Here is a 57,671-nt window from a genome sequence, read left to right on the forward strand (position 1 = left end):
CAGTGATTCTGAGAAGAATATGTCAGCTTTCGCTGACCAGAATCACGCACCAAGTCTCACGTGCGTTCGACTTGAATTTTGACATTCATACCATATCAATAGAAGATAAAAATTCTGTGAAAATCTACAGAAGGTCTGGCTTGTGAACATCGCAGCACTTTTATTTTCATACTGCGGCGATGCACATTTCTGTATAGATTTGAATAAGCGGAATTTAATATGGAGGATTTATAGATGAGTTTCAGAGTAGTGATCGACAGCTGCGGGGAGCTGACAGATGAGATGAAAAAGAGCGGCAATTTTGTGTCTGCACCGCTGACACTGCAGGTGGATGAGTATATTGTACAGGATGATGAGGAACATTTCAACCAGGCAGAGTTTTTAAAAAAAGTAGCGGAGTGCCCAAACTGTCCGAAATCTTCCTGCCCATCACCGGAAATATATCGTGATGCCTACGACTGTGATGCAGATCATGTTTATGCAGTGACGCTCTCAGAAAAACTGAGTGGATCTTACAACAGTGCAGTTCTTGGCAAAAATCTCTATCTGGAGGATCATCCGGATGCAAAAGTTTATGTATTCAATTCCTGCTCGGCATCTGTTGGTGAGACGCTGATCGGACTGAAAATCCAGGAGCTGGAAGAGAGGGGACTTTCTTTTGAAGAAGTTGTAGAACAGACAGAGGCTTATATTCTCTCACAGGATACCTGGTTTGTCTTGGAAAATCTGGACACTCTTCGTAAAAACGGCCGTCTCGGTACCGTAAAGGCTCTGGTAGCGACCGCACTGAAGATCAAACCGGTCATGGGATCAACAGACGAAGGCACGATTATTCAGCTGGATCAGGCAAGAGGCATGAAGAAAGCTCTTGTAAAAATGGTCGATTCAATTGAGGAGAAAAAATCATCCGATCCACAGGAGCGTATGGTTGGGATCGCTCACTGTAATTGTCCGCAGAGGGCAGAGATGGTAAAAGAGGAGATCCTAAAGAGGCTGCCGTTTAAAGATGTGATCCTGGTCAATACCGCAGGTGTCAGCACCATGTATGCAAACGATGGCGGAATTATCGTAGTTGCATAAGTTTTTAAAATAGTGTATACTATTAAGAAACTATATATAAGGAGTGAAAGACATGAGTCAGGCAAAAGTGGACCGCTACAAAGAAGAAAAGCAGAAACGCGAAAAGCTTCAGAAAAAAGAAAAAAGAGAGTTACTGCTCTGGAAAATAGTGGGCATTATCGTGCTGGTTGCTCTTGTTGGCTGGATTGGTTTCTCGGTATACCAGAATGTTCAGAAAGATGCGTCTCATACATATGAAATGAAAACAGATGCACTGGATCATTACATGAACGGTTTAAATGCTGAGACAGAAACTTCAAGTGAAGCGTCCACAGAGACAACAGAAAAAACGACAGAAGAAACTGCAGCAGAGACTTCTGCTGAAAGTACAGTAACCGAAGCAGCCGGTGAGACGGCAGCAGAATAAAAGAAAAAAGAAACTGCGTTATCGTGAAAACGAGAGGCAGTTTTTTATGTCTGAAAGAAAATGCTTCTGTTATATTTTTCAGAATGGTTTCTCAAAGGAAAATTGTACAGAAAAAAGAACGGCAACGTTTGTTATGTATTTAACAAAATACTTGCACTACATCTTGTGCTATGTTAAGATGAAAGCGACAAAACATAGAAACACAAAATCACAGAGAAAGGAAGATAGAAAACATGAAGGACTTTAAACAGTGGGATGGTTTCGCTGGAAGACTCTGGAAAGAAGGCGTAGACGTCCGCGATTTTATTCAGAACAACTACACACCATATGACGGAGATGATTCTTTCCTGGAGGGACCTACAGAGGCAACAGATCGTCTGTGGGGAAAAGTATCTGAACTTCAGAAAGAAGAGAGAGCAAAGGGCGGTGTCCTTGATATGGAGACTGATGTTGTAACAGGCATCACTGCATATGGAGCTGCTTATATTGATGACAGCATGAAAGATATGGAGCAGGTTGTTGGTCTGCAGACAGACAAGCCGCTGAAACGTGCATTTATGCCATACGGCGGAATCAAGATGGCTGAGAAATCCTGTGAAATGTATGGATATAAACCAAATCCACAGCTTCATGAGATCTTTACCAAATACCATAAAACACATAACCAGGGTGTATTTGATATCTATACACCGGAAATGTTAAAAGCACGTCATAACAAGATCCTGACCGGTCTTCCGGATACTTACGGACGCGGACGTATCGTAGGTGACTACCGTCGTGTGGCTCTGTACGGTATCGATTACCTGATCGAGAAAAAGAAAGCAGATTTTACTGCTACAAACCGTCAGGGTATGCGTCGTGGTGACTTCCAGCTGCGTGAAGAGATCGCAGACCAGGTTCGTGCACTGCAGGAAATGAAAGAAATGGCACAGTCCTATGGATATGATATTTCCGAGCCGGCTAAGAATGCAAAAGAAGCAGTTCAGTGGCTGTACTTCGGATATCTGGCTGCCATCAAGACACAGAACGGTGCAGCTATGAGTGTCGGACGTATTTCTACTTTCCTTGATATTTATATTGAGAAAGATATTGCAGCAGGCATCCTGACTGAAAAAGAAGCTCAGGAACTGATCGATCATATGGTTATGAAATTCCGTATGGTAAAATTCGCAAGAATCGCTTCTTACAACCAGCTGTTCTCCGGTGACCCGGTATGGGCAACTCTGGAAGTAGCAGGTATGGGTATGGACGGACGTTCTATGGTAACAAAGAATGATTACCGTTTCCTGCATACACTGGAAAACATGGGACCTTCACCGGAACCGAACCTGACCGTTCTGTATTCCGAACGTCTGCCTGAGACATTCAAAAAATATGCAGCACATATCTCTGTTACAACAAGCTCTATCCAGTATGAGAACGATGATGTTATGCGTCCGGTATGGGGCGATGACTATTCTATCTGCTGCTGTGTATCTGCTACTGAGACAGGTAAAGAGATCCAGTTCTTCGGAGCAAGAGCAAACCTGGCAAAATGTCTGCTGTATGCGATCAACGGCGGTGTAGATGAGAAGACAAGAGATCAGGTAGCACCGAAATATCAGGCGATCACATCCGAATATCTGGATTACGATGAAGTTATGGATAAATATGACACCATGCTTGACTGGCTGGCACATCTGTATGTAGGAACTCTGAACATGATCCATTACATGCATGATAAATACTACTATGAAGCAGCAGAGATGGCTCTGATCGATACAAACGTAAGACGTACATTTGCTACTGGTATCGCAGGATTCTCACATGTAGTAGACTCTCTGTCCGCAATCAAGTATGCAAAAGTAAAAACGGTTCGTGATGAAAGCGGAATCGTTACCGATTATGAGATTGAAGGAGACTTCCCAAGATACGGTAATGACGATGACAGAGCTGACGAGATCGCTGTATGGCTGCTGCGTACATTCATGGATAAACTGAAATACTGCCATACCTACCGTGATTCTGAGCCGACAACTTCTATCCTGACAATCACATCAAACGTAGTATACGGTAAAGCAACCGGTTCTCTGCCGGATGGAAGAAAAGCAGGCGAGCCTCTGGCACCTGGAGCAAACCCATCTTACGGAGCAGAACAGAACGGTCTGCTGGCATCTTTGAACTCCGTTGCAAAACTTCCGTACGAAGATGCACTGGATGGTATCTCCAATACACAGACCATCAACCCGGGTGCTCTGGGACACGATGATGCAGAGCGTACCGAAAATCTGGTTCATGTACTGGATGGTTACTTCAAACAGGGTGCACATCACCTGAACGTAAACGTATTCGGAAAAGAAAAACTGATCGATGCTATGGAGCATCCGGAAAAAGAAGAATACGCAAACTTCACAATCCGTGTATCAGGATATGCTGTTAAATTTATCGACCTGACAAGAGAACAGCAGCTTGACGTTATCGCAAGAACCTGCCACGACAGAATGTAATATGGAAAACGGGGCAAAAACAGGATATGTCCATTCGCTGGAAAGCTTTGGATCGGTTGACGGTCCAGGTGTGCGTTATGTGATCTTCTTAAGCGGCTGTGCGATGCGATGCCAGTTCTGCCATAATCCGGATACCTGGAATATGACAGCCGGCAAAAGCTACACAGCTGATGCCCTTCTGAAACAGGCAGTAAAATACCGCACTTATTGGGGAAATAAGGGCGGTATTACTGTCAGTGGAGGAGAACCACTGCTTCAGATTGATTTTCTGATCGAACTGTTTCGCAAGGCAAAAGAGATGGGGATCCACACAACGCTGGATACGAGCGGCAATCCTTACACGGAAAAAGAGCCATTCTATTCAAAATGGCTGGAACTGATGAAATATACCGATCTGATTCTTCTGGATATCAAGCATATTGATGAGCAGGAGCATATCAAACTGACCGGTCAGACCAACAAAAATATTCTGGCTATGGCAGAAAAGTTATCGGATATGGGAAAACCGGTATGGATCCGTCATGTACTGGTTCCGGAGCGGAGTGACCGTGATGATTACTTGCATCGGCTGGCAGATTTTATTCACACGCTGAAAAATGTGGAGCGTGTGGAAGTACTGCCATACCATACGCTGGGTGTATTTAAATGGGAAAATTTAGGGATTCCATATCAGCTTGAAGGGATCAATCCGCCAAGTGCAGAACGGATCAAGAATGCAGAAGAGATTCTGGCGTTCAGGAAATAGAAATAACAGGAAAATTTTAAATGTGCAAAGGAACAATGCCCTGAAGGACACATAAAAGTGTCTTCCTGGGCATTGTTCCTTTTGCACATTTGGAAAGCGGACATTCACAATCCGCTTCTCTGCGTTCAAATTTCAATATTTCACGAGTTTTTTAAAGCAGAGAAAATTTACTCCACAACCGGTGGCACAAAATGTTCGATTGCATTTCGCAGTTTCGGATGATTAGCGGATGGTAACGCTGCGTTTTCGGCTGTTATACGTATAGACTTTTTCACCCAGATCTTTTAAAACTTTTATATTTCTTTTTACAGTATCTCGTTTTCTAAGAAAAGAGGGAGCATCGATAAAAGTGACCTTTGCATGGATATATTTGAAAAAGGATTCTCTCTTGTCGTTGTTTCCATGATGCGGAGCCTGAAGATACGTTGCCTTCAGACGTTTGTGATAAGTTTTGATAAGTCTTTTGCCAATGCTGCTCACAATATCTCCGGTGAAAAGCATACTTGTTTTTTTACCGGAAATTTTAAAAACCAGAGAAGAACCATTGCAGATATCTTTGGTCGTATCTTTCAGATTACGGCTGTAACCATTAAAAAATTCAAAATCCAGACCGGCGAAGGAAAAAGTATCATCTGCTTTTGCCCACAGGATTTTTGGATTTTTTCTTACAAGACGTGAAAACTTCTGAAATACCTGATATTCATCCCATGGATATTGATAGTGTCTGTAACGGGAAGCGTTGATCTTTGGTGCAATGACCTGATCAATCTGTATGCCGTCCGGATTGGCAAAAATCTGATTAAAAGCTCCGACATGATCCGGATGCGGATGTGTGATAATCCAGAGATTTACCCTTCCGCCCAGTTTCTTTATGGTATCGCGTACTCTTTTCGCATCATAATCCCATCCACCGTCAATTACGATCAGTTTGCCGTTGCTTCCTTTGATCGTATAAAACATGGACTGCTGAAAATCAGAATCAGATCCATATTGTGTGACTTTCCAGGAAGATGCATAAACTTTTTGTCCGCAGCCAAGGTGCAGGCTGAAGAATAAAAAGAGTCCGGCGAAAAAGAAAAACAAAAAAGTATGTGAGTGGAAAACCGGTGTTTTATTTCTCATTGGGATACCTCCTTTTCTGATACCTTCATCATACTGTTTTTCTTTCTGTTTTGCAAGAAATGATCAAGGAAATTTTATTTTTAGGGTTCCACAACCGGAGGTACAAAATGTTCGATTGCATTTCGCAGTTTTGGGTGGTGGATCACAAAATGGATTGCCGGAGCGTTTCCCTTGGAGATCATTGCCCATTTTCCTTCATGAAGGATGATCTGAAGGTTCTGGAATGGGTTTGAGGCGGAAGAATGTAAAACATAGTTTTTATGTAATTTTGCAAAGTCTTCCGACTGTTTTTTATGTTCCAGATATTCTTCATAATTATAGTGAAGATCATCTGTGTGAAACATGCCGGATAAGGGAAGAGAAGGTGAATGAAGAGCAAAATCTTTTTCGGAGAGAAATGGGATTTCATCTTCGATTACATCGTGTTCCAGAATTTGTTCTGCCATATCACGCTGACTTTGTGCAAAGGTAAGGATTTCAGTCTGATCTTTTGCAGAGAGTCGGCGTTTTTGTAAAATACATTTCAGATAATCAGGATCCAGCGTATAAAGAGGAGGGGAAGAGAGAATGCTTCGCCGTTTTCCGGGCGTGGAAGCATCAAAGAGCAGAAAAGCATTCAGTTTTCCGAGGCTGTCTTCCCGGTAAATATCCATAAGAGGAAGTGCGTTCTGTAAAAGGACTTCCGCACGTCTTGTATAATAAGCAATATCTTCTTTTGTCTTGGAAAGATAATAACGCCCTTCGCTGTGATGACCCGAAATTGCTTCACCGGAAAGTACGGCAGCTCCGGATACTTTCAGGAAATGATGAAAAACATTGCCGGGATCGGATTTCAGATAATAAGGAGAAATCTGTCCGGTCATGTACATGGGAATCCAGCTTTCCAGTCCGAGCATCATTTCTTCAAAAGAACGGTCAAGATGATGAATCTGATCCAGATGCAGACCTTTTTTCAGGAGCAGAGCCATACCAAACATCCATTTCTTTGGAAAATCGGGGTCTTTTGCCATTTCTGTTATGGGCATATCACTGTACATGATAACTGGTCTTTTTGATCTGGAAAGGACGGTTGCCTTTAAAAAATGAAGTTCACTTGCCATCATTTCTTCCAGTCCATAGTAATATTTTGCCGTCGGAAACTGAAACGGAACACCCGGAACTTTCATTTCATCGAAATGGATGACTTTTATATATTCATTCAGATCAAATTCATCCAGTTTGGATAAAAATTTGGAAAGACTGTCTTCGCCCTTTTTCCTGTTCTGACTGTTTAAAAGCCACAGGCGGATTTTTTCGCAGACGACAGAAGTATCGTTTAGTTCTTCTTCCGAACATTCCAGAAGCTGTGCCAGCACATAAAGATCATCGCCCTGGCAGTATTTACGTGCCACATAAGCGGAAACAGCCAGGACAAAGCCTTCCGGATCTGCAGGAGAGCGGCTGCCGTTTCGAAAGCGGAAAATCGTTGAGGTATCATAACTGATGTGCTGGCACAGTTTTGTGATATTTAGATTCAGTACGGAAATCAGCGTGTTAAAATTCTGACGCAGTTGCTCTTTGTCCGTGGACTTCATGTCTGAACAGGCGAGAAATTGCTGACGGATCTCTGTTTTTGTGAGATTTGTGCCTTCTCTTTTTAATGCGAGCGTTTCTAGGGCAGAGCAGAGTTGTTCAAAAGTTTCAGAATGAATGTCCAAAGTACGTTCGCCGGAACGGTAGCGGCTGAGGGCAGCGGCAGAAATTCCGGAAACAGTGCAGAGTTCTTTGGCAGTACAGTTCACAGCTTTCATATATTGATTCAACTGTTCATAAAAACGCATAGAAGCACCTCTTTTCATCAAATTTGCAAAAACATCAATGAAGCGTATTTTGCGTTCGGTTGCTATGTGTTTATTGTATCGGAGATTTGCAAAAAAGGAAAGATGAAAATATCAAAATTCCCGATTTGGCAATTGACGTTTCGGGAATCTTACTTGTCAAATAAGCAGAATCTTTTATACTGAGAGTAAGAGAGAACAGGTTGATTTTATACAAAATGTTTATATCTGGACAGAGCGAAAAGAAGGGGGGAGAAAGAGGTTCTGACAGATCAGGAAAGGAGAAATTTTATGAGGAAAATAAAGGAGAAACACATGGATATAACTTGGAAACGAAAATGGATATTCTGGCTGCTGCTGGCAGTGATGCTGCTGTTTTTACCGGGAAAGACATTTGCAGCAGAAAAAGAAAGCAGAGAAGCAGAGGATTCATACATTTATCATACGGCTTTTGATGCAAAGGCGAGCCTTAAGATCCGTCATATGAAAGATTACGGAGTACTGGATTATGAAGAAACGGTGACAGTGGAAGATTCCTGTGATTATCTGGACGGAGATGAAAATCTGGATGAAATCCAGGCGAAAATTACAGCCTATGATGAGAAAGTTCAAAAAGTGTGTGAAGGAATGCAGGTTGTTTCCGGTACGGACACACGAGGTATTGACGGCGATACGATTAACATTGAATATGAAGATACGGAAGAAAACGGACAGACCGTTACCACCAGACATTTTTATCAGACTTACAAGATCCGGACAGACTGGGTACTGGAAAAGATGGAGATTTCGGATGTGAATATTGTGAACAGCACACTTTCCTGTTATGCCGGTGATGATCCAAAAGCAACCGCCCAAAAAGGTGACAGTGATGCTTCAAAATATGAAATAGCCTATGAACGCTGGGAAAAGCTGGAAACAAATGCACAGGGATACCTAGAACCAGTAGCGTTCTGGTATTCTGATGAGAGCCAGTATATTGCTGCAACTCCAAAATTTACCACTTTCGAATCCGGTGCAATGTATATGTATTCTGTCTTTTTAAAAACGGTAGATGGGAATGAATTTTCAAAAGACCTGTCGCTGACATTAAATGGAAAACAGATTGACAGTCGGACCATTATTGTGGGAAATAACGGGACAACCTGTTTTGCAGATGCCCTGTACAGTGCCCGGTCCGAAGAAAAAGTAACGCCGAAGCCAATTGAAGTGATTGAAGTAAATGGAGTGGATTTTTCTTTCAAAGCGGGTGATGCTCCGAGATTCACCGGAAGTGTGTCGGAAGATGCTCTGTACTGTATCGATCACGAACGATGGAACAATTTAAAAGAAGGATGGACTTCCTCGGACTACTGGAATGGCAAGTATGGTGATTTTGACGGAAGCTGGGGTATGCCGCTCACGAAATTCAAAGCACTGGAAACCTATTATTATGGAATTTGCCTGAGCCTGTCAGCCAGAGGATATCGGGAAGGATATTATTTTGATAAAAACATAACGAAGTTGAAGATCAATGGTCGGCTGATCCCGATACCGGATCCGGAAAACAGTTTCGATGAAACAGGGGAAATGGTATGGTTTAGCGGCATCAAAAGTATTGTGATCCCGCCGCAGGGCAGCACAGCAAATGGAAGTACAACAAATCCTTCGGATACATCACAGACATTTCCGAAAATCGGAACATGGGTCAAAACAAAGAATGCACTTTATAAAGTGACAAAAGCCGATGCAACCGGATGTACCGTAACACTGGTAAAACCGCACAGGAAAACAAACAGTACCTTTACTGTACCGGCAACCATCAAAAGTGAGGATGGGAAAATCACATTCCGTGTAACGGAGATCAGTAAAAATGCATTTAAAAATCATGTGAAACTGAAAAAAGTCACCATCGGAAAAAATGTCAGCAAGATCGGTGCGAATGCTTTTTCCGGTTGTAAAAAACTGAAGAATATTAAGATCACATCAACACAGCTCACAAAAAAATCTATAGGAAAGAATGTGTTTAAGGGCATCGATAAAAAGGCAGTTATCAAAGTACCGAAAAAGAAACTGAAAGCCTATAAGAATATCCTCAAAGGAAAAGGACAGGCAAAAAGCGTGAAGATTAAGAAGTAAGCAAAAAGAACAAAATAAAATAAAATACATGCAGCGGGTGGAGAAATCCATCCGCTGTTACATCTTGTGAAAGAACAAAATTGATGCTAAGATGAAGTAAGGATGTTGGGGTCAAAAGACCCAAACTATGATGCCTACGGATTGTTCCGTGCTTCGCACTCCTACAATCCTCTCCAATATTCGCATATCGTGGGATTATCATCCCACTTTTATGCTCATATCGGGGCGGGTCCCAAGGTCTTTCATCCACTTATGAGCAAGCTCATGTGGATTTAGACCTTTTGACCCTGGCATCAAGTAAGATATATATCAAAGAATCCTTAAAGATTGTAAGCGTGAATGGAAAGAAACGGAGGTGTGATTTTATGTGTACAAAAAATGATCTGAATTATATTTTAAAAAAAATAGTGCAAATATATCGTTCGGTATATGGAGAAAAACTTGTTCAGGTTATTTTGTATGGATCTTATGCCAGAGGTGACTATGATAGTGATTCAGATATTGATATTGTTGCGATTGTTCATGGAGACAGAAAAATATTGCAGGAGCAATTAAAGAAAGTATGGGATTCTTCCTGCGAACTGGAACTTGAATATGAAACAATACTTTCACCAACGGTAATTCCATATGAGGAATTCCAACGATATCAGAAGGAGCTTCCGTACTATCGCAATATTGCACAGGAAGGAGTGATCGTGGTTGCCTGATAGTCGAAAAGAATTGAACAGTATTTGCAAAACAAAATATAGTAGAGTTACATTCAGAAAGGATAGATTACCATGAAAACACTGATCGTAGTAGATATGCAGAATGATTTTATTGACGGTTCATTAGGAACGAAAGAAGCACAGGCAATCGTGCCGAATGTAAAGAAAAAAATCCAGGAATACAAAAATCGAGGGGATGAGATCATCTTTACGAGAGATACGCACCAGAGTGATTATCTGGACACACCGGAGGGCAAAAAGCTTCTGGTTGTGCACTGCATCGAGGGAACAAAGGGATGGCAGATCGCAGATGGTCTGGAAGTAGAAGGCTGTACTTACATTGATAAGCCGACTTTCGGATGGACGCACTGGAATGAAAGAACGTTTCAGGAGATTGAGATGGTCGGACTTTGCACGGATATCTGCGTGGTATCGAATGCTCTGATCCTCAAAGCAACGTTTCCATCTGTGGAGATTACGGTGGATGCGAGTTGCTGTGCGGGAGTGACACCTCAGACACATCTGGCAGCTCTTGAGACTATGAAGATGTGTCAGATCCTTGTGACAGGAGAATAAAGTATGGCAGAAGTTGATCTGCAGCGATGACAGTGAATGATAACCTATGAAATTGATAAAACTTTCTCAATCTAAGGAAGAAGTTCGTCTTGATTTCACACAATAGTTATGCTATTCTAATGATAGTTAGAAATACCTAACTAACGTGAATAAATCATGGCAGGACTTCTTCTGTCTTTATGCGATCAGAGGCAGAAGACGAAGTGCCGATTATTTTAGGACGAGAAAGGGACTGGCAATCATGAAGAATTTAACAATTGAAAAAGTAATTGGAAGGGAAATCATCGACTCCAGAGGCAATCCAACCGTAGAAGCAGAAGTTTATCTGGCTGACGGTACGATCGGAAGAGGGACTGCACCAAGCGGAGCTTCCACAGGAGAGTTCGAGGCTCTGGAACTTCGTGATAATGATAAAGAACGTTTTGGCGGCAAAGGTGTGACAAAAGCAGTTGCAAACATCAACACCGTGATCAACGAAGCACTGAAAGGCAAAGATGCATCTGATATTTATGCAGTGGATGCAGCGATGAAAGCAGCAGACGGAACAAAAGATAAATCCAACTTAGGAGCAAATGCAATTCTGGCAGTATCGATTGCAAGCTGCCGTGCGGCTGCGACTGCACTTGAGATCCCCCTGTACCGTTTCCTTGGCGGCGTGAATGCAAACCGTCTTCCGGTACCGATGATGAACATCGTAAACGGCGGATGTCATGCATTATCTTCCGGACTGGATGTACAGGAATTTATGATCATGCCGGTTGGAGCACCTTCCTTTAAAGAGTGCTTAAGATGGTGTGCAGAAGTATTCCATGCACTGGCTTCTATCTTAAAAGAAAGAGGACTGGCTACTTCTGTTGGTGATGAAGGCGGTTTTGCACCGGCACTGAAATCCGACGAAGAAGCGATCGAGACGATACTGGAAGCAGTGAAAAAAGCAGGTTATGAGCCGGGAAGCGACTTTATGATCGCTATGGATGCAGCTTCTTCTGAGTGGAAGACAGGAACAGTCGGAGAGTACAAACTGCCAAAGGCAGGAACGGTTTATACATCCGGGCAGCTGATTAATCACTGGAAAGCTCTGGTTGAAAAATACCCGATCATCTCCATCGAAGATGCACTGGATGAGGAAGACTGGGAAGGCTGGAAGAAACTGACCGCAGAGCTTGGCGACAAGGTTCAGCTCGTAGGCGATGACCTGTTTGTTACCAATACCGAGCGTCTTTCAAAAGGTATCGAGCTTGGATGCGGAAACTCGATCCTGATCAAATTAAACCAGATCGGTTCGGTATCTGAGACACTGGAAGCGATCAAGATGGCTCACAATGCAGGATACACAGCGGTTACTTCTCATCGTTCCGGCGAGACAGAAGATACCACTATTGCGGATCTGGCGGTTGCACTGAATACCTGCCAGATCAAGACAGGAGCACCGAGCCGAAGCGAGCGTGTTGCAAAATACAACCAGCTGCTTCGCATCGAAGAAGAACTCGGAGCATCTGCAGTTTATCCACAGAAAAAAGCATTTCATGTTTCAAGATAATAAGAGATCAACAAATCACACTTCAAGAATGCCTCTGGCATTCTTGCTGCGAGGTGCACGTCATGCATTGCATGACATATTCTTCTGTGCACCTCTGCAATCCGCCGGAGGCTATATCAGATGGGAGATTGAATCCCGCCACTGATACAAGTTTGTTGCTCGCCGCCTACAGAGGTGGGAGTCATCTCACATCTGATATACATACTTCCTGTAATCTACATGTTTGCCGTCTGCAAAGCATCCATAAGCTTGCGGACGGCAATGCTTTTTGGCCGGTTTTTGTCCCAGATCAGGCAAATTTCGCGTTCCGGCATTCTTGAGGTGAGGTGGAGCTGTACCACTTCGCCTTTTTTAATGGCTTCTTTTGCCAGTGCCTCCGGATAAAATCCGATTCCGAGGTTGTGCCTGATCATCGGCAGGATCTGATCTGCGGTAGCGGCTTCGATATCCGGATAGAACGGCAGATCATGCTGCAGAAAGTAATTGATATGCATTTCTCTTGTTCCAGTATTTTGTCCGAGAGAAATAAACGGAATGTCCGTAAGCTCTGAGAGATGATGGATTTTAGAGGAAAAATCAGCGTATTTTGGCCCGGCGAGCAGAATCTCACGGAAGGAAGCAAGCGTATAATGACGCATGGATTTTTTCAGCTTGAGCGGTGTTGTGACAACAGAAATATCGGCCAGTCCGTTTTCCAGTGCCTGAATGGACTGAGGGGTGGAGAAATTGGAAATTTTCAGGCGGACTCCCGGATACTGTGCGTGAAAGGTCTCCAGTCGGTCAAGCAGCAGCAGTCGCAGAGCTGTCTCGCTTGCACCGATCGTGATCAGACCGCTCTCCAGACTTTTGTCTTTTTTCAGCTCGGATTCTGCAGTAGAGAGCTGCTCGTAAGCGATCGCGACATGCTGGAATAGTTTTTCTCCCTCAGGTGTCAGTGTTACTCCACGGTTGGAGCGTACAAACAGTTTACATTCCAGTTCATTCTCCAGAATGTTCATGCAGCGGGTGATATTTGGCTGATTGTTATTTAAAATCTCGGCAGCTTTTGTAAAACTTTTATATTGGGCTACAAAATAAAAAAAACGATAATATTCAAAACTGACCATGCAAACCTCCTGTTTATTTTGACGTTCAAAAATGCCTCTGCAATCCGCCGGATCTGTTCTGTTTTGGGATAATCTGAAATCTGAAAAAGGAAGCACTTTTGCAGTGCTCCCTTATATTCAGGTTACTTGTGAAGTCACAGAACATCGCCGGACTTCGGATGAAAAATATTTACAGAATTATTCACCAAGGTTTTTCTTTTCTACTTCAGCGAGCATCATAGCACGTACTTTCAGAGGCAGACCAAACAGGGTGATAAATCCACTTGCATCATTGTGATCGTACATATCACCGGTTGTGAAGGATGCTAAAGATTCATTGTACAGGCTGTATGGAGAAGTTGTGCCGGCTTTGATGATGTTTCCTTTGTAAAGTTTGAATTTAACTTCACCGGTTACATATTTCTGTGTTACTTCAACGAAAGCCTGGATTGCCTCACGCAGCGGTGTGAACCATTTTCCTTCGTATACAACCTGAGCAAACTGGCTGCCGAGTTTTTTCTTTGTTTCCATGGTTTCACGGTCCAGAGTCAGTTCTTCGAGCTGTTCATGGGCTGCCATCAGGATGGTTCCGCCCGGTGTCTCATATACACCACGGGATTTCATACCAACAACACGGTTTTCTACGATATCTACGATACCGATACCATGTTTACCTCCAAGAGCGTTCAGCTCTGTGATGATCTCAGAAACTTTCATGGCTTTTCCGTTCAGTGTTTTCGGAACCCCCTGTTCAAAAGTCATGGTAACATATTCACCTTTTTCCGGAGCCTGTTCCGGTGTCACGCCAAGCACCAGCATGTTTTCGAAGTTTGGCTCGTTTGCCGGATCTTCCAGCTCCAGACCTTCGTGGCTGATGTGCCATAAGTTACGGTCACGGCTGTAGCTGTGGCTGTGGTCGAACGGCAGGTCGATACCGTGTTTTTTACAGTATTCGATCTCGTCTTCACGGGACTGGATGGTCCATACATCGGTCATACGCCATGGAGCGATGATCTTCAGATCCGGAGCCAGTGCCTTGATTGCCAGTTCGAAACGAATCTGGTCATTACCTTTACCGGTAGCACCGTGGCAGATGGTAGTAGCACCTTCTTTACGTGCGATCTCAACCAGTTTCTTTGCGATAACCGGACGTGCCATGGAAGTACCAAGCAGGTATTTGTGCTCATAAACTGCACCGGCTTTTACGCAAGGCATGATGAAATCGTCACAGAATTCATCAATGATATTTTCAATATATAATTTAGAAGCACCGGACAGTTTTGCTCTCTCTTCCAGACCATCCAGCTCGTTACCCTGTCCGCAGTCGATGCAGCAGCAGATAACTTCATAGTCAAAGGTTTCCTTTAACCAAGGGATCAGTGTGGTGGTATCGAGACCGCCTGAATATGCCAGAACTACTTTTTCTTTCATGATATGTATTCCTCCTGAAATTTATGATCATTTTGTAAGTCAAAGACAAAAGAGCCATAAAACCACTCTTGTGCAAGTACATCGTGGTTTTTGGCTTTCGACCCTGGTATCATACACTATACAACAGTTATCATAATTATGCAAGTGAAAAAACGAAAAAGTTGTAAAAACAGCTGTAAAATGAATAATATACATTGCGTATGAATAAAAATACAATAAAAATACAAAGAAAACTCTTTACTTATAAAGAAAACTGGTATATGATAAGAAAGATTTCATTCGCACAGCGAATTTTTATGAATCTGCCGGAGACTGCATCAGATGGGCGGCACCTCACATTTGACAGAAAAGGAAAAGAAGAATGATCCGGACAGAAAAGATATATTAGGTTGAAAGGAGAATGTTGATATGATAAAAGCCGGAATAATAGGAGCAACCGGATATGCAGGAGGCGAGCTTGTCCGTCTTCTCCTTAACCATAAAGAAGCAGAGATTGCGTGGTATGGTTCCAGAAGTTATGTGGATCAGAGATACAGCAGTGTTTACCAGAATATGTTCCAGATCGTGGATGCAAAATGTCTGGATGACAATATGGAGCAGCTGGCAAAAGAGGTAGATGTGATTTTCACAGCAACACCGCAGGGGTTGTGTGCATCTCTTATAAATGAAGGGATTTTAAGTCAGGCAAAAGTGATCGATCTAAGTGCGGACTTCCGTATCAAAGACCGGAAGACTTATGAGCAGTGGTATAATCTGGAACACAAAGCACCGCAGTTTATTGAGGAAGCTGTTTACGGACTGTGTGAGATCAACCGGGAGGATATCAAAAAGGCAAGACTGATCGCAAATCCGGGATGCTATCCGACATGCAGCACCCTGTCCATTTATCCATTATTAAAGGAAGGCATTATTGATGGAAATACCGTTATCATTGATGCTAAATCCGGTACTTCCGGAGCAGGACGCAGTGCCAAGGTTGCAAACCTTTACTGTGAAGTCAATGAGAACATCAAAGCATACGGTGTTGCAACACACAGACACACACCGGAGATCGAAGAGCAGTTAGGTTATGCCGCCGGTTATCCGATCCATATTAATTTTACACCGCATCTGGTTCCGATGAACCGCGGTATTCTGGTTACTGCTTATGCATCTCTGAAAAAAGAGGTGACTTACGAAGAAGTTAAGGCGATCTATGATGCTTATTACGGAAAAGAACAGTTTGTACGTGTTCTGGATAAGGATGTCTGCCCGGAGACGAAGTGGGTAGAAGGAAGCAATTATGTGGATGTAAACTTCAAACTGGATCCGAGAACAAACCGTGTGATCATGATGGGGGCAATGGACAATCTGGTGAAAGGTGCAGCCGGTCAGGCCGTGCAGAATATGAACCTGATGTTTGGATTTGCCGAGAACGAAGGCCTTCAGGGCGTACCAATGTTCCCATAAAACAGAGAAAGGTCGTGAGCATAGATGAAGATAATAGATGGAGGTGTAACCGCTGCAAAAGGATTTAAAGCAGCCGGTATGCATGCAGGTATCAAAAAAGGTACAAAAAAAGATATGGCAATGATCGTAAGCAGTGCACCATGTATGGCAGCCGGAACGTTTACGACAAACCTTGTAAAAGCCGCACCGGTAAAATGGGATCAGCATGTAGTATACGAACATGGAGAGGCGAGAGCTGTTGTGGTAAACAGCGGTATCGCAAACGCCTGCACCGGAGCAGAAGGATATGGCTACTGTGAAGAGACTGCAAAAGCGGCAGCAGAAGCACTCGGTATCGACAAGGATGAGGTTCTGGTAGCATCTACCGGTGTGATCGGAAAACAGCTGCCAATCGATACGATCAAAAAAGGCGTGAAGGATCTTTCCGGACTGCTTCTGGATACCAGAGAAGCAGCAACACTGGCAGCAGAATCGATCATGACAACGGATACGGTAAAAAAAGAGGTTGCCGTTGAAGTTGAGATTGGCGGTAAGACGGTAACGATCGGCGGTATGTGCAAAGGTTCCGGTATGATCCATCCGAATATGTGCACGATGCTGAGCTTCCTCATGACAGATGCAGCTATTTCAAAAGAAATGCTTCAGAAGGCATTGAGTGCAGATGTCGATGATACCTACAATATGATTTCTGTTGACGGAGATACTTCCACAAATGATACCGTTCTGCTGCTGGCAAACGGACTGGCAGAGAATCCGGAAATTACAGAGGAAGGCGAAGATTATCAGACATTTGCCAGGGCACTGCACTATATCAACGAGACGCTCGCAAAGAAAATGGCAGGGGACGGCGAAGGTGCCACTGCATTGTTTGAGACAAAAGTGATCGGAGCACAGTCAAAAGAACAGGCAAAGATTCTGGCAAAATCCGTTATTTGTTCAAACCTTACCAAAGCGGCTATTTTCGGACATGATGCAAACTGGGGACGTATCCTCTGTGCCATGGGTTATTCCGGAGCTAAGTTTGATCCGGAAAAAGTAGATCTGTATTTTGAAAGTGCAGCAGGTAAGCTGAAGATCATCGAAAACGGTGTGGCACTTGATTACAGCGAAGAAGAAGCGACAAAGGTACTCTCAGAAAAAGCAGTGACGGCTGTTGCTGACATCAAAATGGGAGAGGCATCCGCATCTGCCTGGGGTTGTGATCTGACTTACGATTATGTAAAGATCAATGCCGATTACCGCTCTTAAGCGGTAAGAGCTGCTTTGTGGCAGAGCAATTTACAGGCATCTGTCCGGATGCCGGAAGTATGGATAGAAACTGGAGGAAAAAACAATGGATACAATGCAGGATCTGCTTCAGAAAGCCAGTGTGCTCAATGAAGCGTTACCTTATATACGGAAATTCAGCGGCAAGACCATCGTTGTAAAATACGGCGGAAGTGCCATGGTAGAACATGAACTGAAGAAAAACGTCATTCGTGACGTAGCACTTCTGAAACTGGTCGGATTTCGCCCGATCATCGTGCACGGTGGCGGAAAAGAAATCACAAAATGGACAGGCAAAGTCGGCATTGAGACCAAATTTATCAACGGACTGCGTGTGACGGATAAAGACACCATGGAAGTGGCTGAGATGGTCTTAAATAAGATCAACAAAGGATTGGTGTCCATGATGGAGAAAGTCGGAGTCAAAGCGGTTGGTATCAGCGGAAAAGACGGCTCCGTTCTGCGTGTTAAGAAGAAACTCTCCAAAGGCGAAGATATCGGTTTTGTAGGCGAAGTGACAAAAGTCAATACCGAGCTTTTAAATACACTGCTGGACAATGATTTTGTCCCGGTGATCTGCCCGATCGGTTCCGATGATGAGTATCATTCTTATAATATCAATGCAGACGATGCAGCATGTGCGATTGCAACGGCAGTCGGAGCATCCAAGCTGGTATTTTTAACGGATATCGAGGGTGTATACCGTGATCCGCAGGACAAATCCACACTGATCTCCGAACTGAGTATTCCGGAAGCAGAAGAACTGCTCGGCAGCGGAAATATCGGTGGCGGCATGCTCCCGAAGATCCAGAACTGTGTCGATGCGATCAAGTCCGGTGTTTCCAGAGTACATATCCTGGACGGAAGGATCCCGCACTGCCTGCTGTTGGAGTTCTATACCAACAAAGGTATCGGTACTGCGATTATCGGGGATGAGGAGGAACGTTTTTACAATGAAAATGAATGAATATATGGAGAGAACGGAACAGGTGGTTCTGCACACCTATAACCGTTTCCCGGTTGTTTTTGAAAAAGGAGAAGGCGTACATCTTTATGATACCGAAGGAAAGGAATATCTGGATTTCGGTGCCGGAATTGCGGTGTTTGCACTTGGCTATCACTATGCGGACTACGATCAGGCTTTAAAAGATCAGATCGACAAAGTGATCCATACCTCCAATCTTTTCTACAATGTGCCGATGATGGAAGCAGCAGAAAAACTGGTAAAGGCAAGTGGCATGAGCAAAGTATTCTTTACCAACAGCGGTACGGAGGCGATTGAAGGTGCGATCAAAGCCGCACGTAAATATGCATGGAACAAAGACCATGCAACGGATCACGAGATCATTGCCATGAACCATTCCTTCCACGGAAGAAGCGTCGGAGCACTTTCCGTTACCGGAAACCCGCATTATCAGGAAGCGTTCAAACCGCTGATGGGCGGCGTGAAATTTGCAGATTACAATGATCTGGACAGTGTAAAAGCTCAGATCACAGACAAAACCTGTGCGATTATCATGGAAACCCTTCAGGGCGAAGGCGGCATTTATCCGATGGAAGAGAGCTTCTTAAAAGGTGTTAAAGAAATCTGTGAAGAAAAAGATATTCTTCTGATCCTCGATGAAATCCAGTGTGGTATGGGACGTACCGGAAGCATGTTTGCATGGCAGCAGTACGGCGTGATGCCGGATATCATGACCTGTGCAAAGGCACTGGGATGCGGCGTGCCGGTCGGAGCGTTTGTCTTAAACGAAAAGACTGCAAAAGCCTCTTTAGTTCCGGGAGATCACGGTACAACTTACGGCGGAAATCCCTTCGCCTGTGCAGCGGTTTCCAAAGTGTTTGATCTGTTTGAAGAACATGACATCGTCGGTCATGTAAGAAAGACAGCTCCGTATCTGGAAAAGAAACTGGATGAACTGGTAGAAAAACATGACTGCTTTACCGCACGCCGCGGAAAAGGATTCATGCAGGGACTGGTTGTGAGCGGCAGACCGGTCGGCGAACTTGTCAAAGCAGCTCTGGCAAATGGTCTGATTGTGCTTTCCGCAGGAAGTGATGTACTGCGTCTGGTGCCTCCGCTTGTGATCACCGAGAAAGACATCGACGAGATGGTTGAAAAACTGGAAGCGGTTTTATAAAACAGTAAAAAATGTATAGAAAACTCCTTTGTGCATATACTGTCAGAAAGTACAGGCAAAGGAGTTTTTTTATGATTGGAATTTTAACAGCACTTTTATCGGGAGCCCTGATGAGTGTGCAGGGCGTCTTCAACACGCAGGTGACAAAGGCGACCAGCCTCTGGGTTTCGACCAGTTTTGTGCAGTTTACGGCACTTCTGGTCTGTCTTGTGATCTGGTATTTTGCGGACGGGAAAAGTTTTATGACGCTTACACAGGTCCCGGATAAATGGACGCTGCTTGGAGGTGTGATCGGTGCATTTATCACTGTTACCGTAATAAAGAGCATGAACAGCCTGGGACCTGCGAAAGCGGCGATGCTGATCGTGATCTCCCAGCTGATCATTGCCTACGTGATCGAGCTTCTGGGATGGTTTGGCGTAGAAAAACAACCGCTTACCATGCGAAAAGTGGCAGGGATGGCGATCGCGATCATCGGTGTTGTCATATTTGAAAAATAACGGTTGTATTTTTGAACAATGTTCGATAAAATAGGAATATCTGTACAGGGGAATTTTGTCAGAAGGCAGGAAGGAGTCCTTTTGAGAAAATCAGGCAGAAAGTTAAAGAGTCTGTTTTATCTGACCATAATCGTTGTACTGTGTATTTTTTTGGTCGGCTGTAATAAAAAAGGTGAGATCACGTTTGAACAGGCGGCGGATGAGGTGTTTTCGGAAGAAATTTCCAATCAGTCTGAAGTGGGAGAATCGAAAGAAACGGAGCGGATGAAAGCAGGGGGGACGGATGTGGAAACAGACGCCTGGATCTATGTAGATGTGGCAGGTGCCGTCAGAACTCCCGGTGTTGTAAAACTTGCAAGGGGAGCACGTGTGTATGAAGCGATCGAGCTTGCCGGCGGGTTTGCAAAAGATGCTGCCATCTCAGCGGTCAATCAGGCATCCGTACTTCAGGACGGGCAGCAACTGTATATCGTTACAGTCGAAGAACAGAAGACAAAGCAGCTGTCATCTTCCGAGGGTTCTCTGGAAACGTCCGGTGAGGGCAGAGTGGCAGATGCAGGCAAAGTCAATATCAATCAGGCATCAGAAGAAGAACTGATGACGCTTCCCGGCATCGGGGCATCCAAAGCTGCCGATATCGTACGTTACCGGGAAGAACAGGGCAGATTTGAGCAGATCGAAGATATTATGAATATCAGCGGGATCAAAGAAGCGGTGTTTGGAAAAATAAAAGATAAAATAACAGTACAGCAGTAAAATAAAACAAAAGGAATGAACAAAAATGGCAAAGAAAGTATTAGTTGTAGATGATGAGAAACTGATCGTAAAAGGAATCCGCTTCAGTCTGGAACAGGACGGCATGGAAGTTGACTGTGCATATGACGGCGAAGAAGCTCTGCGTATGGCAAGAGAAAAAGAGTATGATATTATACTTCTTGATGTGATGCTTCCGAAGCTTGACGGCTTTGAAGTCTGCCAGCAGCTGCGTGAAACTTCCAGTGTTCCGGTTGTCATGCTGACTGCAAAAGGTGATGATATGGATAAGATCCTTGGTCTGGAGTATGGAGCAGATGACTATATCACCAAGCCATTTAACATTCTGGAAGTCAAAGCACGTATCAAAGCAATCATGCGCCGTACCGAGAAAAAGGGAGCAGAGCAGACAAAGAGCAAAGTGATCCAGGCAGGAGATCTTACGATGGACTGCGAGGCGAGACGCGTCAACATTGCAGGCAGAGAAGTAAACCTGACTGCCAAAGAATTTGATGTGTTGGAGCTTCTGATCTTTCATCCGAACAAGGTGTACAGCAGAGAGAATCTGCTCAACATTGTCTGGGGTTATGAATATCCGGGAGATGTGCGTACCGTAGATGTACATATCCGGAGACTGAGAGAAAAGATTGAGATAAATCCGAGCGACCCGCAGTATGTACACACCAAATGGGGCGTCGGATATTATTTCCAGCATTCATAACTGTCAGGTAAATGTCAGCAAAACTGACCAGAATCGCATGCCAAGTCTCACGTGCATTCGACTTGGAAAGGTACACTGAAGGAAGGGAGCAGGCACAGGGGAGCAAGTGTTCAGAAAAAAGAAAAAAAACGAAAAATTACGAAAGTACATAAACAGTCTTCAGTTTCGTATGTGCCTGATCTTTATCATCGTTGGAATTGTGCCGATCATGTTGATCAAACACGGGATTTTAACGAATTATCAGGATCAGGCGGTGAAACAGCGTATCAGTATTATACAGAGCCAGAGCGATCTGATCACAGCCCAGATTTCCAAGACCGATTACCTGAGCGGTGAGAAGTCCAAGATCACAGATGTGGAGCTGCAGCAGATGGCGAATCTTTACAACGGCAGGATTCTTGTCGTCAATAAAGAGTTTCGCATTATTAAGGATACCGATCAGACAGATGAGGGCAAATATATTGTGGCGGAAGAGGTGATCCGCTGTTTTCGCGGTGAGGATGGACAGAGCTACAGCAGGAAAAACGGCTTTATTGAAATTACCATACCGATTTATGATGCTCAGAGCAAAGAAGTGGAAGGCGTGATGATCGTCAGTACACCGACTAGAGATATCCGTAAAAACCGTGATGATCTGAACCGGAAAGTACTGATCCTTCAGATTGGAATGGGGATTGCCATTTTTCTGATTGCATACTATCTTTCCAAGATGCTGGCAAAGCCGTTTGAAAAGGTTACCAAATCTTTGAGCCAGGTGCAGGAGGGCTTTCTGGATGCTGATATCTCCATACCGGACTACACTGAGACACAGCAGCTTGCAGAGGCCTACAATCAGATGCTTGCCCGCATGAAAGCTCTCGATGATTCCAGGCAGGAGTTTGTCTCCAACGTGTCACACGAGCTGAAAACACCGATCACATCGATGAAAGTACTTGCAGATTCTCTTCTGGCACAGCCGGATGCACCGGTGGAGCTTTATCAGGAGTTTATGGCGGATATCGCAGAAGAGATCGATCGTGAGAATAAGATCATCACGGATCTTCTGTCGCTTGTGAAGATGGATAAAAAGGCAGCAGATCTGCATATTGAAAATAAAAATATCAATGAACTGCTGGAGCTGATCATCAAGAGACTGACACCGATCGCGGACAAGCAGGATATCAACCTTGTGTTGGAGAGTTTCCGCCCGGTCAATGCCGAAGTGGATGAGACGAAGCTGACGCTTGCCCTGTCTAATTTGGTCGAAAATGCGATCAAATACAACAAAGAGGGCGGATGGGTGCATGTTTCGCTTAATGTAGACAACAAATATTTTTATGTAAAAGTAGAAGATTCCGGCATTGGTATTCCAAAAGAGTCACAGGATGCTATTTTTGAACGTTTTTACCGTGTGGATAAATCACACTCAAGAGAGATCGGCGGAACCGGTCTGGGGCTTGCAATCACGAGAAGTGCGATCCTGATGCACCGCGGAGCGATCAAGGTTTACAGTAAAGAGGGCGAAGGTACGACCTTTACTGTTCGGATCCCGCTGATTTATGTGAACTGATACAACGGTTCACCTGGCAGGGGCTTTTGCCGGAATGGAGAACAGAAATATGAAAAAAATGGCAGGATTTGCAGCAGCTGTGTTTCTTGGCCTGATGCTCACGAGTTGCCAGGGCACACAGAAGGCAGAACAGAGCGGTTATAAGGTTTTTTGCCGTAATGCAGAGGCTACTGCACTTCGGGAAGTGCAATATGAGCCGGAAGCAGAAGGTGGGGAAAAACTGGTGGAAGAATTGCTTTCTGCAATGGAAGGGACGTTTAATCGAAACGACTATCAGAGTGTTTTTCCGGAGGGGCTGACTGCTGCGGTATCGACTTTAAAGGACGGACGACTGACGATTGATTTTAATGATGCATATAAGCAGATGGATGATACAAGAGAAGTTTTGCTGCGTGCCGCAGTGGTGCAGACGATGACGCAGATCACGGATGTCCGGGAAGTGGTATTTACCGTTGCAGGTGAGGCACTTCTGAATTCGGAAAATCAGGCAGTAGGGCCGATGCATGCCTCTTCGTTTATTAATTCGGAGGGTGACAGTATCAATGCATATCAATATGAGGCATTGCCGCTTTATTTCGGTAGCAGAAACGGCACTTCACTGACAAAACAGATGCGAAACGTGCATTATGCATCGGATGATTCTCTTGAAAAACTGGTGGTTGAGCAGCTGATCGCAGGACCGGCGGGCAGCAAACTTACTGCAGTTGTGCCGTCTGATACGGTTGTGCGTGAAATCCGTACGGAGGGGGATTTATGTACGGTGAATTTAAGCAGTGAATTTAATCAGGCAGTGGCAGGATCTTCAGTTACACCAGAAGTGACGGTTTATGCGATCGTAAATTCCATCTGCGAAAGCTGTGAGGATATCACGAAAGTCCAGATCCAGGTGGAAGGCAGCTCGGATGTACTTTTGCGTGATACACTGGATCTGTCACAGGTGTTTTCCTGTAACAACAGTTTCATACGGGAGAAAGACGGAGAAAACGATACCGGGAGCAGCGATAACGGTGCGGTTCCATCGGTTGGCGTTGATCCGAATCTGACAAAGGAAGCACAGACAGAGAGCGGCACTTGATATATTTCAAAAAGAGACCGTTGTTGTTTTTGACAGGTATTCTGATCTTATGGATCTTGCTCTGTCATTTTGCAGGGATTCGGGAGCAGTTTCCTTATCCGCAGTCGTTTGACGGAAAACAGGTTTCCTGCACGGGAAGAGTCTGTCAGATCGAGGCAGGAGCAGATTTCTGGTATGTATATGCAGATCATATACAGGCTGATTTTATGGAGGAGGTTTCCGAACGTCTTAAGGTTCGGGCAATTCTGGAAGAGCCAGCGGACTGTGCGTACGGAAACTGGGTGCAGATTTGCGGCAAACTGACGCTTGCAGAGGCTCCCTCAAACGATGGAGCGTTTGACCGCCTTTTTTACCAGCAGACGGAGCGTCTTTTGTTTAGTATGAAAAATGCCCGTTTAACCGTTCGGGATGGCAGGCAGAATCCGCTGTTACAGTGGATGTATGAAGTCCGCAGGATCTGTATGCGGCATCTGGAGCAGATATTTGATGAGCAGGATGCCGGAATTCTCGCAGCGATGCTACTTGGCGATAAGAGCAGGCTGGCTGAGGAGATCAGAGACTGGTATCAGGTGGGCGGCATTGCTCATGTGCTTGCGATTTCCGGACTTCATATTTCTCTGTTTGGCATGGCACTCTATCATATCTTGCGAAAACTGGGGATCTCATTTGTGGTTTCTTCCGGGATCGCAGGCAATTTTATGTTATTTTATGCAGTTTTTACCGGTGCAGGTGTATCTACACGCCGTGTCATGATCATGTTTCTTCTTTTTCTCGGAGCACAGTGCCTTGGAAGGACGTATGATTTATTGAGTGCTCTGTCAGCAGCTGTTTTTTTACTTCTTTTTGATTATCCCATTTTATTATTCTCATCTGGATTTCAGATGTCAGTTTCTGCTGTGGCAGCGATCGGTGGATTTTATCCGATTCTGAAAAAGCATTACGGATCATATATCTCTTCCGGGGCGGCTATTCAGCTTTTTATGCTGCCGTGTGTTCTGTGGCATTCTTTTTCTTTTCCTCTTTACAGTGTGATGTTGAATAGTATGGTCATACCGCTGCTTCCGTTTGTTCTCGCCGGAGGCGGCAGTGCCTTGCTTTTTTCTTTTTTTTCGCTGAAAGCAGCTTCATATCCGGCAGCGGCAGTGCATGGTGTGTTAAATTTATATTCCTGTCTGTGCCGCGTATCTCTGGAACTGCCTTTTTCTCAGATGATTTTTGGAAGACCGAAACTGTGGTCGATTCTTCTGTATTATGTGATCCTGTCTGCGGGGGCTGTGTGGCTGCTTCAGAAAAAACAAAAGAAAGTCTGTTATCTGGTCTTTGTTTTCATGGCGATTTTCTTTTTGAAGCGGACGGAGCCGAAGGCGTTTTCTGTGACCTTTCTGGATGTCGGACAGGGGGATGGGATTGTGCTAAGGGATGATACCGGTGTGACCATGTTGTGTGACGGCGGGAGCAGCAGTGTCTCGAACGTTGGAAAATACAGAATTCTTCCGTATTTGCGGTATCATGGGATTGACCGGTTGGATTATGTGTTTTTAAGTCACATGGATATGGATCATATCAATGGAGTAAGGGAACTGCTGGAGCGTCAAACATGCAGTATTAAAATAAAAAATCTGGTATTGCCAGCCATCAAAAATCCGGATGAGACGTACCTTGAGATTGAAAGACTGGCAGCAGGGCAGAAGATCGCCGTGCACAAAATGCGAGAGGGTGACTGTATCTGTACCCGGTCGATGATGCTTACCTGTCTTGCCCCGAAAGCTGGGGATACTTCCAAAAATAAAAACGAGACATCCATGGTGCTGCATGTAAAATACAAATCTTTTGATGTGATGCTGATGGGGGATCTGGAAAAAGAAGGGGAAAAGGATCTAATCAGAAGAAAAAAACTGCCGCAGCTTCTGGAAGGAGGAAATAAAATCGAAGTTTTAAAGGCAGGACATCATGGTTCCAAAGGAGCCACCTCAGAAGAACTGCTGGATATCCTGAAACCACAGATGGCGGTTTTGTCTTATGGAAAAGGAAATCGCTACGGGCATCCGGCACCGGAAACCATAGAACGGTTAGAAAAGGCGAACTGCCCGGCCGTTTCTACGGAAAAGTGTGGTGAAATAACATTTTTTTGCCTTAAAAATGAAAAAATTCTTGTTAGATATGGAAAAAACGTGATAAAATAATTAGAAAGGGGGCGATTGCCATGACGATTCGAGAGATGGCAGAGCAAAGAGAAGTGGCTTATTTCAGCCCGTATGCATCCCTCAGCAGCAAGTCCAGGGGACGCGACCGGGAAGAGCCGCCATGCGATATCCGTCCGGTCTATCAAAGAGACCGGGATCGTATTTTACATTCTAAAGCATTTCGCAGACTGAAGCATAAGACACAGGTTTTTCTGCTGCCGCAGGGAGATCACTACCGCACCAGGCTGACCCACACGCTTGAGGTAGCACAAACGGCGAGGACGATCGCAAGAGCCCTGCGGATGAATGAAGATCTGGCGGAGGCGATTGCACTTGGGCATGACCTTGGGCATACACCGTTCGGCCATGCAGGCGAGCAGGCGTTAAATGAGATCTGCCCGTTTGGTTTTGCTCATTTTGAACAGAGTGTCCGCGTTGTAGAACTTCTTGAGAAGAACGGAAAAGGTCTGAATCTGACCTGGGAAGTCCGTGACGGGATCCGAAATCACAGAACGTCCGGTCATCCTTCCACGCTGGAAGGAAAGATCGTACGGCTTTCAGATAAAATCGCATACATCAATCACGACATTGATGATGCATTGCGTGCCGGGATTTTAAAAGAAGCAGATGTTCCGGCAGAATACCGGGAAGTTTTGGGTGATACGATCCGGGAACGTTTAAATGCTCTGATCCACGATATTGTGATCCACAGTCAGGGCAAAGATGACATTGTCATGTCACCGGAGATGGAAAAGGCGATGCGGGGAATGCGGAACTTCCTGTTTGAGAATGTGTATCACAATCCGCTGGCAAAAAGAGAAGAAAAAAAGGTCCGGCATCTTTTACAGGAACTTTATCAGTACTATATCGAGCATCCTCTGGAACTGTCAGAGGAATATTTAAACCTGATGGATGAGGGACAGGAGAAAGAGCGGGTTGTCTGTGATTACATAGCAGGGATGACCGATCAGTATGCCATGCAGGCGTTTGCAGACCTTTATATTCCGAAGGCATGGCCGGTAAAATGAATAAGCAGGAAATAAGGAGATAGGTATGTATTATCCGGAAGAACTGGTCGAAGAGATCAGAGAGAGAAACGATATTGTCGAAGTGATCGGCACTTATGTCAAGCTTCAGAAAAAAGGAAGCTCTTATTTTGGACTTTGTCCATTTCATAATGAAAAATCCCCATCTTTTTCGGTAAGTCCGGACAAACAGATGTACTATTGTTTCGGATGTGGAGCAGGCGGCAATGTATTTACGTTCATTATGGAATATGAGAATTACAGTTTTCCGGAGGCACTGAAATACCTGGCAGACCGGGTCGGGATCAAGCTTCCGGAGCGGGAATATTCAGAGGAAGAAAAAAGACAGCAGGATCTCCGCATGCAGGTGCTGGAAATAAACAAGATGGCAGCCAACTATTTTTATTATCAGCTTCGTACGGAGAGCGGGGCTCAGGCTATGCAGTACCTGAAAAGCAGACAGCTGGATGATGAGACAATCAAACGGTTTGCACTTGGATATTCCAGCAAATACAGCAGCAATCTATATCAGTATTTTAAAAGCAAAAAAATATCCGATGAATTATTAAAAGAATCCGGGCTGTTTAATGTGGATGAAAAAAATGGCATGTACGATAAATTCTGGAATCGTGTCATCTTTCCGATTCTGGATGTCAACAACCGTGTGATCGGTTTCGGAGGCCGTGTGATGGGAGACGGCAAGCCTAAATATTTAAATTCGCCGGAGACGATCGTTTTCGATAAAAGCCGCAATCTGTACGGACTGAACATTGCAAGAACAGCAAGGAAAAAGTATCTGCTGGTTTGTGAAGGATATATGGATGTGATCTCCATGCATCAGGCGGGATTTTCAAATGCAGTGGCATCGCTTGGAACGGCTCTGACGGAGAAGCATGCCACACTTCTGAAACGTTATACGGACGAAGTAATCCTGACGTACGACAGTGACGATGCCGGTGTGCGTGCCGCACTGAGGGCGATACCGATCGTAAAACGTGCAGGACTCAGGGCAAGAGTGCTGCATATGAATCCTTATAAAGACCCGGATGAATTTATCAAAACCCTTGGGGCAGAGAAGTTTCAGGAACGCATTGATCAGGCGGAAAACAGTTTTATGTTTGAAATTTCCGTGTTGGAGAGAAATTATGACATGAAAGACCCGGAAGGAAAAACTTCTTTTTTCCAGGCGGTATCGGAAAAACTGATGGAGTTTGAGCAGGAGCTGGAACGTGAAAATTATATTCAGGCAGTCGCAGAGAAATATCATATCGGATTTGACAATTTAAGAAAAATGGTGAATCGCAGTGCGATGCGTGCAATCGGCAGGGAAGTACCGAAAAGTGCTGTGGACCGAGAACGAAAAGAAATCCGGAAAAAAAGTCAGGATGACGGCATGAAACAGTCACAGAGACTGATGCTGACCTGGCTGATTGATAAAAAAGGATTGTATGCAAAAGTAAAACCATACCTGGATGCGGATGATTTCACAGAAGATCTTTATCATCAGGCGGCACAGCTTTTGTTTGAACAGCTTGAAAAGAGCGAGCTGAATCCGGCAAGGATCATCAATCATTTTGAAGATCCGGAAACACAGAAAGAAGTCGCATCGTTATTCCATGCCAAGTTAAACCTGCAGTCGCAGGCGGAATTTGACAAAGCATTGAATGAAACACTGCGAAAGATTATCAACAACAGTATTGAATTTCGAACGAAAAACATGAATCCGGCAGATATTGCGGGATTGCAGAAAATCTTACTGGACAGAAAGAAAGTTCAGGATATGCCGAAGATCACATATCAGATGTGAGATGAATCCTGCATCCACAGGCGGCAGCAGCAAGACAGCACAGGCATCAGATGGGAGCATAGTCAGCTGTATATTTTCCGGTATTGGGGAAAAAATATAGGAAAGATACGGCACTTGAAAGAAGGTGGATCAGATGGAGGAACACAGCAAAGAATTTTTGGAGAAATTAAAAGGACTGCTTGCATTTGCAAAGGAACATAAAAATGCACTGGAACATCAGGAAATCGTAGATTATTTTAAAGGAATTTCGCTTACCGAGACACAGAGCGAAAAAATCCTGGACTATCTGGATGAGCATGGCGTGGATGTTCTCAGGCAGAAAGATGCAGATGCCCTGGAAGATCTGGAAGAGGAAGAAGAAGTCGATGTTTCGGAAGCGGCACTGGAAGTTCCGGAAGGGATCAGTACCGATGATCCGGTACGGATGTATTTAAAAGAGATCGGCAAGATCCCGCTGCTTACCGCAGATGAAGAGATTGAGCTGGCAAAGCGGATGGAAAAGGGAGATCCGGAAGCCAAAAAAAGACTTGCCGAGTCCAATCTTCGTCTGGTAGTAAGCATTGCAAAACGTTATACCGGACGCGGAATGCAGTTTCTGGATCTGATCCAGGAGGGAAACTTAGGTCTGATCAAGGCTGTTGAGAAATTTGACTATAAAAAAGGTTATAAATTCAGTACCTATGCGACCTGGTGGATCCGTCAGGCGATTACCAGGGCGATCGCAGATCAGGCGAGAACGATCCGGATTCCGGTGCACATGGTAGAGACGATCAACCGCACGATCCGCACGTCCAGACAGCTCACACAGTCGCTTGGCCGTGAACCAAGTGCGGCAGAGATTGCGGAAGTGATGAAGATGCCGGTGCAGCGTGTGGAAGAGATTCTCAAGATCGCCATGGACCCGATCTCGCTGGAAACGCCGGTCGGGGAAGAGGATGACACACATCTTGGCGATTTTATCAAAGACAACAAAAGCGAAGTGCCGGCCGATGCTGCAGCGTATACGCTTTTGCAGGAGCAGCTGGATGAAGTCATGCAGACGCTGACAGACCGGGAAAAGAAAGTACTGGCTCTGAGATTTGGGCTGGAAGATGGAAGAAGCCGGACACTTGAGGAAGTCGGAAAAGAGTTCCATGTCACAAGGGAACGCATCCGGCAGATCGAGGCGAAGGCTTTGCGGAAACTGCGGCATCCGAGCCGCAGCCGGAAATTAAAAGATTATCTTGATTAAGGAGAACAGATATGCAGTTATCAGACAGACTGCAGGCGGTTGCTTCCATGGTAACAGAAAACAGCCGTCTGGCAGACGTGGGAACAGACCACGGATACATACCGATTTATTTATGTGAGATGGGAAAGATCCCGTCAGCGATTGCCATGGATGTAAAAAAGGGACCGCTTCTGCGGGCTAAGATGAATATTGAGCGTTACCATATGCAGGAGAAGATCAGGACACGTTTATCTGACGGCGTTTTGAAATTAAATCCGGACGAGGCGGACAGCGTGGTGATTGCGGGCATGGGTGGAACACTCGTCATGAAAATTTTAGAAGAAGGCAAAAAAGTACTGGTGGACGTAAAAGAGCTGGTTTTGCAGCCGCAGTCTGACATTGATAAGGTGCGAAAATATCTGTATGAAAATGACTACGTGATCACAGCAGAAAAGATGGTATGCGAGGAAGAAAAATACTATCCGATGATGCATGTGCAGCACGGACATATGGAAGAACTTGCAGACATAGAATGGAAATATGGAGCTTTTTTATTAAAAGAAAAGAATCCGGTTCTTGGCTCTTTTCTGAAAAAAGAAGAGACCACGCTGACTGGTGTGTTTCAGAATTTAAGGCAGCAGCCCAAAGAGAGGGTGAAAGAGCGTATTTTGGAAATAGAGGCGTTGCTTGCCCTGAACCGGAAAGCACAGAAATGGATGAAAACAGAAGAGGAGTGTGAGAAGGCATGATCTGCCGGGAGCTGATTGAATTACTGGAGAAAAAATATCCGCCATCCATCGCAGAATCCTGGGATAATCCGGGACTGCAGGTGGGAAGCTATGAGAAAGAGATCAAGAGCATTTATATCGCACTGGATGCGACCGGAGAAGTGATCCGCCATGCCATCGATGCAAAAGCAGATCTGCTGCTGACGCATCATCCGATGCTGATGTATGGACTGAAAAAAATAAATGACGGTGATTTTTACGGACGGCGTGTGCTGGAACTGATAAAGCATGACATCGCTTATTATGCAATGCATACCAATTATGACATCGTGGAGATGGCACCGTTAGCAGCCAGGATGCTTGCGTTGAAGGATGCACAGATCATGGAGAAAACCTGTGTGCTTCCGGATGGACGTGAAGGCGGTTTTGGTATGGCAGGCGAACTGCCAAAAGAGATGACACTGCTTCAGTGTGCAGAGTATGTAAAAGATGTTTTTCAGATACCGGATGTGAAGATTTTCGGAAATCCGGAAACAGTTCTGAACCGTGCGGCGGTTCTTCCGGGCTCCGGGAAGAGTATGACGGCAGATGCCCTCCGAAATGGGGCAGAAGTTTATATCACCGGAGATTTTGGCCATCACGATGGGATTGATGCTGTAGACCAGGGACTGAATGTGATCGATGCCGGTCATTATGGCATTGAACATATTTTTATCGGACAAATGGCAGAAGAATTAAAGGAGCGTTTTCCTGAAATGGAAATCTGTACAGAGCCGATCCGACATCCGTTTTTGATGGTGTAGATAAGTTTTCGGAGAATTTCAAGTCACAGAACGGAATCTTCCGGTATCGATGACAATGTGATCTGTAAAAATGATCAGGAGGTGGTTTGATGATGGAGAAAGAATATATTCAGGTTTCTTTTGAAAATGGAAACATAGAAAGGAAAAGCTATCCGGCGGGTATACGGCTGCTTGATCTTGCAAAGGAATATCAGAAGGAGGATGATATTGTTCTTGCAAAGGTCAACGGGCGGCTGCGGGAACTGTACCTGCAATTAACGGAGGACTGCCGCATTTCTTTTATCACAACAAGGCAGCAGGAAGGGATGGCGGCCTACAGGAGGAGTATGACGCTGCTTTTGCTGAAGGCACTCTACCATCAGGCAGGGCATGAACACATCCACAGAGTTGGGATCCATTTTTCCGTCAGCAGCGGATATTACTGTACGGTCGACGGTGATGTGACACTGGATCAGGATTTTCTTGATAAAGTGGAAGCCAGAATGAGGGAACTGGTTGCCCAGAAAGTGCCGATCGACAAAAAAACGATCGGTACGGACGATGCGATCGCATTGTTCTCGCACTACGGGATGAAAGACAAAGAAAAATTGTTTCATTACCGCCGGGCTTCCAAAGTCAATATCTATGATATGGGCGGTTTCGAAGATTATTATTATGGCTACATGATTCCGGACACTTCTTATCTGGGAGCGTTTTCCCTGCATTTGTATGAGGACGGATTTGTACTTCAGATGCCACAGCGGAAAGATCCGAAGACGGTTCCGGCCTTTGAGCCGGAGAACAAAATGTTCCGTGTTCGAAAAGAATCGCTCAAATGGGGAGAGATGCTCGAAATTCCTACCGTAGGATTACTGAATGATTATATTGTGCACCATGGCATCCATGACCTGATCCTGATCCAGGAGGCACTTCAGGAAAAGAAAATTGCGGAGATTGCCGGAAAGATCGCCGAAAATCCAGATAAAAAGATCATTATGATCGCCGGTCCGTCTTCTTCCGGAAAGACGACCTTTTCTCATCGGCTTTCGATCCAGCTTTCCGCACACGGACTGAGACCGCATCCGATCCCGGTGGATAACTATTTTGTAAACCGGGAAGACACACCGGTGGATGAAGATGGGAAACCAAACTACGAATGTCTGGAAGCCATCGATGTTCAGCAGTTTAACGATGACATGAACGCACTGCTTGCAGGAAAGAGCGTGCATCTGCCTGTTTTTGATTTTGTGAGCGGCAAACGCATGTACAGTGAAAAAGAGACAAAACTTGGAAAAGAGGATATTCTGGTGATCGAAGGCATTCACTGCCTGAATGATCAGTTGTCCTTTGCACTGCCAAAAGAAAATAAATTCAAGATTTATGTCAGTGCCCTGACGCAGCTCAACGTCGATGAACATAACCGTGTTCCGACTACAGACGGAAGACTGCTTCGAAGGATTGTACGCGATGCCAGGACGCGGGGAACGACGGCAAAAGCAACGATCAGCATGTGGCCGTCGGTGCGAAGAGGAGAAGAGTCCTATATTTTTCCTTATCAGGAGCAGGCAGATGTGATGTTCAATTCAGCACTGATCTATGAACTGGCTGTTCTGAAGATGTATGCAGAGCCGCTTTTGTTTGGCATTGGAAGAGAGGAACCGGAATACCAGGAAGCGAAACGCCTCTTAAAATTTTTGGACTATTTTGTGGGAATCCCAAGCGAGAGCGTGCCGATGAATTCTATCTTAAGAGAGTTTATCGGGGGCGGATGTTTTCAGATATAACAAAAACCATGGAAGTGACAAATATTGTCTTTTCCATGGCTTTTCTTTTTCTCTTACATCAGTCAAAAAAGTTCTCGATCCTTTTTTTCTTGTCAAACAGATCGTTGTACTGGAGGATCTGATACTTTCTGAGGGATTCATAATAAGGGGAGGATTCATCTTTTAAGGAATAATAGCTGCCATCCTCACCGAAATAACCGTTTGTTGTCAGCACCGGGATCTGTTTATGTATATCTAAAAGGAACTGATTGAACGGAGAGAGTTTCATGCCGGTGCTCTCAAGCATCAGAGTCGAGAGGTAATTCATACTGATGTTTACATTTTCCTGTTCTTCGATATCATAGTTTGCCCAGATCAGAAACGGAGTCTTATAGAGATTCATATTTTCTTCTGCACTGAGTTTTTCGACATTTTTTCCGAGGATCTTGCTGTAAACTTCATTGGAAAGTCCGGGTTCGTGATCACCGAAAAAGACGATTACGGTCGGATCCTTCTGCTTGCTGAAATACTCGATCAGAGATTTCAGGGCAGTGTCGGAATGATGGATCAGGTTCAGGTAACGTTTCAGTTCCGGATCATCACATTTTTCTTCGATGGAGATCGGCATATCCAGATTGTCAAAATCCTGGTCATAGCCGCTGTGATTCTGCATGGTGACATTGAACAGATAAAACGGGGCATTGCTCTTCTTTTTTGCCTGTTCATACTGATCGATGATCACCTGGAAATCAGCTGCGTCGGATACAAAGTTGCGAATCTTATCCGAAGCGGAGACATCCAGATCTTTTAAACTGATGAAATCCGAAAATCCGAGGTTTGGATAAACATGGTCGCGGTTGTAACCGTTTGCACGGAATGGATGGAATGCCAGCATACCCTGATAATCCTGGTTTCCAAGATGTGTGGTCAGACCCGGCAGAAAACTTTTGATGTAAAGCTGATAAGGTGTTGCAGATGCCGGCACAAAAGCTTTGGACAGTCCTGTCAGAAACTCAAATTCCGTGTTTGCCGTCTGCCCTCCGAATACGGATACATAGGAGAACCCTTTTACAGTGTTTTTTGTAAGACTGTGGTAAAATGGCATTACATCTTCGCTGGTCCTGAAATCACCGACGGCCTGCAGATCGGCAAAAGCTTCGTCCATAATGGCGATGACATTTGGTGTTTTTGCATTGCCGGAAGAGGTTTCATTGCGATACGGGGCGGCTATCTCTTCAGCAGCGTTTGCGGAATATCCATCCGGTTTATGAATTATCATCAACTGGATACTTCGCATAAAAGTCAGGACGCATCCGTTTTTGCGGTAGGATTTGATCGGACGGAACGTATTGACAGTGACATGCATCGGTGTCACAGTCATAACCGGCGTATAGATCATGATCCAGAAGGAAGCAAAACAGATGGCGGCACTTCCTAGGATGGCAGAGATCCTTTTTTTGCCTTTTGGAAGTCGGAGACGTTTTACACGAAACAGCAGAATACACCAGGCGATCAGACCAAGCAGTGTGATCGTGCGGGTCAGATCAAGCGAATATTTATAATTGCCGACCACATTCATCGCAGTTCCCATGATCGTCAGATCCGAAGCCAGGATCGGGATTCCGCGAAATGTTGTTGTGAAATAATTCGTCAGTGAAAATATAATGCTGAAAATACACAGAAAACACCCGGAGAACCGCATACTTCCGGTCAGGGCAAACAGAAATCCCATCACGATATAAAATAAAAATGCGGTTACACCGAAACGAAGCAGGTAAGACGGACGGATAGAATAGAAAATCAGTCCGGGCCCCGCCGGGTTTGCGTATTCTAGGAACAACAGTGCCACAAGAGGCGTAAGAAGAAAGACAGTCAGAGCTATCTGTTCTTCCTTTGATAAATTTTGAAATACCGACTCTTTTTTGGCAGAATCGGTTGCTTTGGTTGAATTTTTCATATTGATACACTCCCTTTATCACAATCGCATCACAATACAATGAGCTATTATAGCAAAATGGAAGTTGACAGTCAATCTGAGAAATGTTAAGATATTCTTATGTTTGCGAGTAGGATAAATGATCGCGGCTGGCAAAACGAAAGGTGTCAGACGAGGAAAGTCCGGGCTTCACAGGGCAGGATGCCGGATAACGTCCGGCGGAGGCGACTCTAGGGACAGTGCAACAGAAATATACCGCCGGCCATAAGCCGGTAAGGGTGGAAGGGCAGTGTAAGAGACTACCGCCCTGCTGGTAACAGCGGGGGCACATGTAAACCCCATTCGAAGCAAGACCGAGCAGAGACATATGGCGGCCCGTCAGTTTCAGGTTGGTTGCTTGAGCCATGCGGCAACGCATGGCCTAGATAGATGATCATTCACGACATAACCCGGCTTATCGTTCTGCTCGCAGAAAAAAACAAGCACAGTGATTTTTTTACTGTGCTTGTTTTTTGTTCTTTTATTAGATGTTAAGGTTAAAGGATGTCATATGGCATCTTTTTATTTATGTTTGGCTTTTGAAGCGTGATACTTTTCGTCGCAGTATCTGCAGCGGTAAATTTCCTTTTCTTCATTGGAAAGGACAAAGACCTGATCCAGTCCGTGCTCGATCGATGTGATGCAGCGAGGATTCTTGCATTTGATCACATTGACGATCTGTTTTGGAAGGTGCAGCTTTTTCTTGTCTACGATCTCACCGTTTTTGATGATGTTGACGGTGATATTGTGGTCGATAAAACCAAGGATATCAAGATCCAGCATGTCAACCGGACATTCTACTTTGATGATATCTTTTTTGCCCATTTTGTTGCTGCGGGCATTTTTGATGATGGCAACACAGCAGTCCAGCTGATCCAGTTTCAGATAATGGTAGATGGACATGCTCTTTCCTGCTTCGATGTGGTCGAGAACCACACCTTCGTTTAACTGACCTACATTTAACATACTTTCACCTCCAGAAGTGTAAGAATCAGAGCCATACGTGCATAGACAGCATACTGAGCCTGCTTGAAGTAAGCAGCTCTTGGGTCATCGTCAACTTCAACTGCGATCTCATTGACACGAGGGAGCGGATGCATAACGATCATATCCTGCGGTGCAAGTTCCATTTTCTTTTTGTCAAGAATATAGAAATCCTTCATGCGGACATAATCCTCTTCATTGAAGAAACGTTCTTTCTGTACACGGGTCATATAAAGGACATCCAGCTTCGGAAGTGCATCTTCCAGACGTTCTACTTCTTCGAATTCGATGTTGTTCTCACGCAGTACATCGTCGCGGATATAACTTGGGATACGCAGCTCTTCCGGAGAAATCAGGACAAAACGGATTCCGGTGTAGCGGACCAATGCACTGATCAGGGAGTGAACGGTACGTCCGAACTTTAAGTCACCACAGAGACCGATCGTCAGATTGTCCAGTCTTCCTTTCAGGGAGCGGATCGTCAGAAGATCCGTAAGTGTCTGGGTCGGATGCTGATGTCCGCCATCTCCGGCATTGATCACCGGGATTGGAGAATGTAAGGATGCCACAAGCGGTGCACCTTCTTTTGGATGACGCATTGCACAGATGTCGGCATAACATGCGACCATGCGAATGGTGTCTGCAACGGTCTCTCCTTTTGTAGCGGAGCTGGAATCGGCCGAAGAAAAACCAAGTACATTACCACCTAAATTCATCATAGCAGCTTCAAAGCTGAGGCGGGTACGTGTGCTTGGTTCGTAAAAAAGAGTCGCTAATTTTTTGCCTTCACATGCGTGGGCGTATTTTTTTGGGTTTGCTTCAATATCATTGGCCAGATTCAGGAGCTGATCCAGTTCTTCCACACTGAAATCCAGCGGACTCATTATATGTCTCATAATTTCCTCCTTTTAACTTCAGATTTTCTTTATCATATACCATTTGCAGACAGATTTCAAGATGAAGTTGAGCCATTTTTCTGATTCAGATATTCAAAAAGCAGACCGCAGAAGAACCAGAGCGGTGCATAGTCCAGACGGATCACACCGTTTATCTGAAAATGTGTCCCGGAATAGTCCCACGGGCAGCAGTGATGTTTTTTCAAAAGGCTTCCGCTCATATATTCGGCGGTGAAAATAAACAGCATATATAGAAAGCCACGCAGGAGAAAAGAACATTTTTTGCTGCAAAGGAAGTTTGAGAGCGGTTTCAGGAAAGCTGCCATACCGTAGATTGGAAACATCCACAGGGAAGAATGACCGGTCAGCTTCCATTCACGCCGCCGAAAGGAAAGAAAACCGGTCCACAGAAGCTCCAGGCACCAGCCGCAGATACCGCATCGGATAAAATTATTTTTCATGGGAAAAGTATAACCGGAAACGGGAAAGATTATACTCTGCCGGACCATAATGTTCTTGCAAAATCAGGTCGGGTATACTATAATTCAACGTGATAGGATGCCGGGCGAGGATGTTTTTTTTATTGTGGAACAGGATACTTGCAAAAGCCGGCACAATACTGGAAGAAGAATGGAGTTCTATGAATTACGAAGAAGCAAGAGCGTATCTGGACGATGCTGCCAGATACGGAAGTGTTCTCGGGCTGGATACAATGAAAGAATTGCTTGCAAGGCTTGGCAATCCGCAGGATGATCTGAAATTCATTCATATCGGCGGTACCAATGGCAAAGGATCGGTACTTTCCTATCTTTCTGCCGTTCTGAAAGAAGCAGGTTATCGCGTTGGACGATATATTTCGCCGACGCTGTTTTCTTACCGGGAACGTATACAGGTAAATGAAATATATATAAAAAAAGATGCTCTGGCAAGGCTGACGACGCAGATACAAAGCTGTGCCGATGAGATGGTACGTGACGGTGCATCTCATCCGACCGCTTTTGAGATCGAGACGGCACTTTGCTTTCTCTATTTCAGGGAGGAAAAGTGTGATCTGGTCGTTCTGGAGGTCGGCATGGGAGGAGCTACCGATGCCACGAATGTGATAAAGACGACCGTTCTGGAAGTGCTCGCATCGATCAGCATGGATCATATGGGATTTCTTGGAGACACTCTGGCAGAGATCGCCGCATGCAAAGCCGGTATCATCAAGCCGGATACGACTGTGGTCAGCATGAGACAGCAGCCGGAAGCCATGGAAGTGATCCGGCAAGTCTGTCAAAGGCAGAAGGCGGATCTGCGTATCGCAGATGCGGCAAATGCAACGGACATCGTATATGGGTGTGAAGAGCAGTATTTTTCCTATGGCGGGTATGACAGCCTTGAGATCCATCTGGCAGGCTCTTATCAGATTGCAAATGCCGTTCTGGCAGTGGAAGCGGTAAAAGCCCTGATCGATCTTGGCTATGCCATTTCAGAAGAAGCACTGCGGAGTGGTCTGCAAAAAGCAAGCTGGAAGGGCAGATTTACGGTTCTTCAAAGAGAGCCATATTTTATTATAGACGGAGCACATAACCGCGATGGGGCGAAGGTACTGGCTGATTCAGTACGTCAGTATTTTCCGAAAAAAAGGCTCCATTACATTATGGGTGTTTTTAAAGATAAAGAATACGAAACGATCATTGATCAGATGTCTGCATTTGATGCGGATGTGATCACGGTAGAGACACCGGGCAATCCGCGTGCACTGCCTGCGGAAGAACTGGCAGAAGCATGGAAAAAGAAAAAAGCAGATGTGACATTTGAGAAAAAGATAGAAAATGCGGTAAGAAAAAGTCTGGAAAAGGCGAAAAAAGACGACGTAATCCTCGCTTTCGGATCCCTCTCGTTTCTTGGTGAGATTGTGAAAGCTCTGGATACAATAAGAAGTGAGGTTTGAAAACTATGGTAGATCAGGAAAAAGTAAGAGAAGGGGTACGACTGATACTGGAAGGTATCGGGGAAGATATAAACAGAGAGGGACTGATAGAGACACCGGACCGTATTGCGAGAATGTACTGTGAGCTGGCAGGAGGCATGGATCAGAACGCAGCGACTCATCTGGAGAAGCGTTTCCATGTGGACAATGCGGATATGGTTGTTGAGAAGAATATCACATTTTATTCGATGTGCGAGCATCACATGCTTCCGTTTTTTGGAAAAGCACATGTTGCATATATTCCAAACGGCGAGGTAGTCGGTCTGAGCAAGATCGCAAGAACAGTAGAGGTTTTTGCAAGAAGACTGCAGCTCCAGGAACAGCTGACGGCACAGATCGCCGATGCGTTTATGGACAATCTGCACCCACAGGGCGTTATGGTTATGATCGAGGCAGAGCATCTCTGCATGACGATGCGTGGGATCAAAAAACCGGGTGCACAGACAGTAACGACCGTGACACGAGGTGTGTTTGATAACAACAAAGAACTGCAGGATACTTTTTATCAGATGGTGCGTTTATAATGAGAATGGAACGTGTAAATCAGATTTTGCAGCACATACTTTATCAGAGCTGCCGCAGACAGATTGATGAAAAAGAAAAAGACCGGATTTTCTGTGGACATGATATGGGACATCTGCTGGATGTTGCCAGACTGGCATGGATCTTTAATCTGGAAGCAAATCAGGAGATATCGAAAGAGCGGATCTATGCAGCCGCTCTTCTTCACGATATAGGGAGGCATATTCAGTACGAAAACGGGACTCCGCACCAGATCGCAGGGCTTCCGATCGCAGAGCAGATCCTGACGGACTGCGGATTTTATCCGGAAGAGATGAAAGAGATTCTCTATGCGATTGAAAATCACCGCAACAAAGAGATGTTAAAGCGGGATGATCTTGCCGGGATCTTATACCGGGCAGATAAAATGTCCAGATGCTGCTTTGGCTGCCGTGCCGAAAAAGAGTGCAACTGGAGCACGGAAAAGAAAAATATGGAGATACAGTACTGAGGCAGAATATACGAAAAGAGGAAAAGCAGATGAAGATAGGAAACAAAGAATTTGATCTGAAAAATCACGCTTATGTGATGGGGATTTTAAATGTGACACCGGATTCTTTTTCCGACGGCGGGAAATGGAACGACAAGGGTCGGGCAATGCGTCATACACAGGAAATGATAGAACAGGGAGCAACGATCATTGATATCGGTGGCGAGTCCACAAGACCAGGTTATACACTGATCTCCGATGAGGAAGAGATCTCCAGAGTGGTTCCGATGATCGAGATGGTAAAGAAAAACTTTGATGTGCCGGTTTCTATCGACACTTACAAAAGTAGAGTGGCAGAGGCAGCACTTGACGCAGGAGCAGATCTGGTCAACGATATCTGGGGACTGAAGTACGATCCGGATCTCGCAGGCGTGATCGCCCGAAAAAATGCCCCATGCTGTCTGATGCATAACCGTAAAGAGCCGGATTACACTGATTTTATTGCAGATTTCCTGAAAGATATGCAGGAGACCATTGACATTGCAAAAAAAGCAGGCATCGCCGATGAGAATATCATTCTTGATCCGGGTGTCGGATTTGGCAAGACTTATGAAAATAATCTGGAGATCATCAACAAACTGGAATGCATGCATACGCTCGGCTATCCGATCCTGCTTGGAACTTCCAGAAAATCCGTGATCGGACTGACACTGGATCTTCCGGCAGATCAGAGAATGGAAGGAACCGTGGCAACCACTGTGATCGGTGTGATGAAAGGGGTCGCTTTTGTCCGTGTACACGATGTAAAAGAAAACTACCGTGCCCTGAAGATGACAGAAGCCATCCTCGGCAGATAACAGGCAGATGGGAGAAAGATGATGGATACAATTTATATCAAAGATCTGGAAGTGTTTGCCAACCACGGTGTCTATCCGGAAGAGAACAAACTGGGTCAGAAGTTTGTGATCAGTGCGGATCTTTCAGTGGATGTGCGGATGGCAGGCCTGACAGACGAACTGGAATATTCGGTAAATTACGGCGAAGTCAGCCATACGATCCAGGATTTTTTGCAGAAACATACCTTTAAGCTGATCGAAGCGGCGGCAGAGGGGCTGGCAGCGGAGTTGTTTTGCAGATATCCGCTGATCCGGGCACTTCGCCTGGAGATCCAGAAACCGTGGGCTCCGGTAGGACTGCCGCTCAGGACAGTCTCTGTGGAGATCAGAAGAAGCAGACATACCGTTTATATCGCACTTGGCTCCAATATGGGAGATAAGATGGCCTATCTGAAAGAGGCAGTGGAGAAACTTTCAAAACTGCCGGGCAGCAGCGTGAAAAAGGTGTCAGATTTTATCAGAACAGAACCTTATGGAGTGACAGAGCAGGACGAATTCCTTAATGGCGTCCTTGAGATGGAGACGCTTCTGACACCCCAGGAACTGTTGGCTCAGTTGCATCGGATCGAGGCAGAAGCAAACAGGGAGCGTATCCTCAGGTGGGGACCGCGTACTTTGGATCTGGATATTCTGCTGTATGATCAGGAAGTCATCGACACAGAAGAGCTGCATATTCCGCATATTGATCTGCAGAACCGGGATTTTGTCCTGGTGCCGCTCTCTCAGATCGCACCGTGGGTACGTCATCCGGTTTTGAACAGGACAATAGAACAGTTAAGGAGAGAACTTGATGGTTGATTTACAGGACTTAAGAAATGAGATAGACTCCATTGACCGTCAGATGACGGAGCTTTTTGAGAAGCGTATGGAGATCAGCCGAAAAGTGGCAGAGTACAAGATCAGCACCGGCAAAAAGGTGTTTGATAAAGAACGTGAAAAAAAAGTCATTGAAAAGGCAAAAGATATGACACACAACGACTTCAACCGTCACGGGATTGAAGAACTGTTTCAGCAGATCATGGCGATGAGCCGTAAACTGCAGTATCAGCTGTTGGAGGAAAACGGTGTGGCAGGCCGCCTGCCGTTTATCGGTGTGGATGAGCTGGAGAAAGAGAATGTCCGCGTAGTGTTCCAGGGCGTGGAAGGAGCATACAGTCAGGCTGCAATGCAGCAGTATTTTGGCGATAAGATCACCTCGTTCCATGTGGAGCACTGGAGAGATGCGATGGAGGCGATCGCAGAAGGTGCGGCAGACTATGCAGTGCTGCCGATTGAGAATTCAACGGCAGGGAGCGTCAATGATATGTATGACCTGCTGGTAGAGTTTGAAAACTATATCGTCGGTGAGCAGATCATTCGCTGTGAGCATTGTCTGCTTGGGCTTGAAAATGCAGAAATCTCCGATATCCGTACTGTTTATTCCCATCAGCAGGGACTTTCCCAGTGCAAGAGCTTTCTTCAGGAACATCGGGACTGGAAACAGATCCCGCTTGAGAATACCGCAATGGCAGCGAAAAAAGTGGCAGAGGACGGCGATGTGACGCAGGCATCCATTTCCAGTGCCTTTGCGGCAAAATGTTTTGGGCTGAAAGTGTTAAAAGAAAATATTTACAGCAACAAGGCAAATTCTACGAGATTTATCATTGTGACAAATCAGAGAATTTATCAGAAAGATGCGAAGAAGATCAGCATCTGTTTTGAAACGCCACATACCAGCGGATCTCTTTACAATATTCTGTCTCACTTTATTTATAACAATCTGAATATGTTCGGAATCCAGTCCAGACCGATCCCGGGACGCAATTGGGAGTACCGTTTCTTCATTGATTTCGAGGGCAATTTAAACGACAGTGCGGTCAAAAATGCCCTGCGTGGTATCCGCGAAGAGGCAACGAATATGAAAATACTTGGAAATTACTGAAAATACAGCGGCTTTTGCAAAAAAGCTGCTGTTTTTGGAAAGGTTGATAAAAATGTTTCGAATTGATGAATTAATCGTATACCGAGAATATGAGCAGGAGCAGGAGCAGGATCAGGTCTTAAACGATATGGCATTTATCGTGGAAGAGACAGAAACGATGGGGATGCCGGTTTCGGATCTTCGTGGGCTTTATTTTTCCTGTATTCACAAACTGACCGAACTTGCCGGTACTTATGGATTTGAAGGAAATTTATGGCACAGCTATCTGACCTGGCTTCTGGTAAACAATGAAAATGTGTTCAGTCATGCAAGCGAGATCCGCGGCGAGGTGGATGGCAGCATCAATGCATTGGTGGAGCATGATTATGAGATTTTTCGTGAACTATATGCCCTGAACTTTGAGGCACTGGAAGAAAAGCTGGGTGCACATTGCTTTTTCATGATTGCAGATTATGTTAATGCACCGCAGAGCAGCAAAGTATTTAACGAGCGTATTCGCGACCGGATCTGTGAACTGAGCGAAAAACTTGCAGGAGCAAAAGATGTGCATGAATTTAAAGAAGATATGACTTCTTTCTACAAAGATTTCGGTGTGGGAAAACTGGGACTGCATAAGGCATTTCGCGTGGCACATGATGAAGATGGCGTACAGATCGTGCCGATCACCAAGATCGCACACGTACACCTGGATGACCTGGTAGGTTATGAGCTGGCAAAGAAGAAACTGATCGAAAATACCGAAGCTTTTGTGCAGGGAAGAAAAGCAAACAACTGTCTGCTTTTTGGTGATGCCGGCACCGGAAAATCCTCCAGCATCAAAGGCATTCTCAATGAATATTACGACCAGGGACTGCGTATCATTGAAGTTTACAAACATCAGTTCCAGGATCTGAATGATGTGATCGCTCAGGTCAAAAACAGAAATTATCGTTTTATTATCTATATGGATGATCTTTCCTTTGAGGAATTTGAAATCGAATATAAATACCTGAAAGCCGTGATCGAAGGCGGACTGGAACGCAAGCCGGAAAATGTACTGATCTATGCAACTTCCAACCGCAGACATCTGATCCGTGAAAAATTCAGTGACAAGGAAGAGCGAAGAGACGATCTGCATACTTCTGATACGGTGCAGGAGAAATTGTCACTGGCATATCGTTTCGGACTGAAGATTTATTTTGGTTCACCGAGCAAAAAAGAATTTCAGAATATCGTCCGCGTCCTGGCAGACAAACACGGAATTACGATGTCGGAAGAAGAGCTGTTTTTAAAGGCAAATCAGTGGGAACTGCAGTATGGCGGACTTTCCGGACGTACTGCACAGCAGTTTATTGATCATCTGCTTGGACAGGAGAGAAAGGACGTGTGAGTATGAAACTTTTTGCAGCAATCGATATAGGTTCCTATGAAGTGGAAATGAAGATTTTTCAGATCACTTCCGGAAAAGGAATCAAAGAAATCGACTGCGTGTGCCATCGCATGGAACTTGGCAAAGATGTATACCGTGATGGCAGGATCGGTGTGGAGATGACCGATGAGCTCTGCCGGGTTCTGAATGACTTTGTAAGGATTATGAAAGGATATCGCGTGGATGACTGGCGTGTGTGTGCCACGAGTGCAGTAAGAGAAGCGGGTAACCAGCTTGTTTTTCTGGACCGTGTGAAACGCCATACCGGTTTGGAGGTGGAAGTTCTCTCAAATGCATCACAGCGTTTTATGGATTATAAATCGATCGCATCCAGGGAAAATGAATTCAACCGTATCATCCAGAAAGGAACGGCGATCGTAGATGTCGGCGGCGGCAGCATTCAGATTTCTCTGTTTGACAAGGATCGTCTTGTTGCAAGCCAGAATATGAAAATCGGAAATCTGCGGCTGCGTGAACGGATGATGAATGAGGGTGTGAGCCTGAAACATTATGAGACACTTCTGACAGAAGTTGTGAAAAATGAATTTCTGTCATACAAAAAGCTGTATCTGAAGGATCGTGTGATCTCCAATCTGATCGTGGTCGGGGACCATATCGGCGATGCCGTTCATAAAAATGTGATGACAAGAGCGGATTTCCTGAATTTTTACGATGACATGATCTACCGTTCCGACGAAGATGCGGCAGGACGCTGCGAGGTTCCGGAAGATGTGATCTCGGTATTGCGTCCGTCTCTTGTCGTTTACCGTTGTTTCCTGGAAGCAGCCGATGTGGAGAATATCTGGATGCCGGGTCTGCACCTGACTGATGGCATGGCGTATGAATATGCACAGCAGAACCAGCTTTTGAAACTCGTCCATGACTTTGATGAGGATATCCTGGCGGCTGCAAGAAATGCTGCCAAACGTTATCAGTGCAGCAAGTCGCATATCAAAGTGTGCGAAGATCTGGCAGTTGGTATTTTTGACAAGATCAAAAAGAGCCAGGGATTCGATGACCGGGATCGCCTGCTGCTCCGCATTGCGGTGATCCTGCATGGATGCGGTAAATTTATCAGTCTGTCAAATGCCGGGGAGTCCGCGTACCATATTATCATGGCGATGGATATCATCGGATTATCGGAAGAAGAGAAAGAAATTGTGGCAAATGTGGTAAAATATAACACGGTGCCGCTGGAAGGATACGACAAGATCGGAAGCAGCCGGATGACAAGGGAAAATTATCTGACCATTGCCAAACTGACGGCAATCCTCGGAGTGGTAAATTCGCTGGACCGCAGCCACAAGCAGAAGAGCAAAGAGGCAAAACAGATATTGCACGAAAACGAACTGGTCATTCAGCTTTATTCGGACGAAGATCTGTCACTGGAAAAGAAAGAGTTTGCAAAAAAAGCAGAATTTTTCGAGGAAGTGTTCAGCATCCGTCCGGTGCTGCGTCAGAAAAAAATGATGTAACAAAGGAGGTATGTCCGTATGGGTGAAATGGATTTAAAAAAAGCAGAATACTATACAAACCGAGAATTAAGCTGGCTGGGGTTTAACAACCGCATTTTGGGAGAGGCAAGAGATGCCTCACTTCCGCTATTTGAACGGCTGAAATTTTTAAGTATCACAGCATCCAATCTGGATGAATTCTTTATGATCCGTGTGGCATCCTTGAAAGATATGGTGCACGCAGGTTACACAAAAAAGGATATTTCCGGGATGACGGCTTCGGAGCAGCTGAAAAAAATCTTAAAAGAGACACACGAACTGGTAGATCTGCAGTATTCTACTTACAATCGCTCTCTGATCCCGGCTCTGAAAAAGCGGGGGCTGAAAATTATTTCCGAGCACGAGAGTCTGAGCGAAGAGCAGAAAAAATTTGTGGATGCTTATTTTGAGGAAAATGTCTATCCGGTTCTGACACCGATGGCGATGGATTCTTCCAGACCATTTCCGCTGATCCGCAACAAGACCCTGAATATCGGTGCTCTGATCTGCAGAAAAGACGGCAAGGAAAAGCATAAGACACTGGATTTTGCAACGGTGCAGGTACCATCTGTCCTGCCAAGAATCGTGGAACTTCCAGAAGGAAAAGACGGAGAAAAACGTGTGATTCTTCTGGAAGAGATCATAGAGCGGAACATCGGACAGCTGTTTTTAAGTTACGATGTCGTATGTGCACATCCATACCGTGTTATGCGAAATGCAGACTTATCCATTGATGAGGATGAAGCAGAGGATCTGCTCAAAGAGATTCAGAAACAGTTAAAGAAACGTCAGTGGGGCGAAGTGATCCGTCTGGAGATCGAAGGAAAGATCGACAAACGGCTGTTGGATATCTTAAAAGAAGAGTTTGCCGTGAAAGACAGCGATGTATTTGAAATAGGCGGACCGCTGGATCTGACTTTTCTGATGAAGCTGTACGGCATGGAAGGGTTTGAAGACTGCAAAGTGAAAAAATATATTCCGCAGCCGGTACCGGCACTGATGAACGATGACAGCATTTTTGCCAATATCCGCAAAGGTGACATTTTACTGCATCATCCGTACATGACGTTTGACCCGGTCGTAGATTTTGTAAAACAGGCAGCGAAGGATCCGAATGTTCTGGCGATTAAGCAGACACTTTATCGTGTCAGCGGTAATTCACCGATCATTGCAGCACTGGCACAGGCGGCAGAGAACGGCAAACAGGTTTCTGTTCTGGTAGAATTAAAAGCCCGTTTTGATGAAGAAAACAATATCATCTGGGCAAAAAAGCTAGAAAAAGCAGGATGTCATGTGATCTATGGACTGGTGGGTCTGAAAACACACAGCAAGATCACTCTGGTTGTCCGGAGAGAAGAAGACGGTATCCGCCGTTATGTGCATCTCGGAACTGGAAATTATAACGATTCTACGGCAAAATTGTATACGGACTGCGGTCTTCTGACCTGTGCAGAACCGATAGGGGAAGATGCGACTGCGGTATTTAACATGCTCTCCGGCTATTCCGAACCAAAACACTGGAACGACCTTATCGTTGCACCGATCTGGCTCCGCAAACGTTTCTTAAGACTGATCGAACGAGAGAAGAACTGGGCACTGGCGGGAAAAGAAGCCCATATCATTGCAAAAATGAATTCCCTGTGTGACCGGGAGATCATCGAGGCACTCTATGCGGCATCGGCGGCAGGGGTGAAGATCGAACTGATCATCCGCGGCATCTGCTGTCTGAAGGTCGGCATCCCGCATATCAGCGAAAACATATCGGTACGTTCGATCGTCGGCAATTTCCTGGAACATGCCCGTATCTTCTATTTCTATAATGACGGGGCAGAAGAGTTGTATATGGGCAGTGCGGACTGGATGCCGCGAAATTTGGACAAACGTGTTGAGATCGTATTTCCATTAAAAGATGAAAAGATCAAACAGCAGGCAAAACATATTCTGGATATCCAGCTTGCTGATAATCTGAAGGCTCATATCCTGCAGCCGGACGGAAGCTATGAAAAGATTGATAAAAGAGGGAAAAAGATGCTGATCTGTGCACAGGACTATTTCTGTGAAGAGGCGGTAAAAAATGCAAAGCAGCCGACAGATCCAGTTCTGGATCATGTATTCATCCCGGCAGAAGCAGGCATCTTTTCCGACAGAGATTGAAGATAACAGTTGACGCAACTTACGGAAATTGTTATAGTAAAAGTAACGTATCCCTGCCTGTTTATGACTAAGATAAAGAGGTTTTTGTGCAGGGGTACAAAAAGAAAAGGAGGAAACACATGAAAAAGAAAACAACATCACTGGGTATGAAGCTCGTTGCTTTTCTGGCAATGCTTATGCTGTTCTGTATTCCTGTATCCGCAGGCGTAAAAGAAACAGCAGGTGAGTATGAGATCTACCCGACACCGCAGGAGATCACCTACGGTGACAAAGAAATGCAGCTTACCGATCAGGTGAAACTGTCGATCGGAAGTGACATTGACGATTACACAAAAACACGTATCACAGACACGCTGAATGTGCTGAAACTGACCGGAAACGAAAGTGCAGCGTCAGACAAGACCGAGCTGATCGTTGGTGTTTATGGTTCCGGGGATGCAGCAGATACTTACGGAAAAGCAAACGGAGCGGTTCAGGCGACCTTTGATAATTACGATGCTTATATGCTGTATGTCAAAGACGGCAAGATCGTAGTCCTTGGTAAAGACACCGATGCGGCATTTTACGGTGTCACCACACTGAAACGTATTTTTGAACAGCTTTCCGCAGACAAAAAGATCAAAGAGCTGACGGTGACAGACTATGCAGAAGTACAGTTCCGTGGATTTATCGAAGGATATTATGGAAATCCGTGGTCACTGGAAGACCGTATTGATCTGATGAAATTCGGCGGCGAGATCAAGATGAATCAGTATGTGTTCGCACCAAAGGATGATCCATACCACAACAGTCAGTGGAGAGAGCTGTATCCGACTGAAAATCTTGAAAACATCAAGAAACTTGCCCAGGCAGGAAACGAAAACAAATGCTTTTTCGTATATGCTCTGCATCCATTTATGAACAGTCCATTTAATTTCAACAATTACAATGCAGATCTGGCAACCGTAAAAGCAAAATATCTGCAGGTTATTGAATCCGGTGTGCGTCAGATCGCCCTGCTGGAGGATGATGCGACCGGATCAAGTGCAGCAAATTTAAGCAGACTGCTCAATGACCTGACAAACTGGCTGACGGAACTGAAGAACTCCAGATATCCGGATCTGAAAACCGACATCCTGTACTGCCCGACAGACTACATGGGAAATGGTTCTTCTGCAAAACTGAAGGGCATCAACGCTTCTGCAAACAGACAGGTACATATGCTGATGACCGGTAATGCAGTATGGGGACAGGTAAGTGCGAACTTTGCAGATAACTTCTATAACAATGTAGCATCCAATGGCGTTGCAGGACGTTATCCTTACATGTGGGTAAACTGGCCGTGCAACGATAACTATAAAACAGGTCTGATCATGGGTGGTCACAATACCATCTTGCATACCGGAATTGACGGTCACAAATACGAAGGTATCATTCTCAACCCGATGCAGCATTCAGAACCTTCCAAAGTAGCGATCTTTACCGCAGCAGATTATTGCTGGAAACCATGGGATGCAAAAGAAGAAGGTGATCAGGCATGGGAAGATTCCTTTAAATATATCGACCATGTTACTGCACTGGAATCCGATTCTTCTAAAGCCCTGCGTGAAGTGGCAAAACATATGATCTATCAGGGACCGGTTCAGACAGCCGGAAGACAGGCAAAATTCGAAGAGTCTGTTGACCTGAAAAACAAGCTGGCAGAGATTCAGAAAAAAGTAGAAGCAGGAACGGTTACGACAGCAGAGTTGGATGATATGCGTAACGAGTTCAAGACCATTTACGATGCAGCTGTAAAATATCTGACAGATGGCACCAATAAACGTCTGAGCGAGCAGATGACACCGTTCCTTGCGTGTCTGCGTGATGAGTGTGAAGCAGATATCGAGCTGATGGATGCACTCAAAGCCGTTCAGACAAAAGAAAATGATAAAGTATGGGAGCACTATTCTGCAGCACAGACTTTATATGAACGTTCCCGGACTTATGGATTCCGTTATGTAAATGAAACAAAATATGCGACAGCAGGTCTTCTCTACATTGTTCCGTTTACCGAAAAAGTTATGAAAAATGTTTCTGATACTGTAAAACAGATCATTGATCCGGAACACATCAAACTGGAAAGAACTCTGATCTACCGTGTCGGCGGAACAGAAAACTCCGGAAATACGGGAAATGCAGCCAATGCAATTGATGGAAACTTAAATACCAATTTCCAGATCCAGACCGACCAGCAGACTGGTGACTATGTAGGACTTCTCTTTAACCAGATGACACCGGTTAAAAAAATGACGGTCGCACTGGCATGCAGCGGACACGAAAATGATTATATTCCAAACGGTGTTATGGAATATACGACAGACGGCAGCAGCTGGACGGCATTTGAAACACAGCCGGCAGCCGGTTCTACCACAGATGTAACTCTGGAGCTTGCAGAAGCAAAAGAGATCAAAGGATTCCGCTGGAAGAACAGCAACAACGACAGAAATCGCTGGCTGATCATCCGTGAGATTTCCTGTGATGCATTTGAAAAAGATGGCAACAGCGAAGTTACAGATAACAAATATACTGGAACCATCAGCTATACGAGCGGATGGAGCCTGTATCAGTCCGGAAGTTATCCGCTGTCCAATGTGACAGACGGGGATGATTCTACCTTTACCTGGTTTAAGCCAGCTTCCAATGATACCAGCGTTGCCGGAGATTATATCCAGATGGATCTTGGTGAAGCAAAAGAAGTATACAAAGTGCGTATCGCCATGGGTGCGGGCAGTCCAGATAAATGGATTAAATACCATCTTGAATATTCAGAAGATGGAAACAGCTGGACTTCAAAATCTGCACAGACCGGAACAGCCAATGGCACCGATACTTACGTTGAAGATTTAAAAGGCACGTCTGCACGTTATATCAGACTGGTAAACAACGAAGATCGTCGTAACTGGATCAAATTCAATGAATTTTCTGTTTATGGAAAAGAAGCAGAAGCAACCGGCGATGTTATGGATTACACCAATACAAACGATGAGAACTGGAAAGTAACTTATGGAGATGAAGTTTCCAAAGTCTATGCAAGAGACAATGTAACCCTGAAAGCAGGACAGTACATCGGACTGAAACTTGACCGTATCCATGCAATTGCATCCATCAATACAGAAGGCAACGGAACTGACAAACTGACTCTGCAGACTTCCCTGAATCAGAAAGAGTGGACAGATAGCACATCTGCAAAGAGTGCACGTTACATTCGCCTGATCAACAACGGAAGTACGGATGTTACCTTCAGCCTGAGCAAATTTGAAGTGACAAACGATGAGATCGGGGCTATGGATCTGCTTGAAACAAACATTGGCGGAGCGTCAAACAGTGAGGATGCAAGAAAACTTGGTACGACCGCAAACTGGATGGACGGCGATTTGACATCGAAGGCAAAATATTGTGCAACACCGGCAAAAGACGATTATATAACATATACACTCGGACAGGAAATCACACTGAAATCTCTGAAAGTATATGTTCTGGATACTGCAATCGATTATCCGCGTGATGCAGTGATCCAGGCATCTGTTGATAATAAAACCTGGACAGACCTTATCAAGATCGGTGACGGTATCGAAAACGACGGAACAGATCGCGACACCAAACCGGCAGAAAATGGCTGGACACATGACACTGTAGATGTAGCATATTCTTATGTTGAAAATGCAAACATTAACAATGTAAAAGCAAAATACATCCGTCTGTACTTTAACGCAGGATACAGTGCTCGTTGGGTAGAACTCAATGAAATCCAGATCAACGGCGGAGAATACATCCAGACCGTAAACGATCCGACCTTTGAAACCGATGCAAAATTAAAAAGAGGATACGAGCCTTGGAACTTAAATGATGGTGACCTGACAACCGCATTTGAGCCGGATATGACGGATAAGACCGAAGGTTCTCTGGTATATCATCTGTCTGATACAACCAATGTCCGCAAACTGAACATTGTACAGAAATCCATCAGCAATGCAGAAGTTTCCATCCGTACCGGTGCAGACACCTGGGAGACGATCGGTAAACTGGATAAGAGCCTGAACACCTTCTACACGTATGGATATGATCAGGTATACGATGTAAAGATCACCTGGGGTGAAACAGCACCGTCTATCTGTGAGATCATCACACTAGAGTGCCCGAAACAGACCGGCGAAGATCTGAAAAAAGAGGAGATCGAACAGGCAACGACCGCTCTGAAAAACGCAGTGGAAAATGCAGAAACAAAGGGTATCTACGAAGATGGTAATGCATCCGGTACTTACACGAAAGAAAGCTGGGCAGTATTTAAAACAGCATATGAAAACGCTGCAAATGCCAAAGCAGATGCAACAACAGAGGAGCTGCAGAACCTGCTGATCGCTTTACAGGATGCAAAAGCAAAACTGAAGAAAGCGGAAACGGAAAAACCGACCGAAAAACCAACAGAAAAACCAACAGAAAAACCAACAGAAAAACCAACAGAAAAACCAACGGAAAAACCAACGGAAAAACCGACCGAGAGACCTACAGAGAAACCAGGTGAGCCGGAAAAACCGACTGTGAACAAGAGAGTTCTGAATAAGGTCACTTATCAGATCCTGAACGCAAAGAAGAAGACAGCAGCAGTTGTTACAGCAGATAAGAAAGTGACTTCTGTAAACGTTGCCAAAACCGTTAAGATCAACGGCGTTACCTACAAAGTAACACGGATCAGCAAAAATGCATTCAAGAGCTGTAAGAAGCTGAAGAAAGTTACGATCGGAAGCAATGTGAAGAAGATTGAGAAAAATGCATTTGCAGGCTGCAGCAAACTGAAGACTGTCAATATGAAGAAAGCAACCGGCATTACTTCCATCGGAAGCAAAGCATTCAGCAAGATCGATGCAAAAGCAAAAGTGACCGTACCGGCCAAGAAGCTTTCCAAGTATAAGAGAATGCTGAAAAAAGCAGGTCTGCCAAAGAAAGCAACTGTAAAAAAATAAAAAAACGGAACATGTTTCCGGAACAGTAAAAGCTACTCTGTAACAGAACCGTTCCAAAGAAACATCCGACAGCAAGAAAAAGAGCGGGAGAGAACCCAAAAAGGTTTCCCTGCTCTTTTGCTGTATAAGATTAGATATGATGGTCTGAAACGCTCTGACCGGAATGAAAATTTGAGCAAAAGAAAAAAGAGCCGGGACATCGGTCGTTCTATCCCTGCTCTTTCATATCCATGTTTTTATTTTATGATCCTTATGCTCTTTCAACTTTATCAGAACGTAAGCATGAAGTACATACATACATTTTCTTTGTTCCACCGTTTACTTTAACGCGAACAGATTTAATGTTAGATTTCCACATTTTATTGGATCTTCTATGAGAATGACTCACGTTGTTACCGAAATGAGCTCCCTTATCACAAATAGCACATCTAGCCATGACTGCACCTCCTTGACATTATATTGCCTACAATAGGCTCACAACAATAAGTATTTTACCAGAAGCTGCATGATAATGCAAGCAAAAAATGCGAAAATTTAAAAAAACTGTAAAAAATGATTTTTCATGTTTTCTTTTTATATGAAACAGGTTATAATGAATAAATAATACAGCTATTAACATAGGAGGTATCATGATATGAAAGGAAGAATGGAAACAGAACTGGGTTCGATTTTGATCGACACGGATGTGATCGCTACCTATGCCGGAAGTGTTGCAGTAGAGTGTTTTGGAATTGTCGGTATGGCAACGGTGAGCATGAAAGACGGTCTGGTAAGACTTCTGAAGAAAGACAGCCTGAAAAATGGAATACAGGTTACCGTTGAGGATAATAAAATTTCACTTGATTTTCATGTGATCGTGGCTTATGGCGTCAGCATTTCTGCGGTTGCAGACAATCTGATCAACAATGTCAAATATAAAGTCGAAGAATTTACCGGTATGGAGATTCATGAGATCAATATTTATGTAGAAGGTGTCAGACCGATAGATTAAGGAGGAACTCGTTGTGGAAATAAATACAATAAATGCCGCACTTTTTGCCAAAATGTTTCTGGCAGGAGCAAAAAACCTGGAGTCAAAGAAAGAATGGATCAATGAACTGAATGTTTTTCCGGTACCGGACGGTGATACCGGAACCAACATGACCATGACCATCATGGCTGCGGCCAAAGAAGTAGCGGCACTGGAAGATCCGACGATGGAAGTACTTGCAAAAGCGATTTCTTCCGGATCTCTTCGCGGAGCACGCGGTAACTCAGGTGTTATCCTCTCTCAGCTGTTCCGTGGATTTACAAAAGGCATCAAAAAATATGAGGAGATTGATGTTGCAATCCTGGCAGCTGCTTTTCAGAAAGCAGTGGAGACTGCATACAAAGCAGTTATGAAGCCAAAGGAAGGCACGATTCTCACGGTGGCAAAGGGTGCAGCAGACAAAGCACTGGAGCTTGCAGAGAATGATATTTCACTGGATGATTTCTTAAAACAGGTGATCGAAGAGGCAGATGCTGTCCTTGCAAAGACACCGGAGATGCTGCCGGTTCTGAAAGAAGCAGGCGTTGTAGACTCCGGCGGACAGGGACTTGTGCAGGTGTTAAAGGGTGCTTACGATGCATTTCTTGGAAAAGAGATCGATTATACGGTTGAACCGGCTGAAAGCACCAAAAAAGCCCCGGCACAGGAAAAGGAAGCCCCGGCTCAGGCAGAGATTCGATTCGGTTACTGTACCGAATTTATCATCATGCTCGAAAAAGAGTATACACCGCAGACGGAGCAGGAGTTCAAAGGATTTCTGGAGTCCATCGGTGATTCCATCGTTGTTGTGTCAGATGAAGATGTTGTCAAGGTCCATGTACATACAAACGACCCTGGCAAAGCAATCTCCAGAGCACTCACTTACGGCTCACTGACCCGTATCAAAATCGACAATATGCGTGAGGAGCATCAGGAGAAACTGATCAAAGATGCGGCAAAAGTTGCAGAACAGCAGAAGTTCGAAGAAGAAGAGCGTAAAAAAATGGTGCCGCCGAAGCCGGTCGGATTTATTTCCGTTTCCATTGGTGAGGGTATCGGTGAGATCTTCCGCGAACTGGGCGTTGATTATCTGATCGAAGGCGGTCAGACCATGAATCCGAGTACCGAAGATATGCTGCGTGCAATCGAAGAAGTAAATGCGGAGACGATTTACATTCTTCCGAATAATAAAAACATTATTCTGGCAGCAAATCAGGCAAAACTTCTGACCAAAGACAAAGAAGTGATCGTAATTCCGACCAAAACCGTTCCGCAGGGAATCACAGCCGTTGTCACTTACAGTGCCGAGGCTTCTGTGGAAGAAAATACGGAGGCAATGTCTGAAGAGATCAAAAATGTAAAAACCGGACAGATCACTTATGCAGTGCGTGACACGCACATTGATGACAAGGAGATCCATGAGGGCGATATCATGGGAATCGGCGATCATGAGATCCTTGCGGTCGGAAAAGAGATTCAGGATGTTACACTGGAAACGATTGCCCTGATGGATGCCGATGATGCAGAACTGATCACGGTATATTACGGAGAGGATACAAAAGCCGAAGATGCAGAAAAACTGGAACAGGCACTGACGGAAAAATATCCTTCCTGTGATGTGGAAGTCTATGCCGGAGGTCAGCCAATCTATTATTATGTTGTTTCTGTGGAGTAATTATGAATACATTATCACCGCTTACAGAGCTAAAAGGAATTGGTGAAAAGACAGAAAAGCTGTTTGCAAAAGTGGGCGTAACGAATGTAGGAGAACTGCTTTCCTACTATCCGAGAACGTATGAAACGTACGGGGAAATACAGAAGCCGGATGCCGTAACAGACGGCATGACGGCTGCTCTGTATGGTCAGTTTCAGGGACCGCTGGCAGTGAAGCGTGTAAAAAACATGCAGATTGTATCCGGCGTATTCGAAAGTGATGCACAGAAAATACGCATCACCTGGTATAATATGCCTTATCTTCGCAGCACCGTAAGAGCCGGTGTGCCTTATGTGCTGTGGGGCAAAGCAGCAAAGAAAAACAGACAGTTGGTATTGGAGCAGCCAGCTGTTTTTTCTTTCGAGGAATATCACAGGATGCGGCAGCATTTAAAACCGGTGTATCCTCTGACGGAAGGACTCTCTGCAAAGACCATCGAGAAAGCAGTGCGGCAGGCACTTGAAAGTCTGCCCTTTTTCAAAGAGACACTGCCGCCTGCTATCCGCAGCAAGTATCATCTCGCAGAATATCATTTTGCACTTGAACAGATTCATTTTCCGGAGAATCGGGAACAGATGCTTCTGGCGAGAAGAAGACTGGTATTTGATGAATTTTATCTGTTTATCCTTGCACTGCGGCAGCTGAAGCAGGTAAATGAACGAAATCCGCAGAGATTTCAGATACAGAAAATTCCTCTAACAGATCAGATCATTGCAAACTTATCTTTTTCACTTACCGGGGCACAAAAAAAGGTCTGGCAGGAGATCGAGCGTGATATGACAGGTGATTATCTGATGTCACGCCTGATACAGGGAGATGTAGGATCTGGAAAGACGATCCTTGCCTTTCTTGCCCTCTTTCTTGCAGCGGGAAATGGCTGGCAGGGATGCCTGATGGTTCCGACCGAGGTGCTTGCAGTGCAGCATATGGAGGCTATCCAGAAGCAGATCTGCGAACAGAAACTGCCTTTTTATGCAGAACTGCTTACTGGTTCCATGACAGCGAAACAAAAACGGGAAGCCTGCGGCAGAATTGTCTCCGGAGAATCACAGATCATCATTGGGACGCATGCGGTCTTTCAGGAAAAGATCCAATATAAAAATCTGGCACTTGTGATTACCGATGAGCAGCACCGTTTCGGTGTGCGGCAAAGAGAGTCTCTGTCGGAAAAAGGAGATATGCCGCATGTGATGGTTATGAGTGCAACTCCG

The 57,671-nt window shown here is 44.9% G+C and carries 46 protein-coding genes and 1 other RNA gene (1 of these 47 running past the window's edge); 38 read left to right on the forward strand and 9 right to left on the reverse strand.

From position 1 onward, the window contains the following. Positions 1-234 precede the first annotated feature (234 nt). The 4 genes from LKD42_RS00860 (at position 235) to pflA (ending at position 4,717) form a co-directional block, all read left to right on the forward strand. Positions 235-1,080, forward strand: coding sequence for a DegV family protein (locus LKD42_RS00860; RefSeq protein WP_248834534.1), 846 nt, complete (start codon positions 235-237; stop codon positions 1,078-1,080). Positions 1,081-1,132: 52 nt separating this feature from the next. Then, positions 1,133-1,486 (forward strand): hypothetical protein, encoded by a 354-nt coding sequence (locus tag LKD42_RS00865; protein ID WP_022118645.1) that lies wholly within the window; start codon positions 1,133-1,135, stop codon positions 1,484-1,486. Positions 1,487-1,719: 233 nt separating this feature from the next. Beyond that, on the forward strand, positions 1,720-3,972 hold the full coding sequence (gene pflB, locus LKD42_RS00870; RefSeq protein WP_248834535.1) for a formate C-acetyltransferase: 2,253 nt from the start codon (positions 1,720-1,722) through the stop codon (positions 3,970-3,972). A 1-nt stretch (position 3,973) separates the two neighbouring features. Beyond that, a complete protein-coding gene (gene pflA, locus LKD42_RS00875) occupies positions 3,974-4,717 on the forward strand; it encodes a pyruvate formate-lyase-activating protein (protein WP_022118648.1) in 744 nt (247 codons plus the stop codon). Between the two features lie 222 nt (positions 4,718-4,939). On the opposite strand, the gene LKD42_RS00880 is transcribed toward pflA, so the two are convergent. After that, positions 4,940-5,839 carry a ComEC/Rec2 family competence protein gene (locus LKD42_RS00880; protein ID WP_248834536.1) on the reverse strand — a complete coding sequence of 300 codons (900 nt, stop codon included), beginning with the start codon at positions 5,837-5,839 and terminating at the stop codon, positions 4,940-4,942. An 80-nt stretch (positions 5,840-5,919) separates the two neighbouring features. Next, entirely contained in the window at positions 5,920-7,659 is a 1,740-nt protein-coding gene (locus tag LKD42_RS00885; protein ID WP_248834537.1) for a helix-turn-helix domain-containing protein, read from the reverse strand. Between the two features lie 288 nt (positions 7,660-7,947). Here LKD42_RS00885 and LKD42_RS00890 point away from each other — a divergent pair, with 288 nt between their 5' ends. The 4 genes from LKD42_RS00890 to eno all read left to right on the forward strand — a co-directional run bounded on the left by LKD42_RS00890 (position 7,948) and on the right by eno (position 12,594). After that, a complete protein-coding gene (locus tag LKD42_RS00890) occupies positions 7,948-9,771 on the forward strand; it encodes a leucine-rich repeat protein (RefSeq protein ID WP_248834538.1) in 1,824 nt (607 codons plus the stop codon). A 365-nt stretch (positions 9,772-10,136) separates the two neighbouring features. Next, complete coding sequence (locus tag LKD42_RS00895) at positions 10,137-10,478, forward strand: nucleotidyltransferase domain-containing protein (RefSeq protein WP_248834539.1); 342 nt, start codon at positions 10,137-10,139, stop codon at positions 10,476-10,478. Positions 10,479-10,550: 72 nt separating this feature from the next. After that, on the forward strand, positions 10,551-11,054 hold the full coding sequence (locus LKD42_RS00900; RefSeq protein WP_248834540.1) for a cysteine hydrolase family protein: 504 nt from the start codon (positions 10,551-10,553) through the stop codon (positions 11,052-11,054). 241 nt (positions 11,055-11,295) lie between these two features. Next, the gene (gene eno, locus LKD42_RS00905) at positions 11,296-12,594 is read left to right on the forward strand and encodes a phosphopyruvate hydratase (RefSeq protein WP_173865566.1); all 1,299 of its coding nucleotides are present in this window, start codon (positions 11,296-11,298) and stop codon (positions 12,592-12,594) included. A 215-nt stretch (positions 12,595-12,809) separates the two neighbouring features. Here eno and LKD42_RS00910 read toward each other — a convergent pair whose 3' ends face one another. Further along, positions 12,810-13,700: a LysR family transcriptional regulator gene (locus LKD42_RS00910; RefSeq protein WP_248834541.1), complete on the reverse strand. Its 891-nt coding sequence runs from the start codon at positions 13,698-13,700 to the stop codon at positions 12,810-12,812. A 177-nt stretch (positions 13,701-13,877) separates the two neighbouring features. Beyond that, the gene (locus tag LKD42_RS00915) at positions 13,878-15,110 is read right to left on the reverse strand and encodes an argininosuccinate synthase (protein WP_173865568.1); all 1,233 of its coding nucleotides are present in this window, start codon (positions 15,108-15,110) and stop codon (positions 13,878-13,880) included. 408 nt (positions 15,111-15,518) lie between these two features. Here LKD42_RS00915 and argC point away from each other — a divergent pair, with 408 nt between their 5' ends. The 16 genes from argC (at position 15,519) to LKD42_RS00995 (ending at position 34,083) form a co-directional block, all read left to right on the forward strand. Beyond that, positions 15,519-16,559, forward strand: a complete 1,041-nt coding sequence (gene argC, locus LKD42_RS00920) for an N-acetyl-gamma-glutamyl-phosphate reductase (RefSeq protein WP_022118657.1) — start codon at positions 15,519-15,521, stop codon at positions 16,557-16,559. 24 nt (positions 16,560-16,583) lie between these two features. Continuing rightward, a complete protein-coding gene (argJ, locus tag LKD42_RS00925) occupies positions 16,584-17,807 on the forward strand; it encodes a bifunctional glutamate N-acetyltransferase/amino-acid acetyltransferase ArgJ (protein ID WP_022118658.1) in 1,224 nt (407 codons plus the stop codon). An 85-nt stretch (positions 17,808-17,892) separates the two neighbouring features. After that, positions 17,893-18,792, forward strand: a complete 900-nt coding sequence (gene argB / locus LKD42_RS00930; RefSeq protein ID WP_022118659.1) for an acetylglutamate kinase — start codon at positions 17,893-17,895, stop codon at positions 18,790-18,792. After that, a complete protein-coding gene (locus tag LKD42_RS00935) occupies positions 18,779-19,966 on the forward strand; it encodes an aspartate aminotransferase family protein (RefSeq protein ID WP_248834542.1) in 1,188 nt (395 codons plus the stop codon). Before argB ends, LKD42_RS00935 begins: the two co-directional genes overlap by 14 nt. A gap of 71 nt (positions 19,967-20,037) precedes the next feature. Next, on the forward strand, positions 20,038-20,466 hold the full coding sequence (locus tag LKD42_RS00940) for a DMT family transporter (RefSeq protein ID WP_147631379.1): 429 nt from the start codon (positions 20,038-20,040) through the stop codon (positions 20,464-20,466). 81 nt (positions 20,467-20,547) lie between these two features. Then, on the forward strand, positions 20,548-21,222 hold the full coding sequence (locus LKD42_RS00945) for a helix-hairpin-helix domain-containing protein (protein ID WP_248834543.1): 675 nt from the start codon (positions 20,548-20,550) through the stop codon (positions 21,220-21,222). A gap of 25 nt (positions 21,223-21,247) precedes the next feature. Further along, positions 21,248-21,940, forward strand: a complete 693-nt coding sequence (locus LKD42_RS00950; protein ID WP_022119561.1) for a response regulator transcription factor — start codon at positions 21,248-21,250, stop codon at positions 21,938-21,940. Between the two features lie 169 nt (positions 21,941-22,109). Beyond that, complete coding sequence (locus tag LKD42_RS00955) at positions 22,110-23,489, forward strand: sensor histidine kinase (RefSeq protein ID WP_022119562.1); 1,380 nt, start codon at positions 22,110-22,112, stop codon at positions 23,487-23,489. Between the two features lie 49 nt (positions 23,490-23,538). Continuing rightward, a complete protein-coding gene (locus tag LKD42_RS00960; protein WP_248834544.1) occupies positions 23,539-24,564 on the forward strand; it encodes a GerMN domain-containing protein in 1,026 nt (341 codons plus the stop codon). Positions 24,565-24,587: 23 nt separating this feature from the next. Beyond that, positions 24,588-26,747 carry a DNA internalization-related competence protein ComEC/Rec2 gene (locus tag LKD42_RS00965; protein WP_248834545.1) on the forward strand — a complete coding sequence of 720 codons (2,160 nt, stop codon included), beginning with the start codon at positions 24,588-24,590 and terminating at the stop codon, positions 26,745-26,747. A 20-nt stretch (positions 26,748-26,767) separates the two neighbouring features. Then, positions 26,768-27,775, forward strand: coding sequence for a deoxyguanosinetriphosphate triphosphohydrolase (locus LKD42_RS00970; RefSeq protein WP_248834546.1), 1,008 nt, complete (start codon positions 26,768-26,770; stop codon positions 27,773-27,775). A 25-nt stretch (positions 27,776-27,800) separates the two neighbouring features. Beyond that, positions 27,801-29,579, forward strand: a complete 1,779-nt coding sequence (dnaG, locus tag LKD42_RS00975) for a DNA primase (protein ID WP_022119566.1) — start codon at positions 27,801-27,803, stop codon at positions 29,577-29,579. 133 nt (positions 29,580-29,712) lie between these two features. Further along, complete coding sequence (gene rpoD, locus LKD42_RS00980; protein ID WP_248834547.1) at positions 29,713-30,810, forward strand: RNA polymerase sigma factor RpoD; 1,098 nt, start codon at positions 29,713-29,715, stop codon at positions 30,808-30,810. Positions 30,811-30,821: 11 nt separating this feature from the next. Then, positions 30,822-31,538, forward strand: coding sequence for a tRNA (adenine(22)-N(1))-methyltransferase (locus tag LKD42_RS00985; RefSeq protein ID WP_248834548.1), 717 nt, complete (start codon positions 30,822-30,824; stop codon positions 31,536-31,538). Beyond that, complete coding sequence (locus LKD42_RS00990; protein WP_248834549.1) at positions 31,535-32,320, forward strand: Nif3-like dinuclear metal center hexameric protein; 786 nt, start codon at positions 31,535-31,537, stop codon at positions 32,318-32,320. Before LKD42_RS00985 ends, LKD42_RS00990 begins: the two co-directional genes overlap by 4 nt. Before the next feature lie 92 nt (positions 32,321-32,412). After that, a complete protein-coding gene (locus tag LKD42_RS00995) occupies positions 32,413-34,083 on the forward strand; it encodes a nucleoside kinase (protein WP_248834587.1) in 1,671 nt (556 codons plus the stop codon). A gap of 58 nt (positions 34,084-34,141) precedes the next feature. Here LKD42_RS00995 and LKD42_RS01000 read toward each other — a convergent pair whose 3' ends face one another. Beyond that, positions 34,142-36,019, reverse strand: a complete 1,878-nt coding sequence (locus LKD42_RS01000; RefSeq protein WP_248834550.1) for an LTA synthase family protein — start codon at positions 36,017-36,019, stop codon at positions 34,142-34,144. A gap of 106 nt (positions 36,020-36,125) precedes the next feature. Here LKD42_RS01000 and rnpB point away from each other — a divergent pair. Next, an RNA gene (gene rnpB / locus LKD42_RS01005) (RNase P RNA component class A) lies at positions 36,126-36,471 on the forward strand. Between the two features lie 88 nt (positions 36,472-36,559). Here rnpB and LKD42_RS01010 read toward each other — a convergent pair. From LKD42_RS01010 to LKD42_RS01020, 3 genes are read right to left on the reverse strand one after another with little or no spacing between them, the layout of a single operon-like run. After that, positions 36,560-37,003 carry an aspartate carbamoyltransferase regulatory subunit gene (locus LKD42_RS01010; protein WP_022119572.1) on the reverse strand — a complete coding sequence of 148 codons (444 nt, stop codon included), beginning with the start codon at positions 37,001-37,003 and terminating at the stop codon, positions 36,560-36,562. Beyond that, positions 36,997-37,917 carry an aspartate carbamoyltransferase gene (pyrB, locus tag LKD42_RS01015; protein WP_173895591.1) on the reverse strand — a complete coding sequence of 307 codons (921 nt, stop codon included), beginning with the start codon at positions 37,915-37,917 and terminating at the stop codon, positions 36,997-36,999. The genes LKD42_RS01010 and pyrB overlap by 7 nt, the downstream gene beginning before the upstream one ends. A 56-nt stretch (positions 37,918-37,973) precedes the next feature. Then, positions 37,974-38,378 carry a putative ABC transporter permease gene (locus LKD42_RS01020; protein WP_147631388.1) on the reverse strand — a complete coding sequence of 135 codons (405 nt, stop codon included), beginning with the start codon at positions 38,376-38,378 and terminating at the stop codon, positions 37,974-37,976. A 110-nt stretch (positions 38,379-38,488) separates the two neighbouring features. On the opposite strand from LKD42_RS01020, the gene LKD42_RS01025 reads away from it, so the two are divergent. The 10 genes from LKD42_RS01025 to LKD42_RS01070 all read left to right on the forward strand — a co-directional run bounded on the left by LKD42_RS01025 (position 38,489) and on the right by LKD42_RS01070 (position 53,737). Then, positions 38,489-39,853, forward strand: coding sequence for a bifunctional folylpolyglutamate synthase/dihydrofolate synthase (locus LKD42_RS01025; protein ID WP_331464738.1), 1,365 nt, complete (start codon positions 38,489-38,491; stop codon positions 39,851-39,853). A 5-nt stretch (positions 39,854-39,858) separates the two neighbouring features. After that, a complete protein-coding gene (gene folE, locus LKD42_RS01030) occupies positions 39,859-40,416 on the forward strand; it encodes a GTP cyclohydrolase I FolE (protein WP_248834551.1) in 558 nt (185 codons plus the stop codon). Further along, a complete protein-coding gene (locus tag LKD42_RS01035) occupies positions 40,416-40,904 on the forward strand; it encodes an HD domain-containing protein (RefSeq protein WP_331464739.1) in 489 nt (162 codons plus the stop codon). Before folE ends, LKD42_RS01035 begins: the two co-directional genes overlap by 1 nt. Positions 40,905-40,933: 29 nt before the next feature. Beyond that, positions 40,934-41,740, forward strand: coding sequence for a dihydropteroate synthase (gene folP, locus LKD42_RS01040; protein ID WP_022119578.1), 807 nt, complete (start codon positions 40,934-40,936; stop codon positions 41,738-41,740). A 21-nt stretch (positions 41,741-41,761) separates the two neighbouring features. Next, complete coding sequence (folK, locus tag LKD42_RS01045; RefSeq protein ID WP_248834590.1) at positions 41,762-42,577, forward strand: 2-amino-4-hydroxy-6-hydroxymethyldihydropteridine diphosphokinase; 816 nt, start codon at positions 41,762-41,764, stop codon at positions 42,575-42,577. After that, the gene (locus tag LKD42_RS01050; protein ID WP_248834552.1) at positions 42,570-43,700 is read left to right on the forward strand and encodes a chorismate mutase; all 1,131 of its coding nucleotides are present in this window, start codon (positions 42,570-42,572) and stop codon (positions 43,698-43,700) included. The genes folK and LKD42_RS01050 overlap by 8 nt, the downstream gene beginning before the upstream one ends. 52 nt (positions 43,701-43,752) lie before the next feature. Then, positions 43,753-45,069, forward strand: a complete 1,317-nt coding sequence (locus LKD42_RS01055; protein WP_248834553.1) for an ATP-binding protein — start codon at positions 43,753-43,755, stop codon at positions 45,067-45,069. A 2-nt stretch (positions 45,070-45,071) separates the two neighbouring features. Further along, positions 45,072-46,583: a Ppx/GppA phosphatase family protein gene (locus tag LKD42_RS01060; protein WP_248834591.1), complete on the forward strand. Its 1,512-nt coding sequence runs from the start codon at positions 45,072-45,074 to the stop codon at positions 46,581-46,583. Between the two features lie 27 nt (positions 46,584-46,610). After that, a complete protein-coding gene (locus tag LKD42_RS01065; protein ID WP_215660896.1) occupies positions 46,611-48,755 on the forward strand; it encodes an RNA degradosome polyphosphate kinase in 2,145 nt (714 codons plus the stop codon). A gap of 119 nt (positions 48,756-48,874) precedes the next feature. Then, the gene (locus tag LKD42_RS01070; protein WP_248834554.1) at positions 48,875-53,737 is read left to right on the forward strand and encodes a beta-N-acetylglucosaminidase domain-containing protein; all 4,863 of its coding nucleotides are present in this window, start codon (positions 48,875-48,877) and stop codon (positions 53,735-53,737) included. Positions 53,738-53,987: 250 nt separating this feature from the next. On the opposite strand, the gene rpmB is transcribed toward LKD42_RS01070, so the two are convergent. Then, positions 53,988-54,173, reverse strand: coding sequence for a 50S ribosomal protein L28 (rpmB, locus tag LKD42_RS01075; RefSeq protein WP_022119585.1), 186 nt, complete (start codon positions 54,171-54,173; stop codon positions 53,988-53,990). Between the two features lie 198 nt (positions 54,174-54,371). Between rpmB and LKD42_RS01080 the strand changes: the two genes are divergently transcribed. The 3 genes in view from LKD42_RS01080 to recG are tightly spaced (at most 13 nt apart) and all read left to right on the forward strand, a layout consistent with a single transcriptional unit that may run on beyond the window. Then, positions 54,372-54,728 (forward strand): Asp23/Gls24 family envelope stress response protein, encoded by a 357-nt coding sequence (locus LKD42_RS01080; protein ID WP_022119586.1) that lies wholly within the window; start codon positions 54,372-54,374, stop codon positions 54,726-54,728. Between the two features lie 13 nt (positions 54,729-54,741). After that, on the forward strand, positions 54,742-56,421 hold the full coding sequence (locus LKD42_RS01085) for a DAK2 domain-containing protein (RefSeq protein WP_248834555.1): 1,680 nt from the start codon (positions 54,742-54,744) through the stop codon (positions 56,419-56,421). A 2-nt stretch (positions 56,422-56,423) separates the two neighbouring features. After that, positions 56,424-57,671, forward strand: partial view of an ATP-dependent DNA helicase RecG gene (recG, locus tag LKD42_RS01090; protein ID WP_147631395.1) — the 5' portion only. The gene runs 810 nt beyond the window's last position; the window shows 1,248 of its 2,058 coding nt (coding positions 1-1,248); the start codon lies at positions 56,424-56,426; its stop codon lies beyond the right edge, outside the window.

The sequence above is a fragment of the Hominisplanchenecus faecis genome (assembly GCF_020687205.1).
Lineage (GTDB): Bacteria > Bacillota > Clostridia > Lachnospirales > Lachnospiraceae > Hominisplanchenecus > Hominisplanchenecus faecis.

What these genes read in the sequence shown, in the direction of transcription:
- folK (WP_248834590.1), top strand. Translation starts at nt 41,762, where the DNA reads ATGGATACAATTTATATCAAAGATCTGGAAGTGTTTGCCAACCACGGT.
- LKD42_RS01065 (WP_215660896.1), top strand. Translation starts at nt 46,611, where the DNA reads ATGGATTTAAAAAAAGCAGAATACTATACAAACCGAGAATTAAGCTGG.
- LKD42_RS00955 (WP_022119562.1), top strand. Translation starts at nt 22,110, where the DNA reads ATGTGCCTGATCTTTATCATCGTTGGAATTGTGCCGATCATGTTGATC.
- LKD42_RS00950 (WP_022119561.1), top strand. Translation starts at nt 21,248, where the DNA reads ATGGCAAAGAAAGTATTAGTTGTAGATGATGAGAAACTGATCGTAAAA.
- pflB (WP_248834535.1), top strand. Translation starts at nt 1,720, where the DNA reads ATGAAGGACTTTAAACAGTGGGATGGTTTCGCTGGAAGACTCTGGAAA.
- LKD42_RS00960 (WP_248834544.1), top strand. Translation starts at nt 23,539, where the DNA reads ATGAAAAAAATGGCAGGATTTGCAGCAGCTGTGTTTCTTGGCCTGATG.
- LKD42_RS00970 (WP_248834546.1), top strand. Translation starts at nt 26,768, where the DNA reads ATGACGATTCGAGAGATGGCAGAGCAAAGAGAAGTGGCTTATTTCAGC.
- pflA (WP_022118648.1), top strand. Translation starts at nt 3,974, where the DNA reads ATGGAAAACGGGGCAAAAACAGGATATGTCCATTCGCTGGAAAGCTTT.
- LKD42_RS00885 (WP_248834537.1), bottom strand. Translation starts at nt 7,659, where the DNA reads ATGCGTTTTTATGAACAGTTGAATCAATATATGAAAGCTGTGAACTGT.
- LKD42_RS01060 (WP_248834591.1), top strand. Translation starts at nt 45,072, where the DNA reads ATGAAACTTTTTGCAGCAATCGATATAGGTTCCTATGAAGTGGAAATG.
- eno (WP_173865566.1), top strand. Translation starts at nt 11,296, where the DNA reads ATGAAGAATTTAACAATTGAAAAAGTAATTGGAAGGGAAATCATCGAC.
- LKD42_RS01010 (WP_022119572.1), bottom strand. Translation starts at nt 37,003, where the DNA reads ATGTTAAATGTAGGTCAGTTAAACGAAGGTGTGGTTCTCGACCACATC.
- LKD42_RS01025 (WP_331464738.1), top strand. Translation starts at nt 38,489, where the DNA reads ATGTTTTTTTTATTGTGGAACAGGATACTTGCAAAAGCCGGCACAATA.
- LKD42_RS00860 (WP_248834534.1), top strand. Translation starts at nt 235, where the DNA reads ATGAGTTTCAGAGTAGTGATCGACAGCTGCGGGGAGCTGACAGATGAG.
- LKD42_RS01020 (WP_147631388.1), bottom strand. Translation starts at nt 38,378, where the DNA reads ATGAAAAATAATTTTATCCGATGCGGTATCTGCGGCTGGTGCCTGGAG.
- LKD42_RS01050 (WP_248834552.1), top strand. Translation starts at nt 42,570, where the DNA reads ATGGTTGATTTACAGGACTTAAGAAATGAGATAGACTCCATTGACCGT.
- LKD42_RS00880 (WP_248834536.1), bottom strand. Translation starts at nt 5,839, where the DNA reads ATGAGAAATAAAACACCGGTTTTCCACTCACATACTTTTTTGTTTTTC.
- LKD42_RS00995 (WP_248834587.1), top strand. Translation starts at nt 32,413, where the DNA reads ATGGAGAAAGAATATATTCAGGTTTCTTTTGAAAATGGAAACATAGAA.
- LKD42_RS00915 (WP_173865568.1), bottom strand. Translation starts at nt 15,110, where the DNA reads ATGAAAGAAAAAGTAGTTCTGGCATATTCAGGCGGTCTCGATACCACC.
- LKD42_RS00985 (WP_248834548.1), top strand. Translation starts at nt 30,822, where the DNA reads ATGCAGTTATCAGACAGACTGCAGGCGGTTGCTTCCATGGTAACAGAA.
- LKD42_RS00895 (WP_248834539.1), top strand. Translation starts at nt 10,137, where the DNA reads ATGTGTACAAAAAATGATCTGAATTATATTTTAAAAAAAATAGTGCAA.
- LKD42_RS01055 (WP_248834553.1), top strand. Translation starts at nt 43,753, where the DNA reads ATGTTTCGAATTGATGAATTAATCGTATACCGAGAATATGAGCAGGAG.
- argC (WP_022118657.1), top strand. Translation starts at nt 15,519, where the DNA reads ATGATAAAAGCCGGAATAATAGGAGCAACCGGATATGCAGGAGGCGAG.
- LKD42_RS00940 (WP_147631379.1), top strand. Translation starts at nt 20,038, where the DNA reads ATGATTGGAATTTTAACAGCACTTTTATCGGGAGCCCTGATGAGTGTG.
- folE (WP_248834551.1), top strand. Translation starts at nt 39,859, where the DNA reads ATGGTAGATCAGGAAAAAGTAAGAGAAGGGGTACGACTGATACTGGAA.
- argJ (WP_022118658.1), top strand. Translation starts at nt 16,584, where the DNA reads ATGAAGATAATAGATGGAGGTGTAACCGCTGCAAAAGGATTTAAAGCA.
- LKD42_RS01000 (WP_248834550.1), bottom strand. Translation starts at nt 36,019, where the DNA reads ATGAAAAATTCAACCAAAGCAACCGATTCTGCCAAAAAAGAGTCGGTA.
- LKD42_RS01080 (WP_022119586.1), top strand. Translation starts at nt 54,372, where the DNA reads ATGAAAGGAAGAATGGAAACAGAACTGGGTTCGATTTTGATCGACACG.
- pyrB (WP_173895591.1), bottom strand. Translation starts at nt 37,917, where the DNA reads ATGAGACATATAATGAGTCCGCTGGATTTCAGTGTGGAAGAACTGGAT.
- LKD42_RS00910 (WP_248834541.1), bottom strand. Translation starts at nt 13,700, where the DNA reads ATGGTCAGTTTTGAATATTATCGTTTTTTTTATTTTGTAGCCCAATAT.
- LKD42_RS00865 (WP_022118645.1), top strand. Translation starts at nt 1,133, where the DNA reads ATGAGTCAGGCAAAAGTGGACCGCTACAAAGAAGAAAAGCAGAAACGC.
- dnaG (WP_022119566.1), top strand. Translation starts at nt 27,801, where the DNA reads ATGTATTATCCGGAAGAACTGGTCGAAGAGATCAGAGAGAGAAACGAT.
- rpoD (WP_248834547.1), top strand. Translation starts at nt 29,713, where the DNA reads ATGGAGGAACACAGCAAAGAATTTTTGGAGAAATTAAAAGGACTGCTT.
- LKD42_RS00935 (WP_248834542.1), top strand. Translation starts at nt 18,779, where the DNA reads ATGAAAATGAATGAATATATGGAGAGAACGGAACAGGTGGTTCTGCAC.
- LKD42_RS00890 (WP_248834538.1), top strand. Translation starts at nt 7,948, where the DNA reads ATGAGGAAAATAAAGGAGAAACACATGGATATAACTTGGAAACGAAAA.
- LKD42_RS01070 (WP_248834554.1), top strand. Translation starts at nt 48,875, where the DNA reads ATGAAAAAGAAAACAACATCACTGGGTATGAAGCTCGTTGCTTTTCTG.
- LKD42_RS00900 (WP_248834540.1), top strand. Translation starts at nt 10,551, where the DNA reads ATGAAAACACTGATCGTAGTAGATATGCAGAATGATTTTATTGACGGT.
- LKD42_RS01035 (WP_331464739.1), top strand. Translation starts at nt 40,416, where the DNA reads ATGAGAATGGAACGTGTAAATCAGATTTTGCAGCACATACTTTATCAG.
- rpmB (WP_022119585.1), bottom strand. Translation starts at nt 54,173, where the DNA reads ATGGCTAGATGTGCTATTTGTGATAAGGGAGCTCATTTCGGTAACAAC.
- folP (WP_022119578.1), top strand. Translation starts at nt 40,934, where the DNA reads ATGAAGATAGGAAACAAAGAATTTGATCTGAAAAATCACGCTTATGTG.
- LKD42_RS00990 (WP_248834549.1), top strand. Translation starts at nt 31,535, where the DNA reads ATGATCTGCCGGGAGCTGATTGAATTACTGGAGAAAAAATATCCGCCA.
- argB (WP_022118659.1), top strand. Translation starts at nt 17,893, where the DNA reads ATGGATACAATGCAGGATCTGCTTCAGAAAGCCAGTGTGCTCAATGAA.